This is a genomic window from Paenibacillus sp. FSL H3-0329, from assembly GCF_037963285.1.
In the GTDB taxonomy this organism is placed as follows: Bacteria; Bacillota; Bacilli; order Paenibacillales; family Paenibacillaceae; genus Paenibacillus_AQ; species Paenibacillus_AQ odorifer.
Genome location: NZ_CP150150.1, coordinates 2,941,244 through 2,998,914, shown reverse-complemented (window position 1 = coordinate 2,998,914; position 57,671 = coordinate 2,941,244). Strand labels below are relative to the sequence as shown.

The following is a 57,671-nucleotide window of genomic DNA, read 5'->3' as shown; positions in this document are numbered from 1 at the left end:
AATGGCGCCCCTATAATTTCAGATAGTTGGACACCACGCCGGATTAAACGCTCCCCATGCGGACCATAATGAACACAAACCATAATCTTTTCATTGTGTATGACCTTCACCCTCCTGTAACATGGCCAAGAAATACAAAAGGAGCCCACTGGCGTTAGGCCCCTTGCGTATTTCTAAAACCCGATAAGTTATACTTAATTATATCTATTCCTATGTTTATTGTAAAGTTTGATGGTTATCATGGAACATATTTCTTTTTAATGCTTGTATCATGCCCTTCTTTTGCAGGTGTCATTCAATGCATTTTATACATTCCTTTACAGGAATATTCCTGTCATGGTATATTAGAATTAATATTACAAACAGGAAATAACAAAAAGGAGGCGCTATAGAGCCGTTTAACCATGGTGCGTCATTATTAGAGCGAATGAATTTAATGAATCGAAGTGATCCTCGTTTATGAATACTAACGTTATGAGTGCCTTAGCTGAGCCACACCGCATGCAGATCGTTGAACTATTACGGGTTAATCCCTTAACCGTTGGGGAGATTGCAGAAAGTCTTCAGCTACGGCAGCCTCAAGCGTCCAAGCATTTGCGTGTCCTTAGTGAAGCAGGCTTAATTGAAGTTCAAGCTGTTGCTAACAAGCGCATTTGCAAGCTCCGTCCTGATCCATTTAAGGAAATAGACGATTGGTTAGACTCCTACCGCCATATATGGGAAGAACGATATGATCGACTGGATGATTATTTGCAAAAGCTACAGAGCAATGAAAACAATAAAAAATCATAGTCTCAGGCTGAAATTGGCAGGAAGCAAACAAATTTGAGGAGGATCTATCCCATGACAAATTCTAACCCGTCCAACCAAGTGGTATCCAAAATTGTTGATGGCAACACATTAGTATTAGAGCGCGTATTCCAAGCTCCACGTGAACTTGTATTCAAAGCTTTTTCTGAGGCTGAGCATTTGAAGCACTGGTGGGGTCCAAAAGGTTGGACGCTTCCCGTATGTAATGTCGATTTCCGTCCAGGGGGTACTTGGCATTATTGCATGAAGTGCGAGGATAAGAATCAAGGTGATTTCTACGGTATGGAGTCTTGGGGCAAGGCATTGTATAAGGAAATTACAGTCCCAGAACAAGTCATTTATACAGATGGGTTCTCAGATGCAGAGGGTAATATTTCAAAAGATTTGCCTGAGACGCTTGTCCAACTAGATTTTATCGTCCTGGATGGTCAAACGAAGCTGGTGAATACCGGTAAATACTCTTCTCCGGAAGCCTTGCAACAAGTTATTGATATGGGGATGTTAGAGGGGATTTCCCAAACCTTCGACAATTTGGATGCCCATCTCGAGAATTTACAGAAGAATAACTAGAGCAGCTATGTGCTAGCCATGACCCTTTTCATCGATAAATAGGACGAAGCAAGGCTACTCTCTCCCGCTCGTCCTATTATGTTTATTTTGCAGGAAATAAGAACCTGATACTATTCGGAAAATATTGCAGGAAAAACATGTCATTATGCGTGCCCAGCGGATCCGTCTCAAACTTCACACGCTGATCAGCTTCATCAATCTTCTCTTTTAAAATATCATAAGCACGTTTGCTGTTAGGCACCATGTCCTTCTGGACATTTGTCTTGTGGATACCTTCCTGTTCACCAACATACATATAAATTCTGCATTCCCTATCTAGTCTTGAAGCTTCCATGTAATGAATGAAATCTTTAAACCATACAGACGCAGATATGAATATAAAATTTCCAAAAATAGCTTCAGTCTTGTACATTGCGTACAGACTTATTAATCCACCTAGTGAAACACCACCCAAAGCCAATTTCTTCGGCTCGTTAGAGATGCGATAGGAGCTTTTGATATAGGGTACAAGATCCTGATAGACGTAATTCAAATAATCATCGCCCTTGCCCCCAAAGGACCAATCCTTAAAAAGAGCAGGCATTTCCCAAGGTGTATATTCATCATTCCGCAGTTGAGAATCAATCCCGATAAAAATAACCGGCTCTGTTACTCCCTCTTCCACATCTTTCTCTATAGCTATAATCGCCTCTTTGAACAAAAAATCTCCATCCTGTAAGAAAACCGCTGGAAATATCCGCTCCGGAAATAGATGATATTCTTTCGGTAAATACACGGTAATCTGACGATCTATATGTTCAAAAAGCACAAGCTCGCCTGCCCTCATTTGCGTCATATCCCCACTCCTTAACAGTTCAGCACTCGAAACGCTCTACTCATAATCGTTGGCACTACAGAAGCGTGATTTTCATTGGGTGCGACATAGTGCTCAACCTCTAAATTACGCAGAGCATATTCATTCATTTTTGAAAATAATAATGCTGCGTCATCGACCATAAACGACTCTTCACTCCCTACGGTAATCAATAACCTTTGTTTATCGGTCATCTTCACTTGACCATTGTTATAGAACCGCTCCGCATACGTCAGGATTTCATGATCATTCCACCAAATGGATGGACTAGAGGCCAAATAATACTGGAATAGCTTCGCACGAGTGAATAACGTCCAGAGGACAAATAAACCGCTGAGAGAGTGACCAAACAAGGCTTGTTTATGCTGATCCACATTATATTTCTTGTTGATTGCTGGCATTAACTCTAATTCTAAAAAAGCTAAAAACTTCTCAGCCCCACCATGTGGTCCTATGTCAGCATTTTTCAATCGATCCGGATATACATACAACCTCGCAGGAGGTGTGAAATCATAAAATCTTCTTTTAGAGACCTCTTCATCTGTACCATAATGTCCAATTCCAATCACAATTGCTGGTGCAATAAAAGTTTTTGGGGCATTTCTTGACTGCAGTTTTACGACATCCCGACCTAATTGAAAATATGAATTACCATCGAGCATGTAATATACTGGAAAGCCCTTTTCTGGTGCTGCTTCTCTGGGAAGAGAAACCTTTATATCGTACGTGTAACCCATATACTGAGATTCAAGTTTCCATGATTCTGTGTGTTCGAGCTCTACTTGTGTTGTCATTTTTTCTGTACACTCTCCCCTACACTCTTGACTTGGCTAATAAATATAAGAAATATGGAATACCAATAATCGAAACGACTATACCCACGGGTAACTCTGCCGGCTGAAATATTGTTTTGGCAAAATAATCTGAGATCACCAGCAAAAACATCCCAACCACTGCACTGGATAACATAATATAGCGGTGATTAATTCCTACTAATCGTCTGGCGATATGAGGAGCCATCAAGCCTATAAAACTTATAGAACCGGATACAGATACACAAACACTTACAATCCCCACACTGCATAACAGAAAGATCAGCTTTTCTTTTTCTACCGAGATCCCCAAGCTTTTTGTACTGGAATCCTCCAATTGAAAATAATTGAGTAAATAGCTTTTTCGATACATTACAAATCCTAAAATAAGCACCCAAGGTGCGATCATAATGATATAAGTCCAGTTCGCGCTATAAATACTTCCGACACTCCAAACCGCGGCCATTTCATAATCACTTGCATTCATTTTCAGAGAAATATACAACGACAACGCACCAAAACCACTACTAATCGCGATCCCTGTCAAAATCAAGCGTTGCATATCGAGTGCACCATTCCGCCAAGAGAAAATAAAGATAATCACAACTGCGGCAAGCCCACCTACAAAACCAAACAGCGGCATGGCTAGTATCGAGAACCAGCTTTCTTTGAAAAAAGTAACTCCCGACATCTGAAAGAAAAACATAAACGCGACGATGGCAGCTCCAGCGCCTGCATTAATCCCAAGGATCCCTGGATCAGCCAGCCCGTTACGGGTAATTCCTTGAATGACAGTTCCCGCCATCCCCAGACCTATTCCTACTAAAGAAGCAATAATGATCCGTGGTAACCGAAACTGAAAAATAACCAGATCAAATTTAGGGTTAGGATCTATTCGCAGCAGCGTTTTTATCACATCCATTACAGACATATCAAACACGCCATTCGTAAGATGAAAATACCCCGCCACAAGGGTTAACAGGATAAAAACTAATAGTGTCAGCATATAGCGGCTAAACTGTATTTTACTTCTATCCACGCTGCTCTCCCCCTTTAACCCGAATTAAATAAAGGAAGAACGGGATTCCAATAAAGGCTGTTACAACACCGATTGGCGTCTCAAACGGAAAGTTAATATAACGGCTTAAGACATCGCATAACGCTAAAAAAACAGCTCCAATCACCGCTGAGCAAGGAATGATAAAGCGATAGTCTATACCTACGATAAAACGTGTAATATGAGGAATGATTAGGCCCACAAAGGCTATCTTGCCAACTAAAGCTACTGCTGTCCCGGTCAGACATATAACAGATATAATACTGACAATTTTCACCCATTTTGTTCGTTGACCCAAGCTAATCGCCGTTTCATCCCCTAGGGAAGCAACCATTACTGATTTAGAAATACTAACCGCCAAGAGCAGTCCAACGATTATAAAAGGAATCGATAATATTAGCATATCTGGATTAACGGTATGTATTTTCGAGCTATACCAAACGCTAACATTTTGTGAGACTTGAAAAAACATCGCTACTGCTGAGGCGATACTACTTAAAAAAGTACCAATTACAGTCCCAATAATAGCTAACCTGACTGGTGATAAACCGTTTTTGACCAAGGAACCAAATCCGAAAACCAAACCCGCTCCGATGGCTGAACCCACCATGGATAAAATAATCATCTGAACATTCGATAATCCCGGATAAAACACCATAGCCAACGTAATAACAAATGCCGATCCGTCATTTACTCCCATAATCGATGGTGATGCAAGATAGTTACGTGTAACCCCCTGCATTAACGCCCCTGAAACAGCCAGAGCCGCTCCAACTAATAAAGCGGCGATTACACGCGGAAATCTAGATGTCATAATAATGTTGTGGTCCACATTATTAGCATCGAAGTGTGTAATCGCCTGCCATATTGTCAATATTCCAATATCTTTAACACCATATAAGACGGATACAACAATTGCTAATACGATGAATAATGGAGAAGTTGATAGGATCAATATAACTTTCCAATTTTTTGTATTCATTTTATTCATCGCACCTTTGGTTTTACTTCAACAGGTTTTCAATTGCTGAATCCAGGAATCTTACTTTAGACCAAGCCGTTCCACCTTGTGCCAACGGATCAATTGCATTTACAAACACATGATTATTTTTGACAGCAGTAACGCTTTTGAAGATCGGATTCTTGAGCAAATCATCAAGTGCTGTTGCATTATCAGTATTCTCACTAGTCTCAAACTGCAAGAAAATATAGTCCGGATTAATATCCGCCAAAGCTTCTAATGAAAGCTCTGCTTGTGCCTCTGTAGAGGAGATCACCTCAGGAATGGCAGCGCCCAGATCTTCATAAATAACCGGATTCAAATAAACGCCAGCAGGATATACACACATACTGCCTTGACGAATACGAATGACTAGAATGGATTGATCTTTCAGCTTTTCTCCGATTTCAGCCTTAGCATCAGCGGCTTTAGATTCATAATCGCTAATAATCTTTTCCGCATCTGCCGTCTTACCGGATAATTGACCTAATAAGAGCAAGTTATCTTTCCAGTTCGTTGAAATATGTGAATAAGGAATCATCGTTTGAATTTTATTAAGTGCGCCTGCCACATCTTCCCCAAACTTGGAAGACCCTAAGATAACATCTGGATCCAGCTGCAGGATCGCTTCATTACTTGGAGCAAATTTATCCCCCACTAAGGATGCACCCGCTAGCTCTGTTGACAGATAACCTGGAATAGCATCAGCTATCGCAAGTACACCTACAGGTTTCACTCCCAGTATGGCGGCATCCTCCATAGATTCGAGACTTGCTGCTACAATATTATTAATCTCTGCAGGCACGACATAATCCTTGCCCAAATATGTAACGGTTTGTTCAGTGGCAACTGCCTCCTGAGCCGCATTTCCTTTGTTATTTGCTGTTCCTTCTGCTGCTACTGCAGCATTATTTGTGCTTTTTTCTGAAGCTGTCTTATCCTTCTCATTGTTACCGCAAGCTGCCAAACTCAAAGCTAAAACTGCTGATACCCCAGCTAATAAATATTTTTTCTGATTCATATTCAATCTCCCCATCTATATTTTATTTATCATTCTTCAAACCAAAGTGATGATAATGAGAATCGTTATCATATTAAATCATATGAGAATAATTATCAATACTTTTCTTTGAATATATGAAATCTTGTAGTTTAACAGATGCGTAGAAATATTAATGAGCATGCAGAAGAACCCGCACCAAATGCGGGTTCTTCTGCACTAAATATGAGTTAAATTTTTAATCAACGTTATAAAACTCAGATAAGTCACGGAACAACAATCCGCACTCCTCTAGTCTATTAAGTTCCTCATTCACATCAGTGATCAAATTGCTTTCTCTCTCATGGGCTGTATTGATTAGCCACGGTTGTCCTTGTTTTAGAAAACAAAGATCATCAGGCAGCCTGGTCTGTACCCACGAGTACAAGCTGGTGGAATAGGATAAAAGAATATCGACCGCTTCAGGTGAACAATGAAAAAAATAAACATCTGCATAATGCCCCATAAGCCGAGTCCCCGGCCAATAGTCATCTTTTATGACCTTTTTGAGAAATGGTTGCAGCTGTTCAAGCAGTTCAACTCCTTCTGGCTCCAACTCCATCTGATCACGTTTTACTAGAATAAATTCATCACATACTTCCATAGCTACCTGTACCAGCGTCTTGTAGGTCTGACCCGTTGGTTCCTGCAAAATAGTATGAATAATAATGTCCCCCCTCTACTTATTTGTATTATTCAAATATTCTTTATGCATCCTACCCCAGCCACACATGCTATCCAACACTGTAATTAGCGATTTTCCATGTTCTGAAATACTATATTCTACCCTCAAAGGAAGCTCATGATAACTCACCCGGTCGATAAGCTGATCCTCTTCAAGCTCACGTAATTGTTTAGCTAACGTACCTTGGGAAACATCAGGGATGATCCGTCTAAGTTCCCCAAATCTTTTTGTGCCATCTATCAATAAAATAAATAAAATGAGCGGCTTCCACTTTCCACCGATCTTTTCAAGTGTTGTAAGAACCCCAGTCAATCTCGGCTCCAGCAAATCCATGTGATCCCCTCTTTCGATAGTTATATAACTATATGTTCGAACCAGCTAGTACGAAAAATCGTACCTAGTACGAAAAAAGTGCGTACTGTGCAGGTTATATTTTATAGCTAATAATAAAAAACAGAACTTAATAAGTCCAATTAACTATGAACGGAGAAGATAAATATGTCCACTATTTCATTAAAAAACCAGCGTATCGTCATTATCGGAGGAAGCTCCGGAATAGGGCTTGCGACTGCCAAACAAGCGGTTGAACAAGGCGCAGCTGTCATAATCGCTGGGCGTTCACAAGATAAATTAGAGAATGCTCAACAGCTTCTGGGATTCGATTCTGTTGAAATTCATTCACTAGATAATCAAAATGAACAGGACTTGAAAGCTTTCTTTGAAAAAATCGGCGCATTTGACCATTTGTTCACTCCGGGAGCCTCCTATGTTAGAGGACCGATTACTTCGAGCTTAGGGGTTGCTCACAATTGCTTTAATGCAAAGTTCTGGCCGCAATATAATGCTGTAAAGCATGCTATCCCTTTTATCAACCCTACAGGCTCCATTGTTCTTATGTCCGGCGCATTCAGCCAACGTCCACTTGCAGACGGTGCCTCCTATGCAGCTTGTAACGGCGCGATTGAAAGTCTGGGAAAAGCATTAGCAGTAGAATTGGCTCCGATTCGGGTAAATGTCATTTCCCCCGGAACCATTCATACCAACTTTAATTGGGAAGGCGCAGAACAGGAAACTAGAGACAAGGCTTACGACGAATATACGAATATCAATCTCCTTGGCAGGGTTGGCCATGCCGACGAAGCAGCACATACAACGATTTATTTGATGACCAATGGCTATACAACAGGAAGTACTTTATTTCCGGATGGGGGATATATTTTGCGATAAAAAACAGCTGACTCAATAAGTAAGAATTTCTACTTATTGAGTTAGCTTCTTTTAGTTTAAAGAATTAGGGAAGAATTCCTTGATTATCAGCCAGGGGATCCGTTTCCCTTAGTTAAGATCATAGTAAATTCAAATAAGGAGCATAACCTCATTTGATTATGAACTCCAATGACTACTTCGTATTAAAGGTTATACTTATGGAATCCTCCTGAATCTCCTTAATTGTATATATACCGATTTTTTCAGCAGCGCTCACTAGCGCTGAGATATACTCAGGAGTTGAATTTAATTTCCGAGCAGAGGGCTTCAGATTAATGGAGAACTCCTCCCCATGCTCGTCAACATCAAGAGATTTCACATAAACTTTAAATACCTTTACATAATGCTCATAGTTAACTAAATGTTCTTCAGTAACACCTTGAAATGAAACATTTACTTTCAAGGATTCCGGCTTCAGGAAGCTCACCTTACCTGCCTTGTCTAACTGCCCTACTTCAGGATTCAACACTTGATATTCAACTCCGTCAAGGATTGTAAAATCCATCCCATTATCCATAGTAACTAGTAAATTAAGACGCACGTCGATAGCTTCTGGTCCGATTAATGTCAGATAGTCGCTAACTTCATGCTTGATCGTTTGTCCAGCCTCTTTCCCGGCGAACATAATCAATGGACTATGTACACGTCTATTCCATGACTTCTCTTCATGTGTACCCAAAGGGTCCATCTGAAAGAATAGGTCCTTCCCTAATACAAATCCCTTCGACTTTAGTACCGTCACAAGCGGATCAATTGGCATTCCTTCGGTTACACCCATGTCGAGCCAAATCTTCAATGCAGGCTTCCCGGACTCTTTCGCCAACTCATCCAATATACGCCCATTGCTTACCCAAGTGGCAGGGGATAAAGCCCCTATCGCTGAGAAGGTCTCCGGGTGCTGATACCCCATCCATAATGCCTGAACAGCACCGAATGACGATCCCATGATCATCCGGTGATCCCGATCGGGAATGGTCCGGTAAGCGCCATCCACATAGGGAATAACTGTATTGATAAAATATTGGGTAAATTCGGCTGCACTCGCTCCATCCGAAGGAATAGACTGATCCGGAAATGGAACATACTCCATTCCCCGTTCTGATCCATCACTTGAAGCGACTCCTATCACGATAACCTTCTCCATGGTTCCATCAGCAACAAGCTGATCAATGATCTCCTCAACTCTCCATTCTTTGCCTAAAGAGCTGGTATTTGTGTTAAAAATATTCTGCCCATCGTGCATATACACAACAGGATAACGCTCACTGTCAGCTTCATACCCTGCAGGTAAATAAACAAATATTCTCCGCTCACCTAGATTCTCTATGTGCACAGTACCTTTTGCCGCCCCCACATTGGTTGGGTTCTCCGATGCATTAGAAGTATTGCTTATCGTTGGATTGGGGGTTGGTGATGTAGCAACTTTTTCATTTACATTTCCGTTACTGGAACATCCCGAAAGCGCTAACAAAACTAATACTGCAAATCCCCAAAACCTCCATCTAAATAATCCATTTGAATGCATAGAACCCCTCCTGATTTTTGTTCAAACGTTTTCACAACTCTTATTATACAGGATTTATATGGGATTATGAACATTTTTTCACAAGTTGGGGGAGCGTTATAGTAAGCTCTAAACCAAGTACATCCTGGGACATACAAACCAACTCCGACAACGTCCAAACAACCCGAAGAACGGTTTACGGATCGCTCCGTGAGGGCTACAATTTGTAGCATTGCCATAGCAGGCAGGAATAGGGCATATTTTTATAACATCATTCAAAGGCATAAAGGAATAGGAAAAGCCTGCTTGGAGTTCCCAAAGAGATGATTGTTGAAGACTAACTGATCTCTAACCTGATACACGCGCTTATGAATGAACATATAAATCTATATAATTTGTGCGATTACACTCCAGCGACAAGTGATGCATGGAGAGTTGAGTTGACGGGGGGGCAATGTGTAAAAGCGTTCGAGTTTAATTGTATTTCATACAACTATAATCAAACAGAACGCTCGATCACTGGATATAAGTGTATTTCGTGCAGCTATTTTCTGAAATTACTCCCTTATAAGTGGATTCTCTAGTTTTTAGTTGTATAAAGTGCAGTTAAAGTCAGGATTATTCTTTTGGCACTCGAAATAACTGCACAAAGTACAGCTATTTCGCAGATTCCTTCTACTTCCCACACCAACAACCCGACGAAAAAATCAAAGAAGCAATCAGACAACCTCCACTAGCTCATCATTTGCAAAAGCAAACCTCCCCGCAGACCAAAAACACCAGACAGTGATTCTCCACGAACTGAAGGATCACTGTCTGGTGTTTTATTCAGATTCAGAAAGGGTTGTTGTTTTGAGACAAACTCTTCTTTCCAATTAGTACTGTTGTCTTTCCTCGTAGGATACGAACAGCATTCTACGTTGCACATCCATAAGCATACGAATCACCCAACTTGCTAACAAGGCAACAACAAATCCAGCTACTACATAGGAGATATATTGTTGGGATAATGTCCAGTCGATCTGGAACAAAGCAAACACACTATTCTCTAAAATGTTCAAATCCATGGTTTGCAAGAAAATCTGGTGCAGCACAGGTAGTGTAATCAGGCCCAATGCAGCCGCTACTACAGTTACTGTTATTGAAAAGAATATAATGCTGGATACGAATCGACCCATAATCAGCATAACGTTACGGGCAAACTTCGCTCCATGAAAACCTAACTTCATTCGTTGCAGGAAGCCCGCTCCCTCCAGCTGCATTTCCGATCTGGCCTCTTCACTAGGTCTAGGAATATCTAACAATGATCTGACCAGCTCTTGCTCAAATTGTACGATGTAATCCAATCCCTTAGCTACTGCAAAAAACAAAGGAATTCCGATGAATATTGGGGTTAACGCAATGGATAACGTCAGCCCTGTCACCATAAACACGAAATATACAATCGTAAGCGGCAAAGAGATTAAGAAGTATAAAATACTCCGATATGTCTTTGGACTTGCTCCACGTTTGCGCGTTTTAGATTGGGGTTGGGATTCTGCTGGAATATGCATGGAATCAAGAGCTCCCATCGGCATAGAGTATAACTTATCATTCATTTCTATTGTCCTTCCTCTCACGTTTTTCAATTAATCTCATTATACGTGGGAAAGAGAAGGCTCAAAACAGTCTTGGGACTGGAGTCATACCAGACTAAAGGCTAGGATTTATTCCTTCAAGGCGCATAATTGATCGGTTTTATGATTTTGCTAGGCTACAATCCCAAGTTATTTCCCTTTTCCAGCCGTACAATCTGCTGTTCGCCATTATCTGCCAGCTCTCTGAACTGATTAATAGTTTCACGCATTTTGGGGAGAGCTTCCTGCTTATAAGTACTGATGGAATCGAGAGCGGATAGCACATCTGTAAAAGCTTGCTTTAATGTATCCACTGAAATACTTGATTCTAACGACTGTTTATGGATTTCCGCCCCTTGGTTTTTCAACATTTTTGAGGTACCGCTGATCAGGCTATCGGTGGTTTGATTTAGAAGTTCGATCTTTTTCAAAACAATTCTTTGATTATACAGCGCACTAGCTACCGTAACCGATATTTTCAAGGCAGACACGGTAACATTTCTAGCTCTGTCCACCCCTCTGATCAGCTCTTTATTATTTCGAATAACTACTTCTATGGCCATAATTCCTTGTTGATTCACTACAAGCATCTGTTGCAAATCCATAACACGCTGCCGCAACGGAAACAGCACTTCTTCTGTAATGAACCGAACTTTCTCCTCATCCTCATCACGCAGCTTAGCCGCTTCCAGTTGCGTCTCTATCTCCTGATCCATCAACATGCCGAGCTGAATCTCTTTTTGTAGCTTTTTTGTGAGTTCCCGAAGGGCCTGTTGCTCGAATTCCAGCGTAGTATTGTCGTTCTTCAAAACGGTCTTACCCTTATCTAAAGAAATTATAATATCTGAAATCACAGCATCCGCCTTTTGATATTTAGCAAAATAACTACGTAATGGATTAAAGAACTTACCTAGAAAACCCGTCTTGGCAAAATCTACTGCACTGGGATCCAAATCCTTCAGCTGGAGATTAAGCTCAGTCAAACCTTTTGCTACTTGGCCGCCTTCATCTCCTGTTTTTGATAAATTCCCCACAGAAATCTGCAACAGGGAGTTTTTGTCCGAAGAGGATCTCATCGTTTCCATACCGAAGCTATCAATGGATTGCAGCACCCCTTTTCGCTTATCCAGTGACTCTAAATTCAGATCCAGAATGGCGGAGACATTGTTTACTGCCAGTGCTTTGAGTTGTGATACTTCCTCGGGCTCAGGTTTGACCTGCTCCTCAATTACTGATTTCAGCTTTTCCTGACTTACGACTTCCATAGTAAACGACATAGAACCCCTCCTAAAAAATATAGCTTACATTTGAACATTGAGCAGGTTGCCGATTTTATAGACTACATCCTCTGTATCTGCATTGATGTTGGCCGCTTCATTTATACTCGAAATACTCTCAAGCGCCTTGATATTCGCATTGTAGCCAATCGTGTAAATCGGGATTTTGTAGGTCTCAATCAGACCTCTGATATCATTCAAGGAATGCCCTGCATTGGTCTCCCCATCACTTAATACAAAGATCAACGGCTTTAAATCCGGATTTAGCTGTAATTCCGATTGAAGCATGTGGATGGCTACCGCGATCCCGTCAAAAGTAGCCGTCCCCCCATTTGCTTGTAGACTGTCAATCGCACCAACAAACATGGACTGCTGGTTCGTGTCATATTTTCCAATCGGAAGATTGATTGTAACGTTATCAGAGTAAGAGACAAAACCAATGCTGTTATCCTTGCCCAAGTACTTCTGGCCTGTTAATAAAGATTGCTTTAAACGGTTCAAGGGTTCCCCGTTCATACTTCCTGAGACATCTGCTACAAATACTGCGGCGATAGGTTTATTACCATTTTTCTTCTCTTTCCACAGCTTCTGAGCTGAGGATATGAGACTACCATCCACTGTACTAAGCTCTGATTGGTAATCATTAAGACCATTGAAGCCTTTTTTCTCACCCAGTTCCTGGTATTTATCCAGTTCAACAAACTCAGCAAACTTCTTAATAATATCGAGTTTTTCCTGAGGAAGATCACCCAAAGCATAAAGCGGGCTGTCATGTCTTACACCAAAAGGAGTGAATACATACCCCCCTTTCAAATCTGTTGCATTCACAAAGATCTGGTATTCTAAGACAAAAGCATCAAGCTTACCGGTTTTTGCAGCCTCTCGCATCTGTAAAGTGGTTGAGGCGATAAAGGGTACATTTGCTTGGAATTTCTCAAAGCCCTGCACCGCTTGCTCACCAAGTAAATCTGCACCGCCAAACGTCCCAAGCGCTGTTACCAGAAAATTCAAACCCGTAGAACTGGCAAAAGGATCGGTATAACCCATTGATAATTCATTATTTGCTATGGCGTCTGTAACCGTCTTTACGTTTAAAGAACCGTATTTCTCTATTAGTTCATCATATTTCGCCTTACTGGTAACAATACCAGCTACATTACCTATAAGGCGTTTAGTGATTAGCTGCGTGTTCATCCCGTTTGCTTTTACCATTTCGCCCCACAACTCATTTGAAGGGGTAAAGGCATCTGGCACATACTTCCCAGATCTTATGTAATCTGTCGCTGTACCTGAAGCAATATTACGGATTTTCACAGAAACGTGACTCCCGTTCACCTCAATATTAGAGTTGTTAAAATCTGTAGCAACTTCATTCAGCCACCCGTCATTACCTGTTCCTGATTTTTCAGTAGAAGAGAATATCTCTACAAAGCTATCTGTTGTATTGTCTACGGATACAGGAAACTTTGAGATATCTGGTAATGAATCCCCAATCGCAACAGGATCCAGGTCAATCTGGCCTTTGATTTGCTCAGCCGTAGTCACGTTTATGTTCTTGTATAGCTTCTCTAGCTGCTTCCCCGCATCTTCGGAAGAAATCTGGGTTTTGGTTTTTCCTATATTAGAGGTTAAGGTGATTCCAAAATACACGAGAGCAAAAACTACCACCGTAATGGTCCCTAAAACTGCTACTGTTTTTCCTTTATTAGCCATACACATCTCCCCTTCATTGCTTATAAAATTTCGTCTGCTTGATCAACTCATCGATTTCCTTCATACAAGGCATCTCTTCAACATCTGTATAATCTGTACTGTCGAGTAGCGATATTTCCAGCAGCAGCTTATCCAGCTTCAGCAGAATCTCTTCATTTGCCCCAAGATACCCTGTTACGTAGGCCAAATATTCATTGTACAAAGCTGTCTTTTTCTGCACCAATTTTTCTGAGAACTGCGAGGGTCTATGCCGGCTGGAGAAAAGGGTGAACTCTGAGGCATCAAATACACTGAGTTTATTCAGAATCCCTCGAATGTTCAGGTAAAAAAGCTTCGCTACTTCATAACTGACTGCATTAAATTTTTTGAAGCTAAGTTCAGTGGATTCGAATCTCTGACCTAAAACATCTAACAAGGTACTTCTCTTCTTTTCCATCCGGGATATCTGATCTAGAGCAAGCGCAATGTCTTTTTTCAGTACTTTGACATTTTTGTATTGAGTAAGCGCGGCTATATAATCCTCATAAGATTTCAGTGTTTTCACAGCAGGGATAGATGAAGGTTTAAACAATAAAATATAACTTCCATAAAGAACAACAAGTAGACTAACAAACAACAATGTCACACCCAAAGCGGTTTCAAATACACTGGTTCCTCCGATTTCCACCCCTAATAAACCTGGTGACAACACGATAATGTTCAGTAGTACCACACCGAGAATAAGTCCCAACAGCTTTATGGCTCTAACCCCGTTCATCACAACCACCTCCTGCATCCAGTCACTTCTATTGTATGGAGCAATTTCTGTTATTACGTCTCTTCCTTTGCTATATGTTAAAAAAATAAGGAATTAATCAACAAAAAAACCTTAACAGGCAATAAGCCCATTAAGGTTAACGATCACTATTTTATACCCACGCATCATTTGAATACCCGCGTTGCTCCCAATATCCCGTATGATCGCCTTCGATCAGCTCAATCCGGTTCAGCCACTTCACAGACTTGTACGCGAACATCTTCGGAACGATTAACCGTACAGGACCGCCGAGATCGCTAGGAATCGGCCTTCCATCATGCATTACCGCGACCAGCACATCATCCATGTCGGCTTGTTCCAATGTGAGCGTATCCGTGTATACACCATCACCCGAATAGAATTTCACAGTCTTAGCTGTGGGCTTCACACCGGCCTGACTCAAAAGATCTTTTAGCTTGATGCCTTCCCAGGTATTCTTATAGACTGACCAGCCTGTCACACAGTGAAAATCACTCACCTGAACGGTCCGCTTCAGCTTTACGAACTGTTCCCAGTTCCACTTGAAATTCTGCTCCACAAGCCCATCTATCGTAAAAGACCAATTGTTGTTCGTAAACTCCGGAATCGGAGTGACTGTGTAAACACGGAATTGTCCTTGCGCCTCTCCTCCGAGAGGGGGTGAGGATGCTGCCAGTGGCTGGGGTGCAGGCAACAACTGATTGCGATCACTTTCGATCAGCTTTTCAATCGTTTCGCTGCCCCCGATATTTCCAATTGAACTGCCGAGCCATTTTATAAACGATGGGCCTATAGTTACCGCAAGCCCAACACCAATCGATCCGCGTATGAAAGCTCTACGTGTATAAACCGGCTGCGGGGTTTCCCGATGATTCGAAGGGCTACCTGTCTCAATGCCGCTTTTCACTACCCGGCGGCTCGGTTCTTTAAGCCATTTTACCCGAGTCAAAGAATGATAAATAATATAAGGAAGGCCTATCCAGGTCAATAAGTCATGGACGACCAGAGCAACGTTCGATACATGTGGACCCACCACGCGGAATTGCCAAAGTAGCACTCCTGAAACGAACCAGCCTAGCAGCAATGAAAGTACAACGATTACATTAAAACGTTGCCAAGGCCGCTCCTTCAATTGTTTCCAATGTTTCCCTGCCAGCAGCAAATAATAAATAACCGGAATAATCGAAACAACACCGACCACGATATGAAGCCCTTTGATCCATACTCTGCCTTCCCCTAAGAAGCCACGCCAGAAGCCACCTACAAGTACAAGTCCTGTGAGCGTGAGCAACACAACCAGCCAGCCATTCCAGGTATGAAGCGCCCGAAGCTTTTTCCCGTATCCCTTGCGCAGCCGAGCCAGTAAAGAATTCATTACCTTTCCTCCTCTTCACTAGGTATGCTCAAATTGCTCTTTATCCTGATTCTACTCTAATAATGTTAGAAAAGACTTTGAAGCAGCTGTAAGAGGAACTCCACGCAGGGTAGCAATTCCTATGTTACGTTCTGGCAAAGGTGGGTCCAGAGGAATCTCGACAAGCTCACCTTTCTTCAATTCTTCGGTTACGTAATCACGAATAACAAAAGCAAGGCCAAAACCACGTTTCGCAAACTGAACAAGCAAATCCACACTTCCCAGTTCAAATTCAGGTGTAATCGTCAGATGATTAGAAGCTAAAAACTGATCCATATACTTTCTGGTGCTCCCACCCGCTTCTAAGCATAACAACGGATACTGCTGAATGTCTGCAAGCGGCATGGTCTTGTCCGCCAAATGACGAAAACCTTTGCCTCCTACAAGGCAATCTTGAAGCTGAGTACTTTTGCGAAAATCAATCTGTTTATCAGATGTCGGCAAGCTGACGATACCAAAATCAATTTTCCCTTCTTTTAAAAGCGTAAGTGTTTCTGGTGTCGTACGATTCGTAATATGAATGCGGATATTGGGAAATTGTTCGTGAAATTGCTCCAAAAAAGGCAACAGATAATATTTGCATAAGGTGTCACTTGCTCCGATATGAATCTCGCCGCTGTTCAGATTGTTCATATCTGCGATCGCTCTTTCGCCCATGTCTACATGATGAAAGGCTTGCTCAATAAAGCTAAGCAGTACTTTTCCTTCTGTTGTTAGATCGACCCCGCGAGAAGTGCGAAAAAATAACGGGCCGCCCATTTTCTCTTCTAATTGTTTAATCGTGTGACTTACTGCCGGTTGTGTAATATTGAGTCGTTCTGCCGCAGCAGTTAAGCTCCCTGTATTTGCTACCCAATAAAAAGAGCGATACCACTCCAAATTAATGTCCATCCCCACGTCATTACTCCACCTTATAATAGATATAACTTATATCAATTTTTCTAATGATTTAACTAGCATTATACTTAGTCCTGTAGCCAAAAACAAGCTTGGGAGGCGAAAACGCGTGACCGTAATTGCAATTGTAGGAGCAAACTGGGGCGACGAAGGAAAAGGAAAAATGACGGATGTGCTAGCTGCACAATCTTCCTTTGTCGTTCGTTTTCAAGGTGGTAGTAATGCTGGGCATACCATCATAAACCAATATGGAAAATTTTCATTGCATATGCTGCCATCTGGGGTATTTTATCCTTCCGTTACAAACATTATTGGACCAGGAACAGCACTTGATACAGAAGTATTAATAAGAGAACTGAAAGCTTTAACGGATAGAGGCGTGCCAAAACCTAGGTTATTCGTATCCGAACGGGCGCAAATCGTGCTTCCAATCCATCGTTTGTTTGATGAACTAGAAGAGGAACGTCTGGGATCTCAAGGATTCGGTTCAACAAAACGAGGAATCGCACCATTTTACGCAGATAAATATGCAAAGCTAGGCATACAGGTAGCGGATTTATTTGATCCTGCTCGACTTGAGAAACGTCTTGAACAATTACTCGCTTCCAAAAATATATTACTTGAGCATTTATATAAGAAAACGCCTATCCAAATCTCGGAATTAATGGTTCAGCTGCAAGAAGAAGCTGCACAGCTAGCGCCTTATGTAGCCAATACAACAGACTTACTGCAAGAGGCTTATGCCAAGGGAGAGACTATTTTACTTGAAGGTCAGCTTGGGGCTCTGCGTGATCCTGATCACGGTATTTATCCTTACTCCACCTCCTCTTCAACACTTGCCGGGTTTGCACCTGTCGGTGCTGGTCTTCCTGCAGCAGCTATCACGAATGTCATCGCTGTAACCAAGGCCTATTCCAGTTGTGTCGGCGCTGGACCTTTTGTTACGGAATTAGAAGAACCCGTAGCGGATGAACTTCGTACAAGAGGTGGCGATGCCGGGGAATTCGGGGCTACGACTGGCCGTCCTAGACGTATGGGCTGGTTTGATGCTGTAGCTACTCGTTATGGTTGCCAAATGCAGGGTGCCACTGAAGTCGTGTTGACTAATCTTGACGTGCTTGGTTATTTGGATGAGATTCCGGTTTGTGTGGCTTATGAGCTTGAAAATGGAGAGATTACCGACAAGTTCCCGGCTACCCATAAACTGAACTCTGCAAAACCGATATTCACGCATTTATCTGGCTGGAACAGCGATATCTCTCAGATCACCGACTTCGAAGATCTGCCAGAACAAGCTAAGCTTTACATTGATTTTATTGAAACCTCTATTGGCACGCGTATTACTACGATTTCCGTGGGTCCTAGACGCGAACAGGTCATTAATCGGATAACGAAATAATCATATACGTACTAAATCTCTGTAGAATTTAAAAGAAGCGCCTCTCTTATTAGAGAAGCGCTTCTTTGTTTTATTCATGAGAAGGGCTGCCTCATACGTAGAAAAATCCACTTTTGAGACAGCCTCTTTTTTGTGTACTCTTTTTAAATCAACACGGCATCTACTTTTGTCTGCGGAGCCTTGTCACAGCGTTTACAGACCTTAACGACTGCTCCATCCGTTTTTTTCTTGGGATAAAGCAGCTTAATACGGGTGTTCTGACAGATTGGACAAGTCCCTCTGCCCCTTGATGGTAAATTCCAAAGTGCATGTCCACGTTTTGACTTTGCCATGAATAAACCCCTCATTTCGAACAACAATAGTCAACACTTTAATTCTGAAAGTGCTTCTCCAAAATGATATGTCGCAAAGACAGGCTCTATGACTAAAGTAACGCAGAAATAAGGAAGAATTAATTCGTATAGATCATGGAGACAACACCGTTCGTAAAGGTAACATAGTTATAATTACCATACTGCCAGGTCTCCACTTGAATGCCACTACCTGATAGTGTAGATTTACTTATTGGCTTACCCCAACTAAACTCCACTTGCTGCTTGGTCATCCCAGTAGCAACTATGCTCTTTTTAATCTTAGTCCAAATCGCATCCGACCACTTATAGGTCTTAAATGGATCCGTTGTTAAGAAATATTCTTTATTTCCTAATGTACGGATCAACTCATCTCCCGACATTTTATAAGAGTTAAGAATTTGCCCCGTCGATAAAATCTTAAATGAAATGGCGAATTCACCTTCATAATCAGGTAGAATATCTACAATAGTGACTTTTTGGAACTTATAATCGGAGTCGAATTGATTGAGCCAATATGTTTTTCCAATGAACTTAACGAGGTTTCCTTGTTCTTCCTTCTTAAAAATCTGCGCGGTTTGTTTCGTATAGGCGAACAACTCTGCTTTGCCGAAGTAGATCTCCATCGTCTGATAATTTCCATCCCAAATTAACTCTGCTGACAGTGCAGTCTTTAAAAGCGTGGCAGGAAAAACTGTAGATCCGTCGATCTTTTGCACTTTACCACTCATTTTGACCTTCGCACCATTCACCATTGCAATATCGCTTCCGAGTTGAAGCTGTATTGGCAAATCACCTAGACGAATGCTAAAGGTTTTAGTTGCTGTATTAACTTGGACTGTTGCTCCCAACGTTTGAAAAACCGATTGAACCGGCAAATACATTGTTCCATTAACAAATGCACCTTGATCAATATCATGGTCCGCACTGATCGAAACTTTTATTGTTTTGGTATCTGATCCTGAAATGACCGTTACGTTCGTTTCTCCTACCGCTAAGGCTTTCATTGTGCCATCGGCTTGCTTTTGCAGCAAATAAGGCTTTTCAATTACGACATTTGCTTGAGCTAACGGGACGCGTTCGGATATGCCATCGGCATCTTTAGCATAGATTTGTACCGGAACATTATCCCCAACAGTGATTTCCGTAGCATCCATCTGAAATATCAAATCTTCAACCTGCCGATTGCCTTCATTGTATGATGACGAAACTGAACTGGCACTCCGTAAAATACTACCTTGATCGTAATCGACGTTACGCGTATCTGCCGCCTTCACTGTATGTATTGGACCCAACATAGATACTGCTAACGCTGCAGTGATGCTCCATTTAATAGCTTTCATTTTCCTTACATCCCCCTCTAAATATATAAACCTTAATTACTGTATCACAATTCCACAATTTTACTAGAGAAAAATTTACAGAAATATTTTTTTGTATTTCTAGTGAATTTACTCCGTGATAATTACAGAGTCTTCCATTATAATCATGGATTAGGAGGTGTTAGCCAGTGGAGATAATAGCCGACAGATTGATATTAAGAGATTATACAAGCGATGATTTTTCTTTTTATGAAGAACTGGAACTTAATCCGTTGTCTCACAAATATGAAAACTCCGCACCAGATGCCAAACAAATTAAAGAGAACTACCTGTCGATTCTGACTCAGACTACCAGCGATCCGCGTGAGCATTATGATTTAGCAGTATGTACTAAGCAAAATAGGACACCCATAGGTAACGTAAGTATAAAGTTAAATTGGGAAGAGATCAGAGAATGGGAGATTGGCTGGGTCCTACTGCCGGAATACTGGAAAATGGGCTATGCGACTGAAGCCGTCAAAACACTGATAGGTTACGCCTTTAGCTCTCTTAATGCCCATAGAGTCGTTGCATATGCCAATGCAGAGAATCTTCAATCTGAAAAAGTTATGATTAGAGCAGGAATGATTAGAGATGGAATCCTCAGAGAGACTAGATTTTGCAATCAACAATGGTGTGACGAGTTCATTTACTCTGCTTTGGAAAAGGAGGCTACATTAAATTGACAACAATCAAAGTTTTAAATGAAGGTTATGTAAGATTAGTAGATCATATGGGCTCAGATTTAACGGTTGCTAACGCTGCGCGTGTATCTTATGCTAAACAATCTTTTGAGCTTAGTGATCGGGATATTAAACTAATAAAATTCCTTGCCCGTGAAGGACATACCTCTCCTTTCCGCCATGCCATCACTCAATTTGAGGTTTATGCCCCATTAATGGTTGCGAGACAGTGGTGGAAATACGTAGTCGGTTCTGCTCATTACGAAGGTACTGGGGATAGCTTGGAAGCCTGGAACGAATCCAGCAGAAGATACATTACAGAAGAACCCGCTTTTTATCAACCTGCTGCGGGAGAATGGAGATCCAAACCAGAGAATTCCAAACAAGGCAGTGGCGACATCATTGCATGGGAGCTTGGTGAAAAATTCACCCGCGAGCTTCAAGAATACACCGAGTTAGGATTATCTAAGTATGAAGCAGCTTTAGCAGATGGCATATGTGCTGAACAAGCAAGACTGTTTCTACCTGCTTATGGATTATTCGTTCGTTGGTACTGGACAGCTTCAGTTCAATCTGTAGCTCATTTTTTAAATCAAAGACTGGAGCATGACGCTCAGAAAGAAATTCAGGAGTATGCAAAAGCAATTTTATCGCTGATTGAGCCACTATTCCCTGTCTCTTTTGATCAGCTGCTGACTACCGGCTCTGTAGATTAATTTTATTTCCTTATATAAAAAAAGAGCCGCCAAACCTTTGGCGGCTTCTCCCTTTCTACACTACCAACCCTCGTATAACTTCAACCTCGTCTCTACTGACTTCAACGAACCCAAGTGATGTATATAAATTCGAAGCACGTTCGTTCTCGATCCGATGGCCAATAACGATTTTGTCGCAATGATGTTCTGCTTTAATATAACGAATTAAGGTATCCATACCCGTTCTGCCTAAACCTCTGTTTTGGTACTTCTGGTCAATCATAAAAGCCATAATCCAATAACTTCCATCCTCAGGATCTACGCTATACACAGAGAAACCTACCAATTCCTCATCTGCATATAAAGCGAGCGGGGTCATACCACAATAAGCTGCTTCTGCTAACCAATAGACCACCGGTACGGGGAAAATAGACTTTTGCGCATCCGATACTTCTAATTGAGTACAAGCGTACCAGTTTTTTTCCGTGATATCCTTCAGCACTATATGTGCTTGAAAGCCGGTTCGAAATCGGTCACAAATTCTTTCTAATTTCAGTTTAAGCTGTTGCGCCCAATCCGGGAAAATAGAATCATCCGAATTCTCCATACACCGAAGTAATCTAGCAAAACTGTATAAGTCTGCAAATCTTTGAAATTCAGGTATCATCTTAATATACTCATCATCTAGCTGCTTAACCGATCTATATCCACTAATAAAAACATCAATGTTTCTTCTACTTTCATCATCATCCGATTCCGTCAGGTCTCTTAACGCCGATGTAATATCCATCGCAAACCAGTGATACATAGAGTCATCAAAATCGATGGCACTGTAGCGGGATTCTTCTTGCATATAAAAGATATTATCTATCTCAAAATCATAATGTACGAGCCCAGTATGCCCCACTCCAAAAGGGAGCTCTGATAACCAAGCTTCAATCCGCTCATATTCCTTAAGCGCCTTATGCTCCTCAGGATGCCTGCTCAATACGGAATAAATAAAATTCAATGAATCGACCCAGCTTTTGCGATAAGGCGTGCTCGGTGCATAGGTTTCCGAAAAATTATGCAGACGTGCAAGCGATTGGCCCCATTGATAAAAATGAGGTTCCTTCATCTCATCAAGTGAAACATATTCACCCTGGGCCTGTTCAAAAACTACCCCGTGGTATCGCCCGTGATTCGTTAACAACGTTTCAATCCAATTGCCAGACTTAGAACGCACAGGAGCGACGGTCTCATAACCTTGCTCTAATAAATACATCATAAAATCCAGCTCTGCCTGGATATTGTCTGCAGAATTATCCTCTTCATGAGTAAACCTTAAATAAAAGCGTTTACCATTCCACTGAAAGGTATAAATAAAATTGCTACTGGCCCTTACCATCTTTAAAGTTCCAGGCTCATGATTCCAATACTTAATCATTTCTTTAGCAGGAAGATCGTTCTCCGTTCCCCGCACCATGTTCATTAAAGTCATCATTGTCCGATAGTGCCTCCTGCTTCATGACGGATTTGATTCTGGGTTCCCCATTAACATTATCGGTAAATTATTCTATTAAATCAAGGGAATTTAATAGGCTCTATTATTTCTGGAAGAAAAAAGTATTCAGCTTAGGCTTCAGTTTGTCATACTTGATTTCAAACTCAGCATGATCTCCGATAGCATGAGAAATCTGCACACTTATCCCCAGCGTATTCTCCGTCAAGTACCATCTTATATCCGCTCCACTAGTATCTGCGTGCTGAAGTGAAGTCAGCCATTCCTCATCTGATCTTTCAGTAAGAATATTCTTTTGCTCAATAATATCGGATTGAAGTTCACTTTCCTTCAGCTCCTTCAAAAATTCCGCATCGATGGTCACGATATCAGTTAATTGTAGGGGTTCAAATTTCTTCATATCAATATTTATAGTATCAAAAATATCTACAGGATGAGCAGCACCTTCAACATAACTGTATCCTGAAAACTGAATACTTAGTAAGCCCTCATTTTCTAAAGATACAGAATAATCCATATCTAAACTAAAGGTCTCTTTTTCCTCCGGAGAGTAATTATCCAAATAACTATAAGCACGTTCCTTGATCATTTCATTTAACTTCTCTTGTTCATTCGGTTTTCCAAAAATAGATATTTGCGGATAGTTAATATTAATTTGTTCATTGTAAGTATATAACTCCGGAGATAATTCATAAGAAATGCTGTGTTGATTTTCGATTAGCTTAGTTTCGTTTATGTGGTTTTCAAGTGTCGGCTCCTTGTTAGTACAAGCTGTTACAGCACACATTACTACAGCAAGAATTATGGATAACATGGTGGTTTTCTTAATATTAATGCTCCTTCCATCAAAATTGAATTATGATTTGAGCTACAGCGCTTTTGTTCTCCCACCATCTCTAATGTATTGCCCCTTTTTAATAATTGAAGTTGGTGATAGATCTAACCTTTTACTTATTTCCTCAAAATCTATATTTTCATCATGAACTATAAAAGAAAAATTCCCTTTCATTTAGCTTTCCCTATCATATCTATAGCATTTTATAAAAAAAATACTTTTCTAATTAGGACTATATAATTCATTGTGCCGGAGCAAATCCCCTTGGGATTTGATAGTTTGAAGGTCTCTGCGGACGTGAACAAATTCCCGACAAAGCGACTCATCGTCCTCTATCCAGTCATATTTCAGAATAAGCGGAGCAGGCACAACAGTCTCCAGTTGCTCTACAATCTCCCGGACATCATCATTCTGGAACATGACACCCAAAGAATCGGGCGAAACGGTCAACCCCAAACGTTCGACGACTGCAGCGTAGTCAAAAGTCTCCGGCTCCATTTCATATTCTTCTAGAACATCACCTCCAGCATATCTGTCCAGTATTTCCCCATTCTGATAAATGAATATTTCCAACACTTCATCATCAAAGTATCCTATAGCAAGTACAAGGGAAGAGATCAAGTTAGACAAAGATCTGGCGCTTTCACCAATCGTTTCCCAGTTGAACTTCTCCCCCAGTACTGTTGTCCAGCCTTGGGACTGCCCGATGTAGTAGCTTCCTTTAGGTCTTAGCCGTTTCAAGCTCTTCAGCACGGCTTCCTTATCGTTTGTAAACACGTGGAGATTAGCAAATGAAGTTCCCATTATTCAACCACCTAACAAATGAATTCCCCGCCGGTCAAATTTACGTATAAATTACCGTCTGCGCCCAGGGAAGGGCTGGTGTCAACGTAACTTTCCTCCGGTTGGTATATCCATTTCACTTCGCCATCCGGAGCAATGGCATATAACTGGCTAGAAAGACACCAATACATAACCCCATCCTGATCTATGACAGGGGGACGGTGCCCTTCTCCTTGACCCATCCGTTTCTCCCACAACAACTCTCCATCAGGACTAAAAGCATAAAGTTTGGAATTCACATTTTGACCAACATATATGATTCCTTCACGGGAAATAACCGGATCGCACCAAAATATGGACGAGCACTTGTAAACCCATCTTATGGTTCCATCCGCGTCAAAAGCATAGAGTCTCCCAATAATTTGTGACTCATCTTCATATGTACACAGGTAAATATGGTTTGCCGTATTGATGATTAAGCTCGAAATCACCCTGCCCCACAGCTAAAATGGCTCTCCCTTGTTCATCCACTGTAAACGGGCTTAATCCATATGAAAAATCCGGCCGCCCCGAGTCAACAACTCGCTTCAAAACTGAAAGCGATGTTGGAGCTCTGAATCGGGATTGTCTGGTCCAATTCGCATCAATGGGATGAATGGCTAATGGACGATAGCTACCTTGTTGAAAACCGCCTATTCCTTCGTTGTTATTATAATCGACCATAGTTTGCCCATCCTTTGTTATATAAGTTAAGGGATACAAATTGGATATCTTGTATTTCTTAAGCCTAATTAAAATCTTAGCTAGGCTGGTTTGGTCAAACAAGTTTATCCGAGCCGGACCAGTTAAGGTCGAATTTCCCCGAGTCTTTGGACACATTGAATTCGTCGTAGCGATATCGTGTGATATACTCACATTAATGAATCACCATCATAAATTCAACGTAAAAAGCGAAAAACTGCTCTCTATAACATAGGTTAGTTGTGTTGATGGTTGAACGAAGGGTTCATTCGGCATTGGGTACTGGGGTGGGCTATAACTAATAAAAGAAACCACATGGAGTATTATTCACATGTGGTTCTAACTTAATTATTTAAAAAATTAATCAATCCCAAAACACTAATCAATCTTCAATGGCTCAATTACACCGGATCTCAGGGGAATCTGAGGAATGGAATAAATGTATTCTATACAGTTATTTCGTAGGCAAATGCAATCATTTTGACTTTAGTTGCATTTTATACAACTAAAAACACGAGAAGCCACCACTAAGGCTGTAAATCAAGAAAATAGCTGTACAAAATACACTTATGCCCATCGGCTTGAGGGATTCGAGAAATATAGTTGTACGAATTACAATTAAATGCTTCTACGTATTGCTCCCGGTGACTTTCTATACAGATAGATTGTGCATAGATCCTTATAGCTCTGCTCTCTTTACTTTATTGGGGCTATACTCCCACACCTGCAGCCCCGCTCCGATCATTCCACATAAATTACCATGATAGGCCGCTTCAATACGAACATTTTCCAGCATCGATGGCATTACTCTGCTCTTTACTTCTCTTCTAATGCCTTCAAATAAAAGTTCGCCTGCTTCAGCCACTCCACCGCCAATGACGATGACTTTAGGGTTAAAAATATGGATTAATGAAGCGATCGCGGATCCGAGCGCAGCAATCGTGTCTACCATTAACTCTGTAGCCAGAGAGTCACCCGCCCTCCATCTCGCTAACACTTCCCGTGAGTCTACGTTCTCTGGGGACTGGTTATGTAATAAAAGCTTGTCGCGCATGCGACGTGCGATACTTGTGCCTGAAGCATACTGCTCCAAGCAGCCTTTTCCACCACAAACGCATGCAGGACCTTTGAAATCTACGGACATATGGCCTAACTCTCCAGCCCCACCCCAAGAACCATGAACAAGATGGCCGTCTACGACTATCGCTCCACCCACGCCCGTACCAAGGGCAAGACAGATAAAGTCTTTTACCTCTTTGCCTGAGCCTAAATATTTCTCTGTTAATGCTAATACATTCACGTCATTATCAACGATTACTGGAAGTTGAAACTGTGTCTGAAGCAAATCCTTCAAAGCTGTGCCAGCATAGCCAGGGATAAGCTCCGAAGCGGAGCGGACACGCCCCGCCTCCCAATCCATTTGCCCTGCTGATCCTACGCCAATTCCTTGGAGCTGAATTCCCGCTTGTTGTGCTGTTATTTCATCCATTAATGTCTGAATTGCTAGTATAATGCGATCCATTGTTTTCGTCTGTCCAGCCAATGTGCTTAGGCTTACAGTATGTAAAACGCCCCCTTGTGAAGAGACGAGTCCGGCATTAATTTTCGTGCCGCCAATATCTACTCCGATCGCATATTCTATATGAGGATCATATCCTTCCACCGCGGACTCACCTCCGTCAGTCATCGACATTGCTCACGGCCTTAACATATCTCGAAGTGATTAATTGTGGCCTAGTAATTGCACTTCCTACAACAACATATGATGCCCCTGCATTCTTAGCTTTTGCTGCGTCTTCCGGTGTCCATATACGTCCTTCCGCAACAACAGGAATGTTCACAGATCCGCTTAATTGTTGAATTAAGACAAGGTCCGGTCCTTCCTGCTGTGTACTGTATGGGGTGTAGCCTGAAAGCGTGGTACCGATAAAATCCACACCTAATTTCTCAGCGGCAAGCCATTCCTCAAATGTAGAAATATCCGCCATAACAAGCACACCTCTCAGATGTGCATATTCTATTAATGGCTTTACTGACTCTAAGCGTTCTTCCCGATTCGTTACATCAAGCGCAATAATCTCTGCTTTTGCAGAAACAATCGCCTTCACTTCATCTAAGGTTGGTGTTATAAATATGGCTGATCCGGGAATCTCCCGTTTAATAAGTCCAATGACCGGTACATTTACTTCTTTTTTGATAGCTACAATATCTGGAACACCATTTGTCCGGATTCCTATAGCTCCTGATTGAACCGCTGCTCTTGCCATTTTAGCCATTGTATCCCCACCATGAAGCGGCTCATGCTCAAGTGCCTGACAGGAAACAATCAGACCTTTCACCGGAAAGATATCACTTATTCGAGTCATTATTAACCCTATCCCTTCGCTTCAAGAATATAGTCTAATATTCTATTGTTCAGAGCTTCCACCCGCTCCTGATCGGAATCCTTAATCGGTAAAAGTGGCATTCTTGGCTGACCTGTTTCAAATCCGCGCACACTAAGGATCGCTTTACACGCACCATATAATGAAGGAAAGGATAGCAATTCAACAATGAGCTCATTGATTATGAACTGCCATTTCTGCGCCTCAGCCATCTCTCCTTGCACATAACATTGTTCCACTTTTAGGAATAACTCGGGCATCACCCCATAAGTTCCACCAATCCCGCCATCTGCCCCAATACTGCGGCCCGCCAAATACTGCTCATCAGGTCCATTTAAGACTAGAAAATCCTTCCCGCCTACGGCTTTAAATTGCTGAAGCTCAAACGTGCTCTCCGCCGAAATTTTCACCCCGATTACTTTATCCTGAGCTGCCATCTTAATCAGCAAGCTTTTCGATAATTGAAAGCCTGTAGTTTGCGGGATGTGATAGATAATAAATGGAAGCGCCGTACTATCAATAATCGCCTGCCAATGACTTTCAACACTGTCCGGAGACAGACGATAATAAATCGCAGGAACAGCCGATACGGCATGTGCGCCAACTTTCTCAGCATGGATAGCTAGTTCAACACTGTCTCTTGTAGATGGAGCACCCACGTGAGCAATGATTGTAAGCTCTTTTCCAACCTCTGCTATAACTGCCTCGAGCATTTGTTTGCGTTCTTCTACAGATTGCAGCATACCTTCGCCAGAGCTTCCGCCAACATAAAGACCTTTAACTCCTGTAGAAGCATAATGACGAGCTAATTTCCGGGCTGCTTCTTTATCGATTTCCCCCTCAGCATCATAACTGGAGTACATAGCAATAATAATGCCTTTAAAGGATTGAAGATCATATGATTTCATAAATTATAGCCTCCGTCGTTTAATTCATTGCTATTAATTTTCGTTGTTATAAGAATAATTAGCCTTTTATAGCCCCCATAGTAATCCCTTGGGTAAAGGCTTTTTGGAACATTAGAAAAATTGCAATCATAGGAATAGAGGCTAACGCAGCACCTGCCATAAGCAGTCCATAGTTTGTTGTGAATTCACCCCGAAGAGTCGCTACCCCAAGTGGCAATGTCATCATTGAAGTCGATCTGGTCATGATCAGCTGACTGAAATAATCATTCCAAGAAGTGATGAAGGTAAAGATGGCCAGTGCCCCTATTGCAGGTTTTAACAAAGGTAAAATGATGGTTCCGAACAAACGAATCTCAGAGCTGCCATCTATTTTGGCTGCTTCAATCAATTCTCCTGGAATGGTCTGCGCGAACTGCTTCATTAGGAAGACTCCAAATGGCCAGCCAATCGCCGGTAAAATAAGCCCTTTATACGTATTGACCCAACCAAAATCTGCAAGCATCGTAAACAGCGGGACAAGAATAACTTGCTTAGGCAATGCCATTGCGGCAACAAACATCGTAAAAATAATCCCTCGGCCAGGAAAAGACTTTTTGGCAAGCACATATCCAGCACAGGAAGAAACGATACAAATCGCTGCCATTTCACAAAAAGCAATGATGAAACTATTAAACATCCAGCGCTCAACGGGATTCTTAAATAACTCGGTCCAGTTTTGCAGAGTCGGCTTAGCCGGAAACCATTCCGGGGGGATCGTTGTTGCTACAGTCTGAAGCTTAAATGCCCCTGAAACCACCCAATAAAAAGGGAAGATAAAAAACAACGTTGCCAGAATCAACAGGATAGTGGCTAATATTTTTGGAATCGTCAATTCTTTTTTCCATCTGCTTACTTTCTTAGATTGGCCAATAGGTGCTCTCAGTTCTAACGGATTCGTAGAATTCATGATGTCCCCTCCTTAATACTCAACATCACTGCCAAAGTATTTGAATTGAATGATAGAAATGATCCCGATCACAATCGCAAGGATGACACCCATCGCCGAGGCATATCCAAAATGACCGAGCATAAAGGCTTGTTCGTAAACGCCATACATTACAGTCGATGTGCTATACACAGGTCCACCCGAGGTGAGCAGCTGAATTAGCGCAAAACATTGAAAGGTGTTGATCGTGGTAATCACGATAATATATAAGTTCGTTGGCATTAGCATTGGCCATAATATTTTTCGGAAAATCTGCCAAGGCGTCGCTCGATCAATCTCAGCTGCTTCTATGTAAGAAGTAGGAATGTTCCCAATAGATGCCACATATAAAATGATCGGCTGCCCTACAGAGGTCGTTATCAGAACCACGATAATTGCAAGCAGTGCAGTCCTCGTATCTCCTAACCAGGATATAGGCTCCATTCCCAAAAAGCTGGTTAAATAATTTAGAATCCCATAGTTCGGATGATAGATCCAGCCCCAAACGACTGTGATACTTACGACCGAGGATACAGCCGGCAAATAGAACACTCCGCGGAAAAACGATCTGGCAAACTCTTTTTTCTTATAAATATTCATAGAGATAAATAACGAGAAAATAATAACGATAGGTACGGTTATGAGTACAAGCAATAATGTATTTCCCATCGACTTCCTGAAATTATCATCTTTTATTAAGGAGATATAATTATCGAGGCCAATAAAGCTGAAATCTCTCAACGAATAATCGAAGAAACTAATATAGACCCCTTTCACCATCGGATAAGCTACAAAAAGCAGGAAAAACCCAAATGCCGGCACTAAAAAGAGATAACTCATCATCCAGTCGCGAATCACATAACCTTTTATTTTGCGAACCGTTGTCCCCACAGTCCTTCCCCATTTCTTCGATGATTTAAAAAGAAAAGAGTGCTTCCCGCACTCTATTCTTTTGGACACCATTCACTTTTTTTATTTCATTGCAGCCTTTGCTTTTGTAATCGCTTCGTTTGCTTTTGCAGCAAAGCTGTCCAAAGCTTCTTTACCGGTTGCGCCTCCAGTTAAAGCACGTTGTAATTCAGGGAACCAGAAAGTACGAATATCAGCATATCCATCGGCAATGGTAGGTGCATCTGTTGTGAATTTACGAGCATACTCAGCGTATTTGTACTCTGCATCATCATAGAGGCCTGTAATCGAATTACGAACAGACAGACCACCTGTTTGAATCAAGTTTTTCTTACCCCATACAGGGTCATTAGCGATAAAATCAATCAGCTTCTTAGAAGCTGCAATCTTGGCATCATCACCATTATTGAATACAGCCATACCGCCGAGGTAAGGTTCAAGCTTAGGTTCCGATCCATCTAAAGTAGGGAAAGGAAGCAGAACATCTTCGAATTCAACCATTTTTTTAGATACGTTCTGAGCTTTAAGTACTGCAGAATAGTTAAGTGTAAAGGCTAATTTTCCTTGCAAAAATAAGTCATTCACGTCAGCAGCCGCAAGGGAAGCCGCACCAGAAACGCTAAGTTTATCTTTTGTAGCTTGAACGATCCAATCCAACGCTTTCGCAGCATTATCAGTATTGATCGCGACTGCGGAATTATCTTCATTTAGAAATCTGGATACACCTAAGTTAGCAAGATATGCGCGAGTTCCTTGATCTCCAGCTTGGCTCTTCGCGAAGAATCCGGTAGGGATAACATCAGGTGCTTTTTCTTTAACAGCTTCCAGCGCTTTCTTATATTCTTCAAACGTCCAAGTTCGATCTTCCTTATCCAGAGGAAGCAAATCTAACGCGCCAATCTTCTCAAAAACGGTCTTGTTTACCGCCATCATAAAAGGAGCTGTATTGATCGGGTACATAAAGATCTCATCGCCAACACTAGACTGCTTCCAAAAGGCTTCCGAAATATCATTTTTCACTTCATCGGTCACCATATCATTAAGAGGTGCTAATAAGTCCTTTTTACCCCAGTCAATAATCCGTCCAGGAGCATCATAAATTACATCAGGTGCGGTATTCGAAGCAATCGCCACATTCAGTTTTTCAGGGCCGCCTTCAAAGGTGATCATCTCAAGGTTGACTTTAATTTCCGGATTCTTCTCATTAAAAGCTGCAATGATTTCCTTCTCATATTTGCCAACTTCACCATCTAAAGCTTGAAAGCTCGGAAAATTCCACCATGTTATTTCTACTGGTTTAGCAGCAGTCTCAGTGGCCGCGGGCTCACTCTTATCAGTATTTTTACTTGGTTCATTGGCGGAATTCGCTGTATTCGTATTTCCGCATGCAACTAACTGTGTACCTAAAAGTGCGACACCAACAATGCTCATTAGCCCTTTTTTCATTGCTCTCATGTGCTACCCCCTATTATTTTTGTGGAATAAAATGCTTTATCATTCCTTGCGCTAATCATAAATCAATTATAAATTTAGGAGAATCCCACTCCTTTTACATTTAGGGTCGTATTCTGACCTATACCTTCTTTCAGTCCCTCTTCAATGTTATAATACATTACATATTTCACCTATAATTATTTTAATTTTTAGCTTATAACTTACATTTGATGGTATCGATGTTGAATAATCCACTATAAATCTAGTCTTCCGGAGGGATTTCATGTACAAGCTTATGATTGTAGAGGATGAACCGTTAATACGGACGGGATTAAAACATTACTTTTCGTGGCAGGAGCTTGGTGTTCAGAGTATTGTTGAAGCGGAGAATGGAAAAGAAGGCTTCGTTACCGCACTGCGTGAGCAGCCAGATTTAGTGATCACTGATATTCGCATGCCCGAAATGGATGGTCTTCAGATGATCGAAGAGCTTCGCCAATTCCTTCCTGATACTTTGTTTATCATTTTGACGGGATTTAATGATTTCGAATACGCTCAACGAGCCATCAAACTTGGGAGTGTACATGCTTTTTTGCTCAAACCTTTGGAATATGAAGAAAGTCTAACCGTGATTCAAGAATGCATGAACAAGCTGCAACTTAAACAACAAGAACAAAGAAAACGTTCTACTCTGGAAGGCTCACAACTTATAAAGCTACTACTGGAAGAAGAACAACCTGCAATGGACACTAATTTAATCGCTGAATTATGTAGTTTCAAAAGTAAACATTATTTGTATCTCCCTTTTGTTTTGGCAGGTTTCCTTATCAGAGAAACTCCTTCACAATCCACCTTGTGGATGAGAGAACAGGCTACTAAGTTTATACATCTTGCTACGGAGGCCTATCTCCCGGCAGATCTGCCAAGATCTATTTTTACATATTCCGCTAAATCCAAACTATACGGGCTAATAGTCATGGGATCACAGACTGCAACGAGCACTATCCCTTTTGAGACACAAGTACTTACTGAACTCGATCAGCATTTGAACAAGCTTACACTAGAACATCATTTTGCCCTTTATCTTGCTATAGGCACAGTAACGAACGAACTATCTCAAATCACTTCATTACTTCACGAGTCTGAAAAGCTGTTATATCAGCGCTTCTATCAGAAAGAGCGCAATATATTCCATATCTCATCCATAAAGGCTGGCGCCACAGCTACTAAACCAACACTTATTCAACTAGATGACAACGATAAGAAACGAATAATCTCCTGCATCGAAAACGCCAATAAACAAGAGATATTGCAATTAACGCAACGATTGGCACAAGATATTTTGCATAAAACAGATGGCTCTTCTACTGATCTATGGCTTGCGTATTTACAAGAAATTATAAGTGTCATTATCCGCTTCGCTAATAAAAATCAGATTCATATGGATGGTGTGTACAGCGATAAACTCTTAAACCTCACTTTTGTAGAGGATTTCCACTCCCTTGAGGTCATGTTCGAGTGGCTGGGGAATTGGATGGTTCATTTGGGAAACATTTATACCGAAGGTCTGACGGATAACCATCAGCAGGATGTGATTATCTTTGAACATATTAAATCCTTCATTAGAGCTAATATTGATCAAGATATTACTCTACAAATGGTAGCGGATCGATTCTTCTATAACCCTTCTTATTTAAGTCGTCTGTTCAAAAGAAAACTCGATAAGAACTATATGCGATTTGTAACCGAAATCCGTATGGAATACGCGCAGGAATGCTTAAAAAAACCGGAGATTCTGGTGACCGATGTCTGCACAATGTGTGGTTACAAAAGCTATAAGCATTTCGTTAAAACGTTCCGGATTTTTACCAACATGACCCCATCAGACTATAGAAAACAATCGGGGTGGTAAGCAAAATGATGCAAATTAACCAGCCAAAAAAACGTTATCGGATGCGGCATGTCAATCGGCAGATTTTTGTGCTGATGATCCTGACCATTACCATTCCTTTGCTGATTATATCCGCGATTATCTATATTTTTTCAAATCAAGCCGTCAAAAATGAATATCAAAGCAGCTCTAATCTCATCCTTAATAATCTTTCTTTCAACATCGACCAGTATCTGCAAAGCATTGAAAAAGGGACCCTTAATGCCCAAGTAGATAGTCAATTACAAACCGCCCTCGAGCATTGGACTATCAACAAAGATAATATCGGGAATGATCTAAGTATTCAGTATGGAAACACGATTGAACAGTTCATCAGCGGGATTGAAATGACGATTAAAAATGTCGACAGTGTGCAGATTTTCGCGGGGTCACGTGTATTCTACTCCGCCAATTTCAATCGTGCGGATTATGATGTGAAGGACTACACCCAAGAGGATTGGTATTTACAGACGCAACAAAAAAAGGGTGGTGTAATCCTATTTGGAAGTCATCTCCCATTCTATCGCACCAATTCTAAACAATCCGTCATCTCCATCGCCAGAGTCATTAATAAAAAAGGAAGCAAGCAGCCCTTAGGTGTCATGTTAATTGATATCCGGCTGGATTCATTACGTGAAATCTTAAAGCTGTCCGAGAATAGCAAGCGGAAATTCATTATTTTAGACGATAAAGGAGGCAACGTTTATAGCTCAGATTCATTGGAGACGAGTCCTTTAGAGCCTATCCCCATCGACAAACAGGCGCTTAATACTTTTATGAAAAACGACGCCGGAAGCTTATATGGTACTTTTGATGACAAGGATTCGTATATTAATTTTGTTACTTCTCCTTACTCCAACTGGAAGGTCATTCAATATATTGATGAAAAAGAGATGACTAAGCAGGCTTCTTTTCTTGGCAAAATCATTTTAACCTTAGCGCTCTTATCGCTTGTCACTGCACTCTTATTTATGTATATCCTTTCGGAACGCGTAACCAAACCTATTATTCTGTTAAGCCGGAAGGTGAAGCTGGTGGGGATGGGTAATTTCGATGTGGATTTGTACAGTAACCGCCAAGATGAATTTGGGGTTCTATATAATGGAATTCGTAAAATGGTAAAAGATTTGCAAAACTATATTGAGCGATCATCGATGGCCAAGGCTCAACAAAAGGTAGCCCAGTATGGTGCGCTCAAAAGCCAAATCAATCCTCATTTTCTGGCAAATGTCCTTGAATCAATTCAAATGAAAGCCATCATCAATGGGCAAAGAGAGATTGGCGAGATGGTGGGAATCGTGGGCAGATTGTTTCGGATTCATGTTCAGACGGGGAAAATCACCGTTACCCTGCGCGAGGAACTTGAGCATGTCCGGCTATATGTGAAAATTCAGCAGTTACGTTTTGGGGATAAATTACAGTATATGGAACAGCTAGATCCGCAATGCGAGATCGTTAAGGTCATGCACTTCTCCTTGCAGCCCATCGTAGAGAATGCTATCGTACACGGCCTAGAAAGTCGCAGTGAACCAGGTCTGCTTGAGGTATCCTCGGTGATATCGGGGGATGATATGCTGATTATCGTTAAAGATAACGGCATTGGCATCGAGGAAGAGAAACTTAAACAGCTTCGTTTCCGTCTCTCTCAACCCTCAGATACCTTAGATGAGGAACATATTGGCATTAAAAATGTTCATGATCGTATTCAATTTCATTTTGGCGAAAAATATGGAATTGAAATTTCCAGTCACGTAGGTGAAGGAACGACAGTGATCATCCGTCTTCCCGCGTAATCCTAGACATTTTGCTCAGTAATGCCTAATTCAGGATCAAAGGTGAGCATTTTCGTCGCTATTTTATCAATAAAAAACCGATCATGACTAACTGTTACTACAGCGCCAGGAAAATGAATCAACGCCTGCTCCATCACCTGAATACTAGTTAAATCCAAATGGTTAGTGGGCTCATCTAAAATAATGACAGCAGCTCCGGAGAGAAGGCATTTCGCTAAAGCCACTCTGGCCTGCTGTCCACCTGAAAGGCTGCCAATCGTTTTACTCAGATCCATTTCCGAGAATTGCAGCATCGATAGAAATTTATTCACCTTTTTCCGCGGTGCGTCCAGTCCCAGTCCATAAACATTTACGGCATGGCTGACAGTATCTTTATGATCCAGCTCATCCCACATCTGATTAAAGTACGCATAGCTGACCCCGCGTTCCCAAGTCACTTCCCCCGATTCCGGTGCTTCTTGTCCAGTCAGTACTTTGATGAGTGTCGACTTTCCGCTGCCGTTCGGACCCACGATTGCTATCCGGTCTTCCTTTTGAATATCGAAGCTAATGTTCTGGAAGATGGAGCGGCCATCATAACTTTGTCCAATCCGCTTCACTTCCCCCAGCTTGTCAGGAAAACGTAAATTACTATAAATATCAGTGATTAATACGTTAACTGGATGAGGTTCCACTCGTTTTTTCATATCCGTTAGCTTACGCGAAAGACGGTCCTTAGAGGACTTCTTACTACCACGGTTTTCAATGGCCTCAGACTCCATAAGGAGAAGTTCTTCTTCCCACTCAAATTGCCGATCGAGCACTTTTTTGCGCATCTTCTTTTTACGAACGTAATCGGTATAATTCCCTTCATATTCCTGGAAATGATAGTTCTCGATTTCTATCGTCCGCGTGACCACTCTGTCAATAAATTGCCGATCATGAGAGACCAGAAGCATCGCCCCATTGAAACGGTGCAGCCACTGCTCCAACCATACGATCCCTTCCATATCCAAAAAGTTAGTAGGCTCATCGAGCAATACAACATCAGGTCCTTCAATTAAGACTTTAGCCAGTGCCGCGCGGTTCCTCCAGCCTCCGGATAACTCCTCTACAGGTTGATGCCGCGATCTCTCATCGAATCCTAATTTAGTCAGCACCGTATTGATTTCCACAGATACATTCCAGCCATCCAAATGCTCCATTTGTCCAAAAAGCTCAGCTTGGCGCTCTAAAAGTACATTCATCTGGACATCATCCGACACCTGCCCTAGCTGTTCTCCTATTTGGTTAAGCTCCTGTTCAATGCGTGCTACCTCTTCGAAGCAAAGTTCTAACTCTTGTTGTACAGACAAAGACCCGGAAAGCTCCGAGAATTGAGAGAAGTAGCTGATCTTCACATTGGGATCTAATTCTACTTTTCCTGCCGTTGGCTCCTCTTTTCCCATTATTAGCTTAAAAACAGTAGATTTACCTGCTCCATTTCGTCCGATTAAGCCAATACGTTCACCCTTGCTCACACGAAAATAAATATCTCGAAAGATTAATGTATTCTCATATTTCTTAGTTACGTTCTCCATTCGGATTACGCTCAAGTCTATCACTCCTAGTTCGTATAGATCAGAATTCATCGTTGAATACCCAAAAAGCTATTATAGCACTAATTAAAAAAAGGACTTTATAATCATATTATTACTTATATTTATTTCCGATATATGTATTTATATTAATATAAATTTATAAATACATAAGGAGGATTACAATGAGTTTGCTAAAATCAATCAAGAAAAATGTGAGTGTTACTATGTGCATAACCCTGCTCTTTTCTCTTTTTATTGTGTATCCGGCAAGTGCTTCTACCTTCTTCCAAGACCGCTTTGAAGAGGGCGGTAATCTATGGACATCCACTAGTGGGAATTGGACTATTGTTGAGGACGAAGGCAACAGCGTATATTACCAGTCTGTCACAAAAGAAGGACGTACTTCTGCAGGTGATTCAGCCTGGAGCGATTACACTGTGGAAGCGGATGTAAAAGTAGTTGATTTTAATGGCTCAAACAGAACTTATGTTGCAGGCAGATACATAGATGGAAATAATTTTTATGCAGCTTCTTTGTATAATAATAATGATGGCATGCTGGAAATCAGAAAAAAGGTTTCTGGATCTACTACAACTTTGACCAGCAAACCCTACACTCTGCAAACAGGAGTTTGGTATAATGTAAAACTTGAAATGAGCGGAAATACCATCAACATGTATGTAAATGATACGCTGGAGCTCTCAGCTTCCGATTCCAAATTAAAAAAAGGTACAGCAGGGCTCGTTACCTTTAAGACAATTACGATGTTCGACAACGTGACCGTTTCTGACACCAATGGCACTACACCGACACCGACTGTCACGCCGTCACCAACTGCTATACCGACTCCGACTGCTATACCAACACCAACTACAATACCGACTCCGACTGCTTCACAGACACCAACTGCTTCACCGACACCTACTGCTACACCAACACCTACTGCTGCACCGATACCGACTGCAATACCGACTCCGACTGTCACACCAACACCTACTGCTACGCCGATACCAACTGTTTCACCAACGCCTACACCGGTACAGGTTAGTGAATATGATTTGGCTGGGTTTGCCACAGGAACAACAGGTGGTGGAAATATCCAAGAAACCAGTCCACTCTATAAAAAGGTATATAGCGCAGAAGATCTTGCCACTGCACTGAGAAAAGGATCCAAAATAAAGGTTATTGAAATTATGAACGACTTGGATCTGGGATGGAATGAAATTTCTGATGCGGCAAAGATCTCCCCATTTAGCGCTCATAACAGTGCTTTAACACATCCCGTATTAATAGAGACTGGTGTCAGCAAAGTGTCTATAGACAACTTCGACGGTTTGACCATTTTCTCTGCTAAGGGTGCAACCATTAAACATGCCGCTTTTACTTTTAAAAGAAGCTCTAACGTCATCATCCGCAACCTTGAATTTGATGAGCTGTGGGAATGGGATGAAGCAACCAAAGGAAATTACGATAAAAACGACTGGGACTACATCACCATTGAGAATAGCAACAACGTATGGATCGACCACTGCACCTTCAATAAATCTTATGACGGAGTTGTCGATGTTAAAAAAGGCAGCAACGGCGTCACCATTTCATGGTCTTCCTTCTTAGGGGATGATAGAAACGCAAACAGCTGGGTTACTCAGCAAATTAATGCTATGGAAGCCAACAAGGCTGCTTATCCCATGTACGCTTATTTAAGAAGCAGCTCAGTTGGCCTAAGTAAAGACGACATCATTGCGATTGCCGCTAGTCAAAAAAAGGGCCATTTAATAGGCGCAACAGAATTTGCAGCTGATAATGCGCTTCTTTCTGTGACGCTCCATCACAACTACTATAAAGATATACAAGACCGCATGCCCCGCCTTCGTAGTGGTAATGCGCATGCCTATAACATTGTAATGGACAACGAAGATACCAGATTGGCTAAAAAACGTCTAACCTCCGCTATGGAAAAAGCGATCTCAAGCAAGGGGTATCATTTCGGGGTTACAAGTAACGGAGCAATCTCGACAGAAGGAGGAGCTGTATTACTTGAAAGTTCTGTAATCATTGATGTAGTGAATCCACTTCGCAACAATCAAGCGGATGCGAGTAATAGCAAATATACGGGTGCAATCGCAGCTTTAGATACGATCTATTCACTAGATGGAGCAACATTCAGAGGAGACAGTACATCTAAGAACAGCCCTCTCTCCCCTGCACCCGCTGCCGTTAAAGCATTTGCATGGAACGGATTCACAACACTACCTTATAGCTACACTTCAGATGACCCAGTTAGTCTAAAATCTAGACTTACCGCTGTTGACGGTTCAGGGGCTGGCAAATTGTCCTGGTCAAACGAGGAATGGTTGAAAACAAGTTACAGTAACTAATTCGACTAATGCGACTAACTAATCACTGAACACATACTCCCATAACTACAACGAGAAAAGTTACTAACTTAGTTGCCACATTAGCGCCACCTTTGCACCATATTAGCGCCATATTAGCGCCAGATTAGCAAACTTTTGTACCGCACTAACGCCGCACTAACGCCACTTTTGTTCTGCCGAAATAGCTAAGACGCTCAGACGGTGATTTACTGTTTACTGTGCAGTATTTACGAGGTCAGACGGTTCGGACTCAGGAGCCCTTATTTCGAAGAATCCGGGCATTTCGCAGTGCTATCGGACTCAGATGCAGCTATTCAACCCAATATGCTTAATTTTGGTGTGGATTTAGACCAATAAGAGCTATGCAGTCCGAAAACTCAGCAAAATGGTCAAAAAAGCCAAAATAGTTGCAATACAGTCCGTTAGGAGTGTTACGCGCGTGAGAAACATGAGGAACATGAGAAACCTGAGAAACGTGAGGAGCCTGTGAAACATGAGGAGCCTGTGAAACGTGAGGAGCCTGTGAAACATGAAGAGCCTGTGAAACATGTGGAGCCTGTGAACATGAAGAGCCTGTGAAACATGTGGAGCCTGTGAAACGTGAGAAGCCTGAGGAACATTAAGAGCCTGTAGCCCGTGAGGAGCATTATGCACATACAGTCCAAATAGGAGCATTAGGAGTTTGTTCTCATTAACAAGTGATGCGTTTGGTGTTAATGGTAACTCACAAAGTTAGTATAATGTCCCAACAATAACAAAAAGGCCGCAACCAGCGGCCTTTTTCTATATTACGACTTCCAACGCATATTCACTAATATCGCTTACCGCTCATTTTTTCAGAATATCAATATACTCTTCTTTCTCTCGATCTGCCCCCGCACTAAGCTTCAAACGCAGTGACTTCGGGTGATCCAACACATTACTGCTGAAGTAACTTATAAATCCATCATCAGCTCCACTACCAGAATTCGGATTAATTTTAATGTCGTGCTTCCCAACCTGCGCAGTTAATTCATAGGGGAGCTTTTGAAACAGTTCATTTCGGACGATCCAATCCGTTTTCAATTCCTCATTTATCGTAAATTTGAGCGCTATGCTTAACGGAGAAAGCTCGACTTCGGCTAGTTTTACTTCCTGTCCGTCAATTATGAAAGGGTGGTCAACAACTAATGTCTCCGTCTTCAGCTCCCAAAACTTAGGATCAATAGAGAAGTTCACTTTTAAACGATCAGAATACCGCATGTCGGATAAAACCGTTCCTGTTTGCGGTTTACTTAACATTCCCGGATCTACAGAGGCAATCTGAAAATCCGCCACTACGTCTGTTGGCCTTGGTTTATTTCGGTCCAGTGAAAATACAGTTTTGCCGAGCCAAGTATATAGGGTTCCCTCTGCGTGTGCTCCCATTCCGCCTCTATTCCCATTCTCCTCCATTACATCTCGTCCAGTTTCAGCATCTGTCAGCTTCACACTATTTACACTGTACACTTCCTGACCATCACTTGTTGTTCCTGTATACAGCAGCATGATTTTGTTTTCATCAGCAAGCACAGCATTCAGAGTAATTTTATATCCATTTGATTCAGCACTCTTATTAACGATTTGTACATAATCATTCCGGATTGCAGACTCTAAAGTAAGAGCATCAATATCAGCTGCAGCCAATGTTTTAAAAGGCTCCAACACGCCCCGATCGAATGTTTCAGCACTCGAAGTCCCTTGCTGTGGCATCAGCTGGGTTGGATTGAAGAACAGCAGGCCCGCTATCATCACTGCAGCCGCCAGCACAGACATCGCGCTTTTTGTGAACATTAACCTTCTGCCACGTTTCTTGCCTAATTCCAAGCCTGCTTGGATCGCATAGATTTGAGCGGCTGCATTCTCTATTTTTTGTTCTTGTGGGATACGTTCGGCATCGCTTAACATGGCAAGCTCCTCTTGACTACTCATTGTTCCATTCACCCCGATTCTTTATGATGGTTCGCAACTGCTTGAGCCCTTTATGTTGCCAAGTCTTAACCGTTCCCTCGGGTTTATTCATAATGTTAGCGATCTCAGTCAAGGTCATATCGTTGTAGTATTTTAGCAGCAGCACATGGCGATACTTGGGCTTAACCTGCTCAAGTGCCCACAACATTTCCATCCGATGATGGCCAATATGTGTGACCTGTTCTCCTATTCTTTCATCTACCAGCGGCATGGAACGTTTTCTTCGTCTTTGTTCATCTATACAGACATAAATTAGAATTCGAATAATCCATGATTTGAATGCTTTGGGGTCCTTTAATGTTTTTCTTTTAATCCAGGCCCGGCAAGTCATTTCCTGCATCGCTTCCAGCGCATCGTTTCGGTTCCGCAAGTAACTATAAGCAATACTGTACAGTTGTTCTCTATGTACCAATATCGAATCGTAAAAATCCGTCTCGCTCCGAGTATCAAGAATCGTTACTTTTTTCATTTCTGCATTAGTCATCGTCATGTCCTTCCTTAGCCTCCCCTCTTCAACCTTTCATAGATTAAGACGGGGGAGGTATAGAAACGGTTTTTGTTTCGTTTAACTTTTTTGCCCAAAGCTCTCTAAATTATAGCATTCTATAAAAATTGAACGAAAAATGTTATGATAGGTTAAATTGGACATAATCAATAGTACGCACTTAAAAGTGCCATAGGTACTAAAAAGTACCCATACCTTGGAGGTTATCATGACAACAACACCAACAACAACTGTCAAGAAAAAATACAATATTTCTGTTGAAGCCACACTAGAGGTCATCGGAGGGAAATGGAAATGCGTAATTCTATGTCATTTAACTCATGGCAAAAAACGCACCTCCGAGTTAAAACAGTTGATGCCCGGCATTACTCAAAAAATGTTAACCCAGCAGCTACGCGAGCTTGAGGCAGATGGAATCATCAACCGAATTGTTTATAATCAGGTTCCACCAAAAGTAGAATACGAGCTTAGTGAATATGGTGATAGTTTAAGCGATATTTTGACTGCATTATGTAATTGGGGAGAACAACATATCATTAAGCAATTCGGCGATAAATACGCTGTTTTAGAGGATAACATTTTAAATAAATAAACCGCTCTATCAAGGGTATGGTTGGATATTTATGCTGCTAGAGTTGTACTTCAATTATACGTTCATGAAAAAAGGACAGCTGAATCAGATCGATTCAACTGTCCAAAGCTTTGATTCACCCGTCCCTTGAATGGCGCACAGGAACATAACTTAAATTACGCCCTCTCCTCCAATTGCAGTTGCTGTGAATGATATGGGTCCAAATAGATTTATAGGCAAGTTGCTATCATTCTGAATTACCAATTCATAGTTGTGGACTCCAATATAAGCACCATCAACCCACTGAGCACTTAATTGAATATCAGTAATTGTAGTAAAACGATAAAAGGATCTATAAATATCGACTCCAGCTCGTCGGATGATAACAAGAAATTGGCTATTAGCAAGTGCAGTAAGACTAAAACTACCATTTAACTCGACTCTACTGGAGAAAGAAGCCGGATTAGCCGGACTAATATTTACTTGCGCTGTGGCTAGACCCGCTCCAGCTCCAGGAATCCCTGCAACCGTTATAGCTGTAGTAAACGGATCTAACGGGATTTTTGCCTGTGACCCATAACTTATTATTGTCGCCATTTATCATCACTCCATTTCAAGGTTATAGAGTAGTATATTGTGAATCCGCAATGATAGATTGGACTAAATTCCTGATGATTATATACATTTAAGGTATACTTTGCTATATCATATAAACCTAGATACCTCATCAATCACCATACGATTTCCACTCATTGACAACACCCCTGTTCAGAATTACAATAATTCACATATCATGAACAACGATGACAAAGGGTAAGTAGACAGACGAACATGGTCTTCAGAGAGCCGGTGGTAGGTGCGAACCGGTGACCAGCGTATGCTCGAATGGCCTTTATAGTTGTTTTTCCGAACTATCTTAATGGATGCAGTAGGGAAAACCGGGGTTCCCGCCGTTATCAAGGGACCTGTATCGAGAATTAATTCAACCTCTCCGTACAGGTAAGAGAAGATCGAAAGCCAAGAATCGTAAGGTGACACGATCATTTAAGGTGGTACCACGACAACTTCGTCCTTATTGGATGAGGTTTTTTTGTCATTTAAAGGAGGTGATGGCCATGGATGATGGCTGGTGGTGGCGACTCGAGTGTAACCAAATGCTAAATATCAGGAGGAATTTATATGATGAACGAACGTGTCTTAACTGGAGATCGAGTGACTGGAAAGCTTCACCTTGGCCATTACGCCGGCAGCTTGCAGACCCGAGTAGCCCTTCAGGAGCAATATGAAACTTTTGTGTTTTTAGCGGATATTCAAGCCCTAACGACCCATTTTGATCGTCCGCAGCTGCTGGGTCAACATCTGCATGAGATCACACTGGACTATTTATCTGCGGGTATAAATCCGGAGAAAACAACTATATTTATTCAATCGATGATCCCTGAAATCGCAGAGCTGACCATCTTGTTCTCTATGTTTGTTACTGTGAATTCTTTACGGCATAATCCCACGATTAAAGCCGAATCAAAAAATTCCAGCTTAGATGAATTGTATTACGGTTTTCTAGGTTATCCAGTTAGTCAGACTGCTGACATAACTTTTTGTAAAGCAACGATCATTCCTGTAGGAGAAGACCAGCTCCCCCATCTGGAATTAACCCGCAAAATCGTCCGCAGATTCAACGAGCTGTACAGCCCGATACTGGTGGAACCCAAAGCGCTGATCAGTGAGACGCCGAGACTTGTGGGTACGGATGGCAACGCTAAAATGAGTAAAAGCCTTGGCAATGCCATCGAGCTGGACTCCACTAAGGAAGAAATCACCTTCAAGATAAGAAAAGCCACAACCGATCCTGCGCGTGTGCATAAAAATGATCCTGGACATCCAGATATCTGTCCTATTTTTGCTTATCATGGTGCTTTTCGCTCAGCGGGGGTAACCGAAATTCGTGAAGGCTGTGAGCGGGGTACCATGGGTTGTTCTGCTTGCAAACAGTTGATTTCGACAGCTCTAGATCAGCTTATAGAACCGATGCGAGAGCGACGTTCCTATTATGCTACTAAGCCCAAGCTTGTGCAGGAAATCTTAATCTCTGGAACACAGCATGCCCGCAGCATTGCTCAGGAAACAATGGCCGAAGTACGTGAGGCTATGAGTCTTAACTATTTTTCAATCTAAAAATGATATTTATAGGTACTCAAAAAAAGCCGGAAGCTCATTGGAAGAGATCCGGCTTTTTTCTTCTCCTTACAACACCCAATTTCCCTTACGGAATACGGGTTCAATCGTGCCGTCCGCCAGCTCTCCGTCAATATCCAGCTCTGCTGAACCGATCATAAAATCGACATGAGTTAAGCTGACATTAGCTCCTCTAGCCACAAGCTCTTCGTTCGTAAGCTTTGTGCCGCCTTCAATATTTACAGGATAAGCACTTCCTAGCGCGAAATGGCAGGAGGCATTCTCATCAATCCCTGTATTGTAAAAAATGCGGTTCAAGCGAGAGATTGGAGAATCATGCTGCACTAAGGCTACTTCTCCTAGATAAGATGCACCTTCATCCGTTGCCAGCAGTGAGGTTAAATGCTCGCGTCCGGATTCAGCTTCATAAGCTACGACTTTCCCCTTTTCAAAAGTGAATGAAAGTCCTTCAACTAAACGTCCATTCAAATTAAGAGGGAGCGTGCTTCTAACTGTGCCATTCACTCCAGTACGATGGGGCATGGAATAAATCTCTTCCGTTGGCATATTAGCAACAAAATAAACACCTTTATCATTCTCACCGCCACCCCCGCGCCATAAATGGCCTTCCGGAAGCTCTACATGCAGATCCGTTCCCGGAGCACGGTAATGCAGGCTTTTATAACGTTTAGCGTTCATTCTATCCTGACTTTCTTTCAACTGACCAATATGCTCTCTCCAAGCAGCTACCGGATCATCGCTGCCCACACGATTCATCTGGAATACAGCTTCCCACATCGCCTCTACCCGCTCTTCTTCAGGAAGATCGGCAAAAACCTTGTTCGCCCAAGCACGTGTTGGCGCTTTGACCAGAGACCAGCTGATTTTGCTGTTCCGAGTATATTTGGAGTAGTTCTTGCGAGCAATAGCTGCTGCTTTGACTGCTCTAGATACCTTAGAAGAATCAATGCCATTAAACAGTTCCGGATCAGGTACTTTAATATGTAAGATGGCACCATTTTCTTCCGCGAATTTCTCCATCATCTCAGCCTGCCACTGTGGATAGTAATCGAAAGAATCCTCTGGGGCTTTTTCATAACGGATCCGTGTAGTTGCTTCATCGTCCCAGTCAACAATTACATATTTAGCTCCCGCTTCATAGGCTTTCGCTACAATCAAGCGAGTAAGTTCTGCGGTTTCTATCGGTGCATGTACCATAAGGACTTGTCCAGGCTGTACATTTACTCCTACTTTTACAACTAGGTTCGCGTATTTCTCCAGCATTACTTCAAAATCTTTCATGAATTCTCTTCCTCCATCTCTAGGGTTGCTATAAGCACTCGGTCAGCTTCACTTCTTATTTTAACGCAAAACGAGGATAGTTGCGATTCGATTTAGATTCTCAGTTACTTCACTTCAGGTATTTCCCCTGTATAGACACCTAGATCATTCTTATGAATCTCTACGTTGGACATTCCGATCTGCTTATCATTATGGTAAGCAATCACTATGATCTTGGTATCCTGAGGCTCATCTATTTGTTTATTATTTCCATCCATTGGACTCCAATAAATTTGATCTCCAGATTTGATTTTCAGCTCAAGACCTTTGTTATGCACCTTGTAGTCAGGGGGGTTCCATAACAATAAATTGCCGGACGTAACCTGTATCTTAATAACATTCGCCCCTTCAGCAGTTATAAGCATAGGTAATCCTGGAGCACTACTATCAGTCACCCTGTATTCCGCTGTTGGGAACAGAACTTCCGGTTTCACCTCAAGTGATTGATTATTATGCTGCAAAATAAAGAAGAAAAAAAGTAAAATCGTTAAGCCCATGACGCCTCCGATGATTATTTTTTTCACTATTCAGCCTCCCTTCTACCCTAATACTGTAACATATTTCCTTAATCTGGACAGTTATCAGCCAAATAAAGCGGCTCCCACAAGGAACCGCTCACTTGAATCACTATTTTTTATCCACCTGTAGCAGTGTTACGGTCTTCAAAGCATAAGTATGCATGATTTTATCCTCTGAAATTACATTCAACTTGGTCAAGCTTGCCACCTTTGCCGGATCTGATTTGGAGAGCAAACGCCACACTTCAGGGTCCGATAAGGTCTCATATAACTTTGCATCATCATATTCTTTGCGGTTTTGCACGACCAGCTTCACTTTATAGCTGCCAATTTCAGTCTCGGTGGTTTCCTGCTCACTACAATAATTTAAAATATCCTGACGAAGCTCGGCCAATTCTTTTTCAATATCTTTTTGCTTTTGCTTGAGCCGATAATACTGCTGAACCTTTTTCTCCATCCACTTCACGCTCCTTCATAGACATATGTATGCCGAAAACGTTCGATAAATTAGTTGAGTTCCCTATCATAAAAACTTATAATGAGCCGGGGATAGCTAATTTCCAAGTAGAGTCAAATTCCTTATAAAAACAATTCCACGGCAGGTGACTTATGTTTCATTCGTACTTATTTCCAATTTCGTATGCGTTCATGATGTTTCCAATAGCAGCGCTGTTCTTCACACTTCCTTTTCTTATCGTACAATACCGCAGACATGGCTATATACATAAGCTTAGAGCTTTAATCCTATATCTGCTGCTGCTCTATCTGATGAACGCTTATTTTCTAGTCTTGCTTCCTTTTCCATCCTCCCGGCACAATGCTGCACCTTCTGGGAGTATCGTCCAATTCATTCCCCTTCAATTTATTCAGGATATTGTGGATGGATCGTCGATCATCCCTGATCAAATCTCGACCTACTGGTCATTACTGCGTGAGCCTGCATTTTTACAGGTCATTTTTAACGTTGCATTAACCGTACCGTTTGGAATGTTTCTGGGCTATTATTTTCGTACACGCTGGGTCGTGTGCATTCTACTATCCTTTGCCTTTTCCCTGTCCTTTGAGATCACGCAGATTACAGGGATTTACGGTTTCTTCGATCATCCTTACCGTCTTTTTGATGTCGATGATCTCATTACCAACACAATCGGAGGAATCTTTGGATTTCGAATTTCCATTTGGATCTCCGGGCTATTGCCACGTATAGAACAACTGGATACAAACATTGACCGCTCTGCCAAAAGAGTCTCCTATACCCGCAGAGGAATAGCTTTTCTAATCGATAGTATGGTGTGGAGCATCGGGTTTGGGGTACTCTTCGGATTCGATATAAAAGCTGCCTTCTGGATTGTAACTGGTATTTACTTCATGCTTGTTCCGGCTCTCACGGGCGGACGGACCTTAGGGAAATGGATGGTGCGGATTCGGGTGAAGAGCAGCGGGAATCATGCTTTTTTCTGGGCTCTGATGCTCAGATATGGCCTGCTATATTGGTTGCTGCTTGGGATTCACGCTCTTTTGCTTGATTCCGCCCTTCTAGGGCATCTTTCCTCCGTATGGAATATGCTTATTCATCTGTTTGTTCTATTGATAGACTTGGCTTTCTTTATTCATTTAGTCATTAGTATATTCAAAAAAGAAACTCAGCTAATATATGAGAAACTAAGTCAAACTTCTCATGTTATTTCTTGGCCAGAGAAACGGCTCCAATCTGATGTATCCCGCAACAGCCCTGTAGAAAGCTAAACTAGTTATTTTTTAAAGGGTATTTTAACATTGGAAATTATTATAGAATTAGGAGGTGAGCATTCTCAAAATTTAGGAGATGAGCGTATGGAAACTACAAGCAGCTTGCGGTTATCTAGAAGTCTTCCAGAAGAACAGGGCATTTCATCAACCGCAATATCCCGCTTTATTAGTGCAGTAGAGGAACAAAATTTAGGCCTGCACAGCTTTATGCTACTTCGACATGGTTATGTGGTCTCTGAAGGCTGGTGGGCCCCTTACAGGTCCGATCTTCCGCATATGTTATTTTCACTTAGCAAAAGTTTCACCTCAACCGCAATCGGGTTTGCTGTTACAGAGAAACTCGTCACCCTTGATGATTCTGTCCTATCCTTTTTCCCTGAAGATGCTCCTGATCCAATCACAGACAATCTAACCAATATGACAATCAGACATCTATTGATGATGGGTACCGGGCATGTCGTGGATACTATGGACACACTTCGCAAAAGTGCAGACGGGAATTGGGTGAAAGCTTTCTTCTCCGTCCCGGTCGAGAAACAACCAGGTACACATTTCCTATATAATACCGGTGCTACTTACATGCTGGCCGCGATCCTTCAACGGGTTACTGGCCAAACACTGCTAGAATATTTAGAACCACGCCTCTTCGTTCCTCTAGGCATTCACGGCGCAACGTGGGAGTCTTGTCCACGCGGAATTAACACAGGGGGATTTGGCTTAAACATTACAACCGAGGATATCGCTAAATTCGGCCAGCTATACTTACAAAAAGGAATCTGGAATAATCAACGGGTTCTGCCTGAAAAGTGGATTAATGAGGCTACTTCCAAACATATTTCCAATGGCGAAGGCGATCATGACTGGGCAATGGGATATGGGTATCAGTTCTGGCAATGCCAGCACGGTGCCTACCGGGCAGATGGCGCCTTCGGTCAACTCTGTGTCGTGCTTCCGGAGCAAGATGCCGTAATTATTACTACTGCTGCATCAGACAGTATACAAGGAATGTTGAATGCTGTGTGGGAACATCTGCTTCCCGCGATGGAGCAAGCACCCTTGCCATTAGAGCCTGCTGCTTCTGCCCACTTGGTTGAACAATTAAAGTATTTATCTATCCAACCGCCACAACTGCAGCCATCTTCATCACAAGAAGAACGAATAAACAGCTTAACCTATAAGCTCGATGACAACCAATTTGCCTTGGACACCTTCTCTATCTCTTTCAATAACAACGAAGCTGCAGTTACTTTACAATTTAAGACTGGAGAGGATTCTGTGATCTGTCTTGGTCGAGGGGAATGGCTCGAAAGCTTCGCACAGATCATTGATGCTTCCTTGAACCGAATCATGTCCAGCTTTACTTGGGTTGCTGATGATCAGCTGCAGCTCACTTTATTGTTTATTGAAATGCCTTTTTGCATAACTCTTGAAATAATCTTACTAGAGAAGCAGCTAATTCTTAAACAAAAGTTTAATGTGAATATGGGACCGACTGAATTCCCTGAGATCATTGGCAGACTATAATTCTTAATGAATAAAAAAGGCCGCTTCGTCCTTTAAAGAGACTTAGCGGCCTTTTAAATATTCGATCCTAGTCAGTGAAATCAGCAAGCTTGAGGATGACCGGGCAATGATCGCTCCCCATAATGTGGCAATCAATTTGGGCATCCAGCAGATTAGGTGCAAGTCTAGAAGAAGCTAGGAAATAATCAATCCGCCAGCCTACATTCCGTTCTCTCACCTTCGGCATATAAGACCACCATGAATAAACGCCTTCAAGCTCTGGATGAAAATATCTAAAGGTATCTATGAAGCCGGACTCCAGCAGCGTACTCATTTTCCCTCTTTCTTCATCGGTAAAGCCAGAGTTTCCGCGGTTAGCTTTAGCATTTTTGATATCAATATCCTGATGGGCTACGTTCATATCGCCGCATACAACGACTGGTTTTAGCTTGTCCAGTTCCAGAAGGTAATTGCGGAAGCGGTCCTCCCATTCCATTCTGTAATCCAATCTAGCCAGATCTCGTTTGGCATTTGGTGTATACACATTCACTAGATAAAAATGTTCGAACTCCAGCGTAATAATCCGGCCTTCCGCTTCTTCATCCTCTTCCATTCCGTATCTCGCAGAGATCGGCTTGATTTTGGTGAATATAGCTGTGCCTGAATACCCTTTTTTCACTGCATAATTCCAATATTGATTGTATTCTTCACCCTGTTCCAGAACAATCTGCCCTTCTTGCAGCTTTGTCTCCTGAACACAGAAAATATCTGCTTCTACTTCCTTAAAATATTCATCAAACCCTTTTTTCACACAGGCCCGAAGGCCATTCACATTCCATGATACCAACTTTATCATTAACGTTTCTCCTTGCATTTTGCTTTGATAGTAACCAGTTTATCATATAACGACCAGAAATTTATAGAGGATTAGGGTCATCTTGAGCAATTCCGCGAATAGATTTATATCCTAATCATTTACTATCCATGATACAATAGCAAAATTGACTCTATACAAATTTTCTAACACGTGAGGTAAAAAAACTTATGAATGCACCAAATCTTTTACGAGGGTTTAACTTTTTGTATTTTGCTCTGCTGGCCATGTTTATTCCCTTTCTGCCAGTCTATCTAAGTGAACAAGGTCTAAGCCCATCGCAAATCGGCTTCATTATTGGAACTGGTGGTTTTGTTACCATCATTGCTCAACCTTTATGGGGGATGATTAGTGATAAAACAAAAACCATCCGCAAAGTGCTGTTAGCTCTGCTGTTATGCTCAGCGGTGACCGGATACTTTTTGTTCGATTCCAGCAGTTATGCTGTTCTCATTCTTTTTGCTATGCTGCTGTATTTCTTCTTGATGCCCATTGATCCGCTGACAGAAAGCTTGAATTTCCGAGTCTCTGAGGCGGCTGGAATTAGCTATGGTTCTATCCGTACATATGGTGCGCTAGGTTATGGTGTAATGGCTTTGATTACTGGCTATGTGCTCGGCTTTTTCGGCTCTCATGGTATAGCTCTTCTGTTTGTTGCCATTTGCCTTATAAGCTTTATAGTAAGCTGGAACATGCCAGATGCCCCCGTCACAGGTAAACCGGTCACGCTGGATAGTCTCAAGCACTTTTTTGGCAACAAAAAGACATTGATGTTTCTGGTGCTCATATTTATTAGCTCTGTACCCGCACGAATGAACGATACATTTATTGGAGTTTATATTCGTGAGCTTGGTGGCAGTCCTCAATTGGTAGGCCAATCGTTTTTCCTCGCGGCAATAAGTGAAATCATTGTCTTTGCATTAAGCTTCTGGTGGTTGCGTAAAGGAAAAGAACTGATCATCATATCGATTTCCGGAGGCTTCTATTTCCTTCGTTTCTTTATTTCAGCTTGGATCACTGATCCACACTTATTAGCCTATTTGCAGATTCTGCAAATTCTTACCTTCCCTGTGTTCTACTCGGCTGCTATTCAATACCTGTACAGTATTGTACCCGAGGAATGGCGTGCTACAGGCCAGACCGTACTTGCACTGTTGTTCTTCGGTGTATCAGGTATCCTGGCTTCTTATGCTGGTGGGGCATTATATGATGCCTTTGGGGGTAAAGCTCTTTACTTAACGATCTCCGCAATGTCATTTGTCGGCATGCTATTCGGATTGATACTGTATCTGATTTATCGTAAAAAAACGGAATAAGCGTACGTAAATAAACCGGGGATTTCCCAGCCGCTTTCTAAGTGGCTATAGGACATCCCCGGTTTTTTCTATTAAAAAGTGCTAATTCACCATGGCATTCGCTCTAGCATTAATAGATTTTCAACATAGAATATCCTATCAAACGAAAAGGAGGTCGTTACTATGGCCATCGTATTACCGATTCAATATTTCAATTTAGCCCCTGTCATTGGTAAATCTTATTATGAAAACCTTGCAGGTGGTATTAACGCTGCTGTTACTGTGAACAATAACTCCAACTTCCCAGTAGATTTAGTAATCACTCGTGTGAATGCTCCAGTTATCACATACACGATTCCAGCGTTCAATAGCCTTACGCTTGCAGTTCATGCCCTTTTGGTAGCTGCACTCTTAAGCACTCCTGCTGGCACCACATTCGGAACTATTGAAATTTCAACATCAGATTTCTAATAGTGTAGTATTAAGCATCTCTAGCTGGAAGTTCAGCTAGGGATGCTTCTCTATGTGAATCTAGCTTAATCCTTCTATTGTATGCTGCTCCATAAGCTGCTTTAGCTTGGTTTCAGTATTCGAATCTCCCGCAGGAGTATAGATGCTGCACCGTAAATCGGCACTGCCATGAACCTGCAAAGAGGTAAGATGAAATAACATTTTCCCCGCCTTGGCATGTCTGAATTCTAGTAACACATCCGGGGCCGAACTAACCCGACTCTGCTCCCACATCTCATTAAAAGCCGGATGCAATTCTTTCAATTCCTCTATAAATTCATCATACCAATAATCCTCTACATACTGTCCGTAATACGCTCTGAAGATAGAAAGATAACCGCTGACGAACTGTTCCCAATTCACCGCTAAGCGTCTGAACTCCTTACGAACAAATAACAATCGGATCATATTCCGCTCTTCGATGGGCAGCTTTGAGAAATCAAGAAAAACATGCGCGGCAGCATCATTCCAACCGACGATCCCGCAACGTCTATCAGAAATTATCGTAGGACAATATTTGAGTTCCTGTAAAATTTTCTGCAGCGAAGGACTAATTACAGAAGATTCATCTTGCGGATAGGGTGTGGTGCCGGTTCCAGTTTCTAAAGCCAGTGCAAAAAGATACTTCCGCTCGTCTTTAGTCAGCCTAAGTGCAGTGGCAATACAGTCCAAAACAGATGACGAGACTTTTATATCTCTGCCTTGTTCAAGCCACGTATACCAGGTGCTGCTTACCCCTGCAAGCTGTGCAACCTCTTCCCTGCGGAGTCCTGGCGTCCTTCTGCGTGTGCCTTCCGGCAAGCCTACAGAGCTTGGTGAAATGGCCGCACGACGTGCTTTCAAAAAATCGGATAATGCTTGTAATCTTGTTTGATTAGCCATAAGCTACCTCCACTTTGGGATTCCTGTTCCTTTAGTATAGTACAAATTATACTAGGATAAACGATAACTTGTAATAGGATAAGTAAAATGAAAAAATACTAGTATACACTAGCTGAGGAGGTTCATTATGGAACGCGTAGTGATTACAGGCATGGGCTTAATCTCACCACTTGGGAATACAATCGGGCAATTTTGGGATCGGCTAATTTCTGGTGAGTCGGGTATATCCCCGATTACTTCATTTGATACAACAGGTTTTAAGACGAGGATTGCTGGCGAAGTACGTGATTTCGATGCAGAGGGCAGATTTGGCCGTAAAGAGGCACGCCGAATGGACAGATTCAGTCAGTTTGCCCTCGCAGCTACTGAAGAGGCTTGGAAACATTCTGGTCTCCAGCTTGATAAGATTGACAAGGAGAGACTTGGCGTTTATGTAGGATCTGGCGTTGGAGGAATTCAGACCTTGATGGATCAAGGTACGGTCCTGAAGGATCGTGGTCCTGATCGAGTTAGCCCTACCTTAATTCCCATGATGATCTCCAATATGGCTGCGGCAATGATCAGCATTAAATTTGGAGCTCTCGGCCCGACCATGTCTCCAGTAACAGCTTGTTCTATTGGCAATACTGCGATTGGCGAGGCTTTCCGTTTAATTCGTTATGGCGGTGCGGACATCGTTATAGCCGGGGGTTCTGAAGCTGCTATTACTGGCATCTCGCTGGCCAGCTTTGGGAATGCCACCTCTTTATCTACACGAAATGAGGAGCCTACGAAAGCGAGTCGTCCTTTCGATGGAGAACGGGATGGCTTTGTAATCGGTGAAGGCGGCGGCATAGTCATTCTAGAGTCACTCTCCCATGCTCAGCGTAGAAACGCCAAGATTCACGGCGAAGTGATCGGGTATGGTGCTAGCTCTGATGCTTATCATATGGTTGCCACTCATCCAGAGGGAATTGGTGCCTATCAAGCTATGAAGTTAGCGCTAAATGAAGCTAATCTCCAGCCTCACAATGTAGATATAATCAGCGCACACGCGACAAGTACAGTAGTAGGAGACCACTCTGAAACACTAGCGATTAAAAAATTATTTGGCGAGCATGCGTACCACATCCCCGTAACCGCTAATAAGTCCATGACTGGACATGCTTTGGGGGCCGCTGGCGGCTTAGAAGCCATTGCGTTAGTTAAGAGTATCCAAGAAGGGATCATTCCTCCTACCATCAATCAGGACACGCCTGATTCCATCTGTGATTTGGATTACGTACCTAACAATGCACGAAAAGCTAATCTCGAAATAGGCATCTCCAATTCATTTGGCTTCGGCGGCCATAATGCTGTTATTGTGATCCGAAAGTTCGTAGACTAATCTTACATTATAAAAGGGGTTTCAACTTAGCCATTACACATGACTAGTTGAAACCCCTTCTGCTGTTAATCCTTTTAAACTATCTTATTCCGAAGGTGATACATGACTTCCCCAGATAGAGATCCCTTCATTAGAAACCGCGGTGAACGTCATAACATTACTGGCTGTAGCTTCATTCCACTCTTTCAGGAACACACCCTTATAATTAGAACCACCTATCGTTAACTCTGCAGTATGATCGTCGATAAGCTTCCACTTGCCCTTAACCGCGCCTTTGATTTTACCACTCTTCGTCAATTGAATTAGCTCTGATTGCACGATATCAGCCGTAATCTCTTTATTATGATTTACATATTTGTATTCGCCTGCGATTTGCTCTTTCGTATATTTATCAATGGTCTCGCCGCCATAACGGTGTGGTGCGACCACCGGCCAGCCATCAGCGTTCATGAACATTTGATGTACTCTAACCTCATGCTTTTCACCACGATTCGGGAACCGTGTATGGAAGGTCAAATAATACTTGCCAGTCTCTTCATCGTAAAATGCGGAGTTATGTCCTGGTGATACATATCCTTCCCCACTTACTGGGAGCTCATCGTCATTATTCAGGAATTCGAAATTCCCCATGAGTTTAACTCCGTAAGGAGCATAAGCAGGATCATCAAACAATACGCCAGCTGTGCCCTGTGAATGGATCATATCCTGGCCCTCAGAATCTTCAAAAGGTCCATCAGGTGTCTTCGAGCGAGCTACACGGATGTTATATCCACCATCTGCAGCCAGACCTCCGTAGGATAAGAACAGATAGTAGTAATCCGTCTCAGGACTGTACAGCATATAGGGAGCTTCTATCCGCGCATGATTTGCGCCTAGAAGCTTTTTGCCATAACCTTGGTCTGGCAGTGGGAATCCTGTGCTTGTATCCAGTTCCATAATAAAAATACCACCAGAATAAGAACCATACACCATCCACAATCTGCCTTCTTTATCAAAGAACACATCCGGATCTACAACATTCGGCTTTTGTGTGGCATCATAAGTTTCTCCGTCATCCCCTGCGCCCACCATACCGGACTTCAGAAAGATCCCTTTGTTCTTATAAGGTCCTTCAATATGGTCTGACACGGCTATACCGAGTGCTGATAATGGGGAATCGCCTTTACAAGCGTTGTAATACATATAATATTTGCCATCCGCCAATTGAATGACATCCGGAGCCCATAAGGTGTCCGTCTTTCCCCAGGTTAAGGCCTCTTTTAATTCCTCTTTGACATTCGGGATGAGTACGTTTCCATCAACAACTCCAGAGGACAATTGAGTCCAGGACATCAGGTCGTCGGATTTAGCAGAAGCCAAATGAGAGCCAAACACATAGTACTTATTATCAGCCAAAATAATGGATGGATCATGTACAGAAACATTTTTAAAGACAGGCTGAACAGGCTCAGGTCCGCTGTTTGTGTTGCCAGAGTTAGCCGTGTCGTTGTTGCATGCGGTTACAGCTAATAATGAAACACTAAGTAAAGTAGTAATAATTATCTTCTTCATCGTTATACCCCCTATGTATGCCTTTTCATTTTGAGATGAAAACGATAAATAGTCAACCCTTTTATTTAATTAAGTTCGTATTAATTCATACTTATTTAAATAATAGTGAACATTTTAGAAAATAAAAAAAACGCTAAGCCAACTAAATGGCCTAACGTTTCCTCTTATTATTTAGTTAAAACAAGTTGCTTACTTAGCGCCTTCTTGCACTAAAACAGGCTCTGGATAAGCGTTCTTAAGCACACGTTGTCTATTCTTAACAACTGTTGGTGGTTCCACCTTAGGAGCCATCGGATGCATTAGCCAAGATTTCACCATATGGGTATCCGAAACCTTATACATTGGAGGCTCTTTCTCCATATCGATTTGCATAGCATAGGTGCTGCGAAGTGCGAAGGCATCACCCTTAGGCGGTTTGATCAAATCTGGAGGTGTACCAGGAATCGCGGTAAGCAAAGAACCTTTGCTCTCAAGACTTGGCATGGATGCAAGTAATCCCCAAGTGTAAGGATGTCTTGGATCGTAGAAGATCTCTTCTGCAGTTCCCATTTCAACAATTTGTCCGGCATACATTACCGCTACACGATCCGCCATTCTTGCTACAACACCAAGATCATGGGTGATAAAAATAATCGCCGTATCAATCTTCTTCTGTAATTCCTTCATCAGGTCAAGAATCTGTGCCTGAATGGTTACGTCGAGCGCTGTAGTTGGCTCATCCGCAATCAGAAGCTTTGGGTTTGCTGCAAGTGCCATTGCGATAACGACACGTTGACGCATACCGCCACTGAACTCATGTGGATATTGATTGAAGCGGCGCTCTGGTGAAGGAATACCTACTAGCGTAAGCAGCTCAATCCCACGTTTATTTGCAGCTTCTTTGGAGATTTTCTCATGTTTGTGCAGTACTTCAGTTATTTGTCTGCCGACCTTCATCATCGGGTTCA

At 42.0% G+C, this 57,671-nt stretch carries 55 protein-coding genes and 1 other annotated feature (2 of these 56 running past the window's edge); of the genes, 16 read left to right on the top strand and 39 right to left on the bottom strand.

The window, feature by feature from the left end:
* Window positions 1-110: the start of a universal stress protein gene (locus NSQ66_RS13090; RefSeq protein WP_232061321.1), read on the bottom strand. 529 nt of this gene lie to the left of the window's left edge; 110 of the gene's 639 nt are visible here — the first part of the coding sequence; the start codon lies at window positions 108-110; its stop codon lies off the left edge, out of view.
* A 349-nt stretch (window positions 111-459) separates the two neighbouring features.
* On the opposite strand from NSQ66_RS13090, the gene NSQ66_RS13085 reads away from it, so the two are divergent.
* The gene (locus NSQ66_RS13085) at window positions 460-792 is read left to right on the top strand and encodes a metalloregulator ArsR/SmtB family transcription factor (RefSeq protein ID WP_036686399.1); all 333 of its coding nucleotides are present in this window, start codon (window positions 460-462) and stop codon (window positions 790-792) included.
* A 51-nt stretch (window positions 793-843) separates the two neighbouring features.
* Complete coding sequence (locus tag NSQ66_RS13080) at window positions 844-1,380, top strand: SRPBCC domain-containing protein (RefSeq protein WP_036686397.1); 537 nt, start codon at window positions 844-846, stop codon at window positions 1,378-1,380.
* Between the two features lie 82 nt (window positions 1,381-1,462).
* On the opposite strand, the gene NSQ66_RS13075 is transcribed toward NSQ66_RS13080, so the two are convergent.
* The 7 genes from NSQ66_RS13075 to NSQ66_RS13045 all read right to left on the bottom strand — a co-directional run bounded on the left by NSQ66_RS13075 (window position 1,463) and on the right by NSQ66_RS13045 (window position 7,159).
* Window positions 1,463-2,215: an alpha/beta hydrolase-fold protein gene (locus NSQ66_RS13075; RefSeq protein ID WP_051491457.1), complete on the bottom strand. Its 753-nt coding sequence runs from the start codon at window positions 2,213-2,215 to the stop codon at window positions 1,463-1,465.
* Between the two features lie 11 nt (window positions 2,216-2,226).
* On the bottom strand, window positions 2,227-3,027 hold the full coding sequence (locus NSQ66_RS13070) for an alpha/beta hydrolase-fold protein (protein WP_036686396.1): 801 nt from the start codon (window positions 3,025-3,027) through the stop codon (window positions 2,227-2,229).
* 19 nt (window positions 3,028-3,046) lie between these two features.
* Complete coding sequence (locus tag NSQ66_RS13065) at window positions 3,047-4,051, bottom strand: iron ABC transporter permease (protein ID WP_076104305.1); 1,005 nt, start codon at window positions 4,049-4,051, stop codon at window positions 3,047-3,049.
* 25 nt (window positions 4,052-4,076) lie between these two features.
* Complete coding sequence (locus NSQ66_RS13060) at window positions 4,077-5,093, bottom strand: iron ABC transporter permease (protein WP_036686394.1); 1,017 nt, start codon at window positions 5,091-5,093, stop codon at window positions 4,077-4,079.
* A gap of 13 nt (window positions 5,094-5,106) precedes the next feature.
* Window positions 5,107-6,123, bottom strand: a complete 1,017-nt coding sequence (locus tag NSQ66_RS13055) for an ABC transporter substrate-binding protein (RefSeq protein ID WP_036686393.1) — start codon at window positions 6,121-6,123, stop codon at window positions 5,107-5,109.
* Window positions 6,124-6,340: 217 nt separating this feature from the next.
* Entirely contained in the window at window positions 6,341-6,793 is a 453-nt protein-coding gene (locus NSQ66_RS13050; RefSeq protein WP_051491456.1) for a hypothetical protein, read from the bottom strand.
* Between the two features lie 27 nt (window positions 6,794-6,820).
* Window positions 6,821-7,159, bottom strand: a complete 339-nt coding sequence (locus NSQ66_RS13045) for a winged helix-turn-helix transcriptional regulator (RefSeq protein ID WP_036686390.1) — start codon at window positions 7,157-7,159, stop codon at window positions 6,821-6,823.
* Between the two features lie 165 nt (window positions 7,160-7,324).
* Here NSQ66_RS13045 and NSQ66_RS13040 point away from each other — a divergent pair, with 165 nt between their 5' ends.
* Entirely contained in the window at window positions 7,325-8,053 is a 729-nt protein-coding gene (locus NSQ66_RS13040; protein ID WP_076141478.1) for an SDR family oxidoreductase, read from the top strand.
* Between the two features lie 172 nt (window positions 8,054-8,225).
* Here the strand turns inward: NSQ66_RS13040 and NSQ66_RS13035 are convergent, their stop codons facing one another.
* The 7 genes from NSQ66_RS13035 to NSQ66_RS13005 all read right to left on the bottom strand — a co-directional run bounded on the left by NSQ66_RS13035 (window position 8,226) and on the right by NSQ66_RS13005 (window position 17,282).
* Window positions 8,226-9,617 (bottom strand): alpha/beta hydrolase-fold protein, encoded by a 1,392-nt coding sequence (locus NSQ66_RS13035; RefSeq protein ID WP_036686387.1) that lies wholly within the window; start codon window positions 9,615-9,617, stop codon window positions 8,226-8,228.
* Window positions 9,618-10,471: 854 nt separating this feature from the next.
* Window positions 10,472-11,194: a sensor domain-containing protein gene (locus NSQ66_RS13030; protein ID WP_051491455.1), complete on the bottom strand. Its 723-nt coding sequence runs from the start codon at window positions 11,192-11,194 to the stop codon at window positions 10,472-10,474.
* 155 nt (window positions 11,195-11,349) lie between these two features.
* The gene (locus NSQ66_RS13025) at window positions 11,350-12,489 is read right to left on the bottom strand and encodes a toxic anion resistance protein (protein WP_036686385.1); all 1,140 of its coding nucleotides are present in this window, start codon (window positions 12,487-12,489) and stop codon (window positions 11,350-11,352) included.
* A 24-nt stretch (window positions 12,490-12,513) separates the two neighbouring features.
* Window positions 12,514-14,202, bottom strand: coding sequence for a VWA domain-containing protein (locus NSQ66_RS13020; RefSeq protein WP_076141479.1), 1,689 nt, complete (start codon window positions 14,200-14,202; stop codon window positions 12,514-12,516).
* 13 nt (window positions 14,203-14,215) lie between these two features.
* Complete coding sequence (locus tag NSQ66_RS13015) at window positions 14,216-14,959, bottom strand: hypothetical protein (RefSeq protein ID WP_076213045.1); 744 nt, start codon at window positions 14,957-14,959, stop codon at window positions 14,216-14,218.
* Between the two features lie 151 nt (window positions 14,960-15,110).
* The gene (locus NSQ66_RS13010; protein WP_076141481.1) at window positions 15,111-16,352 is read right to left on the bottom strand and encodes a molybdopterin-dependent oxidoreductase; all 1,242 of its coding nucleotides are present in this window, start codon (window positions 16,350-16,352) and stop codon (window positions 15,111-15,113) included.
* Window positions 16,353-16,403: 51 nt separating this feature from the next.
* Complete coding sequence (locus tag NSQ66_RS13005) at window positions 16,404-17,282, bottom strand: LysR family transcriptional regulator (protein ID WP_036686616.1); 879 nt, start codon at window positions 17,280-17,282, stop codon at window positions 16,404-16,406.
* A gap of 115 nt (window positions 17,283-17,397) precedes the next feature.
* Between NSQ66_RS13005 and NSQ66_RS13000 the strand changes: the two genes are divergently transcribed.
* Window positions 17,398-18,687 carry an adenylosuccinate synthase gene (locus NSQ66_RS13000; RefSeq protein WP_076141482.1) on the top strand — a complete coding sequence of 430 codons (1,290 nt, stop codon included), beginning with the start codon at window positions 17,398-17,400 and terminating at the stop codon, window positions 18,685-18,687.
* A gap of 143 nt (window positions 18,688-18,830) precedes the next feature.
* Here NSQ66_RS13000 and NSQ66_RS12995 read toward each other — a convergent pair whose 3' ends face one another.
* Window positions 18,831-19,019 carry a hypothetical protein gene (locus tag NSQ66_RS12995; protein WP_036686376.1) on the bottom strand — a complete coding sequence of 63 codons (189 nt, stop codon included), beginning with the start codon at window positions 19,017-19,019 and terminating at the stop codon, window positions 18,831-18,833.
* A gap of 119 nt (window positions 19,020-19,138) precedes the next feature.
* Window positions 19,139-20,380, bottom strand: coding sequence for a stalk domain-containing protein (locus tag NSQ66_RS12990; RefSeq protein ID WP_076141483.1), 1,242 nt, complete (start codon window positions 20,378-20,380; stop codon window positions 19,139-19,141).
* Window positions 20,381-20,547: 167 nt separating this feature from the next.
* Here NSQ66_RS12990 and NSQ66_RS12985 point away from each other — a divergent pair, with 167 nt between their 5' ends.
* Together NSQ66_RS12985 and thyX are read left to right on the top strand one after the other, a co-directional pair.
* Window positions 20,548-21,084, top strand: a complete 537-nt coding sequence (locus NSQ66_RS12985; protein WP_076141484.1) for a GNAT family protein — start codon at window positions 20,548-20,550, stop codon at window positions 21,082-21,084.
* Window positions 21,081-21,797 (top strand): FAD-dependent thymidylate synthase, encoded by a 717-nt coding sequence (gene thyX, locus NSQ66_RS12980; protein WP_076141485.1) that lies wholly within the window; start codon window positions 21,081-21,083, stop codon window positions 21,795-21,797. Before NSQ66_RS12985 ends, thyX begins: the two co-directional genes overlap by 4 nt.
* Window positions 21,798-21,852: 55 nt before the next feature.
* On the opposite strand, the gene NSQ66_RS12975 is transcribed toward thyX, so the two are convergent.
* The 11 genes from NSQ66_RS12975 to NSQ66_RS12925 all read right to left on the bottom strand — a co-directional run bounded on the left by NSQ66_RS12975 (window position 21,853) and on the right by NSQ66_RS12925 (window position 32,256).
* Complete coding sequence (locus NSQ66_RS12975) at window positions 21,853-23,259, bottom strand: GNAT family N-acetyltransferase (RefSeq protein WP_081388037.1); 1,407 nt, start codon at window positions 23,257-23,259, stop codon at window positions 21,853-21,855.
* A gap of 103 nt (window positions 23,260-23,362) precedes the next feature.
* Window positions 23,363-24,091, bottom strand: a complete 729-nt coding sequence (locus NSQ66_RS12970) for a DUF4163 domain-containing protein (RefSeq protein WP_076104294.1) — start codon at window positions 24,089-24,091, stop codon at window positions 23,363-23,365.
* Between the two features lie 243 nt (window positions 24,092-24,334).
* The gene (locus tag NSQ66_RS12965) at window positions 24,335-24,916 is read right to left on the bottom strand and encodes a hypothetical protein (RefSeq protein WP_076141486.1); all 582 of its coding nucleotides are present in this window, start codon (window positions 24,914-24,916) and stop codon (window positions 24,335-24,337) included.
* Between the two features lie 11 nt (window positions 24,917-24,927).
* Window positions 24,928-25,386: a PQQ-binding-like beta-propeller repeat protein gene (locus NSQ66_RS12960; protein WP_076179036.1), complete on the bottom strand. Its 459-nt coding sequence runs from the start codon at window positions 25,384-25,386 to the stop codon at window positions 24,928-24,930.
* A complete protein-coding gene (locus NSQ66_RS12955) occupies window positions 25,331-25,618 on the bottom strand; it encodes a hypothetical protein (protein ID WP_036686365.1) in 288 nt (95 codons plus the stop codon). The genes NSQ66_RS12960 and NSQ66_RS12955 overlap by 56 nt, the downstream gene beginning before the upstream one ends.
* 697 nt (window positions 25,619-26,315) lie before the next feature.
* On the bottom strand, window positions 26,316-27,323 hold the full coding sequence (locus NSQ66_RS12950; protein ID WP_076101721.1) for an ROK family protein: 1,008 nt from the start codon (window positions 27,321-27,323) through the stop codon (window positions 26,316-26,318).
* The gene (locus NSQ66_RS12945; protein WP_076141488.1) at window positions 27,316-28,002 is read right to left on the bottom strand and encodes an N-acetylmannosamine-6-phosphate 2-epimerase; all 687 of its coding nucleotides are present in this window, start codon (window positions 28,000-28,002) and stop codon (window positions 27,316-27,318) included. Before NSQ66_RS12945 ends, NSQ66_RS12950 begins: the two co-directional genes overlap by 8 nt.
* A gap of 8 nt (window positions 28,003-28,010) precedes the next feature.
* Entirely contained in the window at window positions 28,011-28,928 is a 918-nt protein-coding gene (locus NSQ66_RS12940) for a dihydrodipicolinate synthase family protein (RefSeq protein ID WP_076141489.1), read from the bottom strand.
* 58 nt (window positions 28,929-28,986) lie between these two features.
* Window positions 28,987-29,874: a carbohydrate ABC transporter permease gene (locus tag NSQ66_RS12935; protein WP_076141490.1), complete on the bottom strand. Its 888-nt coding sequence runs from the start codon at window positions 29,872-29,874 to the stop codon at window positions 28,987-28,989.
* Between the two features lie 12 nt (window positions 29,875-29,886).
* Window positions 29,887-30,735: a sugar ABC transporter permease gene (locus NSQ66_RS12930; protein WP_052097471.1), complete on the bottom strand. Its 849-nt coding sequence runs from the start codon at window positions 30,733-30,735 to the stop codon at window positions 29,887-29,889.
* A 129-nt stretch (window positions 30,736-30,864) separates the two neighbouring features.
* Entirely contained in the window at window positions 30,865-32,256 is a 1,392-nt protein-coding gene (locus NSQ66_RS12925) for an extracellular solute-binding protein (protein ID WP_076104299.1), read from the bottom strand.
* A gap of 262 nt (window positions 32,257-32,518) precedes the next feature.
* Between NSQ66_RS12925 and NSQ66_RS12920 the strand changes: the two genes are divergently transcribed.
* Window positions 32,519-34,147 carry a response regulator gene (locus NSQ66_RS12920; RefSeq protein WP_076104300.1) on the top strand — a complete coding sequence of 543 codons (1,629 nt, stop codon included), beginning with the start codon at window positions 32,519-32,521 and terminating at the stop codon, window positions 34,145-34,147.
* 5 nt (window positions 34,148-34,152) lie between these two features.
* Window positions 34,153-35,958: a sensor histidine kinase gene (locus NSQ66_RS12915; protein WP_076141491.1), complete on the top strand. Its 1,806-nt coding sequence runs from the start codon at window positions 34,153-34,155 to the stop codon at window positions 35,956-35,958.
* Between the two features lie 2 nt (window positions 35,959-35,960).
* On the opposite strand, the gene NSQ66_RS12910 is transcribed toward NSQ66_RS12915, so the two are convergent.
* Window positions 35,961-37,532, bottom strand: coding sequence for an ABC-F family ATP-binding cassette domain-containing protein (locus tag NSQ66_RS12910; protein WP_076141492.1), 1,572 nt, complete (start codon window positions 37,530-37,532; stop codon window positions 35,961-35,963).
* Between the two features lie 167 nt (window positions 37,533-37,699).
* Here NSQ66_RS12910 and NSQ66_RS12905 point away from each other — a divergent pair, with 167 nt between their 5' ends.
* On the top strand, window positions 37,700-39,895 hold the full coding sequence (locus NSQ66_RS12905) for a pectate lyase (protein ID WP_249267713.1): 2,196 nt from the start codon (window positions 37,700-37,702) through the stop codon (window positions 39,893-39,895).
* Between the two features lie 828 nt (window positions 39,896-40,723).
* Here the strand turns inward: NSQ66_RS12905 and NSQ66_RS12900 are convergent.
* On the bottom strand, window positions 40,724-41,845 hold the full coding sequence (locus NSQ66_RS12900) for a DUF4179 domain-containing protein (RefSeq protein ID WP_076141493.1): 1,122 nt from the start codon (window positions 41,843-41,845) through the stop codon (window positions 40,724-40,726).
* On the bottom strand, window positions 41,838-42,374 hold the full coding sequence (locus tag NSQ66_RS12895; RefSeq protein ID WP_036686352.1) for a sigma-70 family RNA polymerase sigma factor: 537 nt from the start codon (window positions 42,372-42,374) through the stop codon (window positions 41,838-41,840). The genes NSQ66_RS12900 and NSQ66_RS12895 overlap by 8 nt, the downstream gene beginning before the upstream one ends.
* Before the next feature lie 223 nt (window positions 42,375-42,597).
* On the opposite strand from NSQ66_RS12895, the gene NSQ66_RS12890 reads away from it, so the two are divergent.
* Window positions 42,598-42,981: a winged helix-turn-helix transcriptional regulator gene (locus tag NSQ66_RS12890; RefSeq protein WP_036686351.1), complete on the top strand. Its 384-nt coding sequence runs from the start codon at window positions 42,598-42,600 to the stop codon at window positions 42,979-42,981.
* A 150-nt stretch (window positions 42,982-43,131) separates the two neighbouring features.
* Here the strand turns inward: NSQ66_RS12890 and NSQ66_RS12885 are convergent, their stop codons facing one another.
* Entirely contained in the window at window positions 43,132-43,557 is a 426-nt protein-coding gene (locus NSQ66_RS12885; RefSeq protein WP_036686349.1) for a hypothetical protein, read from the bottom strand.
* Between the two features lie 197 nt (window positions 43,558-43,754).
* Window positions 43,755-44,037, top strand: a binding site (T-box leader).
* Between the two features lie 102 nt (window positions 44,038-44,139).
* On the opposite strand from NSQ66_RS12885, the gene trpS reads away from it, so the two are divergent.
* Complete coding sequence (gene trpS / locus NSQ66_RS12880) at window positions 44,140-45,135, top strand: tryptophan--tRNA ligase (RefSeq protein WP_038570477.1); 996 nt, start codon at window positions 44,140-44,142, stop codon at window positions 45,133-45,135.
* A gap of 69 nt (window positions 45,136-45,204) precedes the next feature.
* Here trpS and NSQ66_RS12875 read toward each other — a convergent pair whose 3' ends face one another.
* From NSQ66_RS12875 to NSQ66_RS12865, 3 genes are all read right to left on the bottom strand, one after another.
* The gene (locus NSQ66_RS12875) at window positions 45,205-46,437 is read right to left on the bottom strand and encodes an aminopeptidase (RefSeq protein ID WP_036686346.1); all 1,233 of its coding nucleotides are present in this window, start codon (window positions 46,435-46,437) and stop codon (window positions 45,205-45,207) included.
* A gap of 104 nt (window positions 46,438-46,541) precedes the next feature.
* Window positions 46,542-47,000: a hypothetical protein gene (locus tag NSQ66_RS12870; RefSeq protein WP_076101705.1), complete on the bottom strand. Its 459-nt coding sequence runs from the start codon at window positions 46,998-47,000 to the stop codon at window positions 46,542-46,544.
* 103 nt (window positions 47,001-47,103) lie between these two features.
* Window positions 47,104-47,451 (bottom strand): hypothetical protein, encoded by a 348-nt coding sequence (locus NSQ66_RS12865; protein ID WP_038570468.1) that lies wholly within the window; start codon window positions 47,449-47,451, stop codon window positions 47,104-47,106.
* A gap of 191 nt (window positions 47,452-47,642) precedes the next feature.
* Here NSQ66_RS12865 and NSQ66_RS12860 point away from each other — a divergent pair, with 191 nt between their 5' ends.
* On the top strand, window positions 47,643-48,740 hold the full coding sequence (locus tag NSQ66_RS12860) for a VanZ family protein (protein ID WP_249267715.1): 1,098 nt from the start codon (window positions 47,643-47,645) through the stop codon (window positions 48,738-48,740).
* 87 nt (window positions 48,741-48,827) lie between these two features.
* Window positions 48,828-50,267 (top strand): serine hydrolase, encoded by a 1,440-nt coding sequence (locus tag NSQ66_RS12855; protein ID WP_076141495.1) that lies wholly within the window; start codon window positions 48,828-48,830, stop codon window positions 50,265-50,267.
* Window positions 50,268-50,334: 67 nt separating this feature from the next.
* Here NSQ66_RS12855 and NSQ66_RS12850 read toward each other — a convergent pair whose 3' ends face one another.
* Window positions 50,335-51,099 carry an exodeoxyribonuclease III gene (locus tag NSQ66_RS12850; RefSeq protein WP_036686601.1) on the bottom strand — a complete coding sequence of 255 codons (765 nt, stop codon included), beginning with the start codon at window positions 51,097-51,099 and terminating at the stop codon, window positions 50,335-50,337.
* A 191-nt stretch (window positions 51,100-51,290) separates the two neighbouring features.
* Between NSQ66_RS12850 and NSQ66_RS12845 the strand changes: the two genes are divergently transcribed.
* Window positions 51,291-52,436, top strand: a complete 1,146-nt coding sequence (locus NSQ66_RS12845; RefSeq protein WP_076141496.1) for an MFS transporter — start codon at window positions 51,291-51,293, stop codon at window positions 52,434-52,436.
* A 162-nt stretch (window positions 52,437-52,598) separates the two neighbouring features.
* Window positions 52,599-52,886, top strand: a complete 288-nt coding sequence (locus tag NSQ66_RS12840; protein ID WP_036686338.1) for a hypothetical protein — start codon at window positions 52,599-52,601, stop codon at window positions 52,884-52,886.
* A 60-nt stretch (window positions 52,887-52,946) separates the two neighbouring features.
* On the opposite strand, the gene NSQ66_RS12835 is transcribed toward NSQ66_RS12840, so the two are convergent.
* Entirely contained in the window at window positions 52,947-53,807 is an 861-nt protein-coding gene (locus NSQ66_RS12835; RefSeq protein ID WP_076141497.1) for a helix-turn-helix transcriptional regulator, read from the bottom strand.
* Window positions 53,808-53,934: 127 nt separating this feature from the next.
* Here NSQ66_RS12835 and fabF point away from each other — a divergent pair, with 127 nt between their 5' ends.
* Entirely contained in the window at window positions 53,935-55,173 is a 1,239-nt protein-coding gene (fabF, locus tag NSQ66_RS12830) for a beta-ketoacyl-ACP synthase II (RefSeq protein ID WP_076141498.1), read from the top strand.
* An 84-nt stretch (window positions 55,174-55,257) separates the two neighbouring features.
* Here the strand turns inward: fabF and NSQ66_RS12825 are convergent, their stop codons facing one another.
* Together NSQ66_RS12825 and NSQ66_RS12820 are read right to left on the bottom strand one after the other, a co-directional pair.
* Window positions 55,258-56,724 carry a family 43 glycosylhydrolase gene (locus NSQ66_RS12825; RefSeq protein WP_076141499.1) on the bottom strand — a complete coding sequence of 489 codons (1,467 nt, stop codon included), beginning with the start codon at window positions 56,722-56,724 and terminating at the stop codon, window positions 55,258-55,260.
* A 189-nt stretch (window positions 56,725-56,913) separates the two neighbouring features.
* On the bottom strand, window positions 56,914-57,671 hold the 3' portion of the coding sequence (locus NSQ66_RS12820; RefSeq protein ID WP_036686331.1) for an ABC transporter ATP-binding protein. 310 nt of this gene lie beyond the right edge of the window; only the last 758 of its 1,068 coding nucleotides appear in the window; the start codon falls outside the window, past its right edge — the gene reads right to left on this strand; the stop codon is at window positions 56,914-56,916.

Bases quoted from the DNA above. Each gene is read 5' to 3' on its own strand.
- NSQ66_RS13085 (WP_036686399.1), top strand. From the start codon at position 460: ATGAATACTAACGTTATGAGTGCCTTAGCTGAGCCACACCGCATGCAG.
- NSQ66_RS13080 (WP_036686397.1), top strand. From the start codon at position 844: ATGACAAATTCTAACCCGTCCAACCAAGTGGTATCCAAAATTGTTGAT.
- NSQ66_RS13075 (WP_051491457.1), bottom strand. From the start codon at position 2,215: ATGACGCAAATGAGGGCAGGCGAGCTTGTGCTTTTTGAACATATAGAT.
- NSQ66_RS13070 (WP_036686396.1), bottom strand. From the start codon at position 3,027: ATGACAACACAAGTAGAGCTCGAACACACAGAATCATGGAAACTTGAA.
- NSQ66_RS13065 (WP_076104305.1), bottom strand. From the start codon at position 4,051: ATGCTGACACTATTAGTTTTTATCCTGTTAACCCTTGTGGCGGGGTAT.
- NSQ66_RS13060 (WP_036686394.1), bottom strand. From the start codon at position 5,093: ATGAATAAAATGAATACAAAAAATTGGAAAGTTATATTGATCCTATCA.
- NSQ66_RS13055 (WP_036686393.1), bottom strand. From the start codon at position 6,123: ATGAATCAGAAAAAATATTTATTAGCTGGGGTATCAGCAGTTTTAGCT.
- NSQ66_RS13045 (WP_036686390.1), bottom strand. From the start codon at position 7,159: ATGGATTTGCTGGAGCCGAGATTGACTGGGGTTCTTACAACACTTGAA.
- NSQ66_RS13040 (WP_076141478.1), top strand. From the start codon at position 7,325: ATGTCCACTATTTCATTAAAAAACCAGCGTATCGTCATTATCGGAGGA.
- NSQ66_RS13035 (WP_036686387.1), bottom strand. From the start codon at position 9,617: ATGCATTCAAATGGATTATTTAGATGGAGGTTTTGGGGATTTGCAGTA.
- NSQ66_RS13030 (WP_051491455.1), bottom strand. From the start codon at position 11,194: ATGAATGATAAGTTATACTCTATGCCGATGGGAGCTCTTGATTCCATG.
- NSQ66_RS13025 (WP_036686385.1), bottom strand. From the start codon at position 12,489: ATGTCGTTTACTATGGAAGTCGTAAGTCAGGAAAAGCTGAAATCAGTA.
- NSQ66_RS13020 (WP_076141479.1), bottom strand. From the start codon at position 14,202: ATGGCTAATAAAGGAAAAACAGTAGCAGTTTTAGGGACCATTACGGTG.
- NSQ66_RS13015 (WP_076213045.1), bottom strand. From the start codon at position 14,959: ATGAACGGGGTTAGAGCCATAAAGCTGTTGGGACTTATTCTCGGTGTG.
- NSQ66_RS13010 (WP_076141481.1), bottom strand. From the start codon at position 16,352: ATGAATTCTTTACTGGCTCGGCTGCGCAAGGGATACGGGAAAAAGCTT.
- NSQ66_RS13005 (WP_036686616.1), bottom strand. From the start codon at position 17,282: ATGGACATTAATTTGGAGTGGTATCGCTCTTTTTATTGGGTAGCAAAT.
- NSQ66_RS12995 (WP_036686376.1), bottom strand. From the start codon at position 19,019: ATGGCAAAGTCAAAACGTGGACATGCACTTTGGAATTTACCATCAAGG.
- NSQ66_RS12990 (WP_076141483.1), bottom strand. From the start codon at position 20,380: ATGAAAGCTATTAAATGGAGCATCACTGCAGCGTTAGCAGTATCTATG.
- NSQ66_RS12975 (WP_081388037.1), bottom strand. From the start codon at position 23,259: ATGATGACTTTAATGAACATGGTGCGGGGAACGGAGAACGATCTTCCT.
- NSQ66_RS12970 (WP_076104294.1), bottom strand. From the start codon at position 24,091: ATGTTATCCATAATTCTTGCTGTAGTAATGTGTGCTGTAACAGCTTGT.
- NSQ66_RS12965 (WP_076141486.1), bottom strand. From the start codon at position 24,916: ATGGGAACTTCATTTGCTAATCTCCACGTGTTTACAAACGATAAGGAA.
- NSQ66_RS12955 (WP_036686365.1), bottom strand. From the start codon at position 25,618: ATGGTCGATTATAATAACAACGAAGGAATAGGCGGTTTTCAACAAGGT.
- NSQ66_RS12950 (WP_076101721.1), bottom strand. From the start codon at position 27,323: ATGACTGACGGAGGTGAGTCCGCGGTGGAAGGATATGATCCTCATATA.
- NSQ66_RS12945 (WP_076141488.1), bottom strand. From the start codon at position 28,002: ATGACTCGAATAAGTGATATCTTTCCGGTGAAAGGTCTGATTGTTTCC.
- NSQ66_RS12940 (WP_076141489.1), bottom strand. From the start codon at position 28,928: ATGAAATCATATGATCTTCAATCCTTTAAAGGCATTATTATTGCTATG.
- NSQ66_RS12935 (WP_076141490.1), bottom strand. From the start codon at position 29,874: ATGAATTCTACGAATCCGTTAGAACTGAGAGCACCTATTGGCCAATCT.
- NSQ66_RS12930 (WP_052097471.1), bottom strand. From the start codon at position 30,735: ATGATGAGTTATCTCTTTTTAGTGCCGGCATTTGGGTTTTTCCTGCTT.
- NSQ66_RS12925 (WP_076104299.1), bottom strand. From the start codon at position 32,256: ATGAGAGCAATGAAAAAAGGGCTAATGAGCATTGTTGGTGTCGCACTT.
- NSQ66_RS12920 (WP_076104300.1), top strand. From the start codon at position 32,519: ATGTACAAGCTTATGATTGTAGAGGATGAACCGTTAATACGGACGGGA.
- NSQ66_RS12915 (WP_076141491.1), top strand. From the start codon at position 34,153: ATGATGCAAATTAACCAGCCAAAAAAACGTTATCGGATGCGGCATGTC.
- NSQ66_RS12905 (WP_249267713.1), top strand. From the start codon at position 37,700: ATGAGTTTGCTAAAATCAATCAAGAAAAATGTGAGTGTTACTATGTGC.
- NSQ66_RS12900 (WP_076141493.1), bottom strand. From the start codon at position 41,845: ATGAGTAGTCAAGAGGAGCTTGCCATGTTAAGCGATGCCGAACGTATC.
- NSQ66_RS12895 (WP_036686352.1), bottom strand. From the start codon at position 42,374: ATGACGATGACTAATGCAGAAATGAAAAAAGTAACGATTCTTGATACT.
- NSQ66_RS12890 (WP_036686351.1), top strand. From the start codon at position 42,598: ATGACAACAACACCAACAACAACTGTCAAGAAAAAATACAATATTTCT.
- NSQ66_RS12885 (WP_036686349.1), bottom strand. From the start codon at position 43,557: ATGGCGACAATAATAAGTTATGGGTCACAGGCAAAAATCCCGTTAGAT.
- trpS (WP_038570477.1), top strand. From the start codon at position 44,140: ATGATGAACGAACGTGTCTTAACTGGAGATCGAGTGACTGGAAAGCTT.
- NSQ66_RS12875 (WP_036686346.1), bottom strand. From the start codon at position 46,437: ATGAAAGATTTTGAAGTAATGCTGGAGAAATACGCGAACCTAGTTGTA.
- NSQ66_RS12865 (WP_038570468.1), bottom strand. From the start codon at position 47,451: ATGGAGAAAAAGGTTCAGCAGTATTATCGGCTCAAGCAAAAGCAAAAA.
- NSQ66_RS12860 (WP_249267715.1), top strand. From the start codon at position 47,643: ATGATGTTTCCAATAGCAGCGCTGTTCTTCACACTTCCTTTTCTTATC.
- NSQ66_RS12855 (WP_076141495.1), top strand. From the start codon at position 48,828: ATGGAAACTACAAGCAGCTTGCGGTTATCTAGAAGTCTTCCAGAAGAA.
- NSQ66_RS12845 (WP_076141496.1), top strand. From the start codon at position 51,291: ATGAATGCACCAAATCTTTTACGAGGGTTTAACTTTTTGTATTTTGCT.
- NSQ66_RS12840 (WP_036686338.1), top strand. From the start codon at position 52,599: ATGGCCATCGTATTACCGATTCAATATTTCAATTTAGCCCCTGTCATT.
- NSQ66_RS12835 (WP_076141497.1), bottom strand. From the start codon at position 53,807: ATGGCTAATCAAACAAGATTACAAGCATTATCCGATTTTTTGAAAGCA.
- fabF (WP_076141498.1), top strand. From the start codon at position 53,935: ATGGAACGCGTAGTGATTACAGGCATGGGCTTAATCTCACCACTTGGG.
- NSQ66_RS12825 (WP_076141499.1), bottom strand. From the start codon at position 56,724: ATGAAGAAGATAATTATTACTACTTTACTTAGTGTTTCATTATTAGCT.